The organism is Brevibacillus sp. NPDC003359, from assembly GCF_042878995.1.
Classification (GTDB): Bacteria; Bacillota; Bacilli; order Brevibacillales; family Brevibacillaceae; genus Brevibacillus.
On the sequence record NZ_JBIAOR010000001.1, the window covers coordinates 1,815,638 to 1,873,308 of the forward strand.

The 57,671-nt window shown below is 46.1% G+C and carries 35 protein-coding genes (1 of these 35 cut by a window edge); 8 read left to right on the top strand and 27 right to left on the bottom strand.

The window, feature by feature from the left end; all coding sequences use genetic code 11:
- Window positions 1-93 precede the first annotated feature (93 nt).
- Complete coding sequence (locus ACFYU8_RS08520) at window positions 94-444, top strand: metallophosphoesterase family protein (protein ID WP_390294023.1); 351 nt, start codon at window positions 94-96, stop codon at window positions 442-444.
- 59 nt (window positions 445-503) lie between these two features.
- Here ACFYU8_RS08520 and ACFYU8_RS08525 read toward each other — a convergent pair whose 3' ends face one another.
- The 8 genes from ACFYU8_RS08525 to fmdA all read right to left on the bottom strand — a co-directional run bounded on the left by ACFYU8_RS08525 (window position 504) and on the right by fmdA (window position 8,989).
- Window positions 504-1,106 carry a PepSY domain-containing protein gene (locus ACFYU8_RS08525; protein WP_390294021.1) on the bottom strand — a complete coding sequence of 201 codons (603 nt, stop codon included), beginning with the start codon at window positions 1,104-1,106 and terminating at the stop codon, window positions 504-506.
- Between the two features lie 717 nt (window positions 1,107-1,823).
- Window positions 1,824-2,819, bottom strand: coding sequence for an ABC transporter substrate-binding protein (locus tag ACFYU8_RS08530; protein WP_390294019.1), 996 nt, complete (start codon window positions 2,817-2,819; stop codon window positions 1,824-1,826).
- A 43-nt stretch (window positions 2,820-2,862) separates the two neighbouring features.
- A complete protein-coding gene (locus tag ACFYU8_RS08535) occupies window positions 2,863-3,888 on the bottom strand; it encodes a FecCD family ABC transporter permease (protein ID WP_390294017.1) in 1,026 nt (341 codons plus the stop codon).
- Entirely contained in the window at window positions 3,888-4,925 is a 1,038-nt protein-coding gene (locus ACFYU8_RS08540; protein WP_390294015.1) for a FecCD family ABC transporter permease, read from the bottom strand. Before ACFYU8_RS08540 ends, ACFYU8_RS08535 begins: the two co-directional genes overlap by 1 nt.
- A complete protein-coding gene (locus ACFYU8_RS08545) occupies window positions 4,900-5,493 on the bottom strand; it encodes a nitroreductase family protein (RefSeq protein ID WP_390294013.1) in 594 nt (197 codons plus the stop codon). The genes ACFYU8_RS08540 and ACFYU8_RS08545 overlap by 26 nt, the downstream gene beginning before the upstream one ends.
- Before the next feature lie 32 nt (window positions 5,494-5,525).
- A complete protein-coding gene (locus ACFYU8_RS08550) occupies window positions 5,526-7,145 on the bottom strand; it encodes an AraC family transcriptional regulator (protein WP_390294011.1) in 1,620 nt (539 codons plus the stop codon).
- 320 nt (window positions 7,146-7,465) lie between these two features.
- Window positions 7,466-7,771: an FmdB family zinc ribbon protein gene (locus tag ACFYU8_RS08555; protein ID WP_390294009.1), complete on the bottom strand. Its 306-nt coding sequence runs from the start codon at window positions 7,769-7,771 to the stop codon at window positions 7,466-7,468.
- Window positions 7,772-7,807: 36 nt separating this feature from the next.
- A complete protein-coding gene (gene fmdA, locus ACFYU8_RS08560) occupies window positions 7,808-8,989 on the bottom strand; it encodes a formamidase (RefSeq protein ID WP_106782843.1) in 1,182 nt (393 codons plus the stop codon).
- A 328-nt stretch (window positions 8,990-9,317) separates the two neighbouring features.
- On the opposite strand from fmdA, the gene ACFYU8_RS08565 reads away from it, so the two are divergent.
- The gene (locus tag ACFYU8_RS08565; protein WP_390294007.1) at window positions 9,318-10,796 is read left to right on the top strand and encodes a sigma-54 interaction domain-containing protein; all 1,479 of its coding nucleotides are present in this window, start codon (window positions 9,318-9,320) and stop codon (window positions 10,794-10,796) included.
- 55 nt (window positions 10,797-10,851) lie between these two features.
- Here ACFYU8_RS08565 and ACFYU8_RS08570 read toward each other — a convergent pair whose 3' ends face one another.
- On the bottom strand, window positions 10,852-11,769 hold the full coding sequence (locus ACFYU8_RS08570) for a phosphotransferase (protein ID WP_390294005.1): 918 nt from the start codon (window positions 11,767-11,769) through the stop codon (window positions 10,852-10,854).
- Window positions 11,770-11,805: 36 nt separating this feature from the next.
- Window positions 11,806-12,441: a helix-turn-helix transcriptional regulator gene (locus ACFYU8_RS08575; RefSeq protein WP_390294003.1), complete on the bottom strand. Its 636-nt coding sequence runs from the start codon at window positions 12,439-12,441 to the stop codon at window positions 11,806-11,808.
- A 221-nt stretch (window positions 12,442-12,662) separates the two neighbouring features.
- Here ACFYU8_RS08575 and murB point away from each other — a divergent pair, with 221 nt between their 5' ends.
- Both murB and ACFYU8_RS08585 read left to right on the top strand, forming a co-directional pair.
- Window positions 12,663-13,565, top strand: a complete 903-nt coding sequence (murB, locus tag ACFYU8_RS08580; protein ID WP_390294001.1) for a UDP-N-acetylmuramate dehydrogenase — start codon at window positions 12,663-12,665, stop codon at window positions 13,563-13,565.
- Window positions 13,566-13,588: 23 nt separating this feature from the next.
- Window positions 13,589-13,942 (top strand): HesB/IscA family protein, encoded by a 354-nt coding sequence (locus ACFYU8_RS08585; RefSeq protein ID WP_390293999.1) that lies wholly within the window; start codon window positions 13,589-13,591, stop codon window positions 13,940-13,942.
- A gap of 140 nt (window positions 13,943-14,082) precedes the next feature.
- Here ACFYU8_RS08585 and ACFYU8_RS08590 read toward each other — a convergent pair whose 3' ends face one another.
- The 4 genes from ACFYU8_RS08590 to ACFYU8_RS08605 form a co-directional block, all read right to left on the bottom strand.
- A complete protein-coding gene (locus tag ACFYU8_RS08590; RefSeq protein WP_390293997.1) occupies window positions 14,083-16,104 on the bottom strand; it encodes an endonuclease MutS2 in 2,022 nt (673 codons plus the stop codon).
- Between the two features lie 360 nt (window positions 16,105-16,464).
- The gene (locus ACFYU8_RS08595; RefSeq protein WP_390293995.1) at window positions 16,465-16,935 is read right to left on the bottom strand and encodes a macro domain-containing protein; all 471 of its coding nucleotides are present in this window, start codon (window positions 16,933-16,935) and stop codon (window positions 16,465-16,467) included.
- Between the two features lie 18 nt (window positions 16,936-16,953).
- Window positions 16,954-17,343 carry a hypothetical protein gene (locus ACFYU8_RS08600; protein WP_390293993.1) on the bottom strand — a complete coding sequence of 130 codons (390 nt, stop codon included), beginning with the start codon at window positions 17,341-17,343 and terminating at the stop codon, window positions 16,954-16,956.
- A gap of 23 nt (window positions 17,344-17,366) precedes the next feature.
- Complete coding sequence (locus ACFYU8_RS08605) at window positions 17,367-17,930, bottom strand: putative glycolipid-binding domain-containing protein (RefSeq protein WP_390293991.1); 564 nt, start codon at window positions 17,928-17,930, stop codon at window positions 17,367-17,369.
- Window positions 17,931-18,085: 155 nt separating this feature from the next.
- Here ACFYU8_RS08605 and ACFYU8_RS08610 point away from each other — a divergent pair, with 155 nt between their 5' ends.
- A complete protein-coding gene (locus tag ACFYU8_RS08610; RefSeq protein ID WP_390293989.1) occupies window positions 18,086-19,546 on the top strand; it encodes a flavin monoamine oxidase family protein in 1,461 nt (486 codons plus the stop codon).
- A 62-nt stretch (window positions 19,547-19,608) separates the two neighbouring features.
- Here ACFYU8_RS08610 and ACFYU8_RS08615 read toward each other — a convergent pair whose 3' ends face one another.
- The 3 genes from ACFYU8_RS08615 to ACFYU8_RS08625 all read right to left on the bottom strand — a co-directional run bounded on the left by ACFYU8_RS08615 (window position 19,609) and on the right by ACFYU8_RS08625 (window position 21,859).
- The gene (locus ACFYU8_RS08615) at window positions 19,609-20,178 is read right to left on the bottom strand and encodes a GNAT family N-acetyltransferase (RefSeq protein ID WP_390293987.1); all 570 of its coding nucleotides are present in this window, start codon (window positions 20,176-20,178) and stop codon (window positions 19,609-19,611) included.
- 590 nt (window positions 20,179-20,768) lie between these two features.
- Complete coding sequence (locus tag ACFYU8_RS08620) at window positions 20,769-21,356, bottom strand: DUF3238 domain-containing protein (protein ID WP_390293985.1); 588 nt, start codon at window positions 21,354-21,356, stop codon at window positions 20,769-20,771.
- Window positions 21,357-21,385: 29 nt separating this feature from the next.
- On the bottom strand, window positions 21,386-21,859 hold the full coding sequence (locus ACFYU8_RS08625) for a hypothetical protein (RefSeq protein WP_390293983.1): 474 nt from the start codon (window positions 21,857-21,859) through the stop codon (window positions 21,386-21,388).
- 229 nt (window positions 21,860-22,088) lie between these two features.
- On the opposite strand from ACFYU8_RS08625, the gene ACFYU8_RS08630 reads away from it, so the two are divergent.
- Window positions 22,089-22,721, top strand: coding sequence for an AAA family ATPase (locus ACFYU8_RS08630; RefSeq protein WP_390293981.1), 633 nt, complete (start codon window positions 22,089-22,091; stop codon window positions 22,719-22,721).
- Window positions 22,722-22,725: 4 nt separating this feature from the next.
- Here ACFYU8_RS08630 and ACFYU8_RS08635 read toward each other — a convergent pair whose 3' ends face one another.
- From ACFYU8_RS08635 to hutG, 4 genes are all read right to left on the bottom strand, one after another.
- A complete protein-coding gene (locus tag ACFYU8_RS08635) occupies window positions 22,726-24,300 on the bottom strand; it encodes an FAD-dependent oxidoreductase (protein WP_390293979.1) in 1,575 nt (524 codons plus the stop codon).
- A gap of 619 nt (window positions 24,301-24,919) precedes the next feature.
- On the bottom strand, window positions 24,920-25,390 hold the full coding sequence (locus ACFYU8_RS08640) for a DinB family protein (protein ID WP_390293977.1): 471 nt from the start codon (window positions 25,388-25,390) through the stop codon (window positions 24,920-24,922).
- Window positions 25,391-25,757: 367 nt separating this feature from the next.
- Window positions 25,758-26,945 (bottom strand): sodium/glutamate symporter, encoded by a 1,188-nt coding sequence (gltS, locus tag ACFYU8_RS08645; protein WP_390293975.1) that lies wholly within the window; start codon window positions 26,943-26,945, stop codon window positions 25,758-25,760.
- Between the two features lie 12 nt (window positions 26,946-26,957).
- On the bottom strand, window positions 26,958-27,926 hold the full coding sequence (gene hutG, locus ACFYU8_RS08650; protein ID WP_390293973.1) for a formimidoylglutamase: 969 nt from the start codon (window positions 27,924-27,926) through the stop codon (window positions 26,958-26,960).
- 110 nt (window positions 27,927-28,036) lie between these two features.
- Here hutG and ACFYU8_RS08655 point away from each other — a divergent pair, with 110 nt between their 5' ends.
- Window positions 28,037-28,927, top strand: a complete 891-nt coding sequence (locus ACFYU8_RS08655; protein ID WP_390293971.1) for a LysR family transcriptional regulator — start codon at window positions 28,037-28,039, stop codon at window positions 28,925-28,927.
- Between the two features lie 138 nt (window positions 28,928-29,065).
- Window positions 29,066-29,290 (top strand): PLDc N-terminal domain-containing protein, encoded by a 225-nt coding sequence (locus ACFYU8_RS08660; protein ID WP_390293969.1) that lies wholly within the window; start codon window positions 29,066-29,068, stop codon window positions 29,288-29,290.
- 120 nt (window positions 29,291-29,410) lie between these two features.
- Here the strand turns inward: ACFYU8_RS08660 and ACFYU8_RS08665 are convergent, their stop codons facing one another.
- From ACFYU8_RS08665 to ACFYU8_RS08690, 6 genes are all read right to left on the bottom strand, one after another.
- Window positions 29,411-30,577: a cytochrome P450 gene (locus tag ACFYU8_RS08665; RefSeq protein ID WP_390293967.1), complete on the bottom strand. Its 1,167-nt coding sequence runs from the start codon at window positions 30,575-30,577 to the stop codon at window positions 29,411-29,413.
- Between the two features lie 45 nt (window positions 30,578-30,622).
- Entirely contained in the window at window positions 30,623-31,939 is a 1,317-nt protein-coding gene (locus tag ACFYU8_RS08670) for a condensation domain-containing protein (protein WP_390293965.1), read from the bottom strand.
- Between the two features lie 94 nt (window positions 31,940-32,033).
- Window positions 32,034-33,851 (bottom strand): asparagine synthase (glutamine-hydrolyzing), encoded by a 1,818-nt coding sequence (gene asnB / locus ACFYU8_RS08675; RefSeq protein ID WP_390293963.1) that lies wholly within the window; start codon window positions 33,849-33,851, stop codon window positions 32,034-32,036.
- A 26-nt stretch (window positions 33,852-33,877) separates the two neighbouring features.
- Complete coding sequence (locus ACFYU8_RS08680) at window positions 33,878-39,892, bottom strand: amino acid adenylation domain-containing protein (RefSeq protein WP_390293961.1); 6,015 nt, start codon at window positions 39,890-39,892, stop codon at window positions 33,878-33,880.
- 30 nt (window positions 39,893-39,922) lie between these two features.
- Window positions 39,923-47,296 (bottom strand): beta-ketoacyl synthase N-terminal-like domain-containing protein, encoded by a 7,374-nt coding sequence (locus tag ACFYU8_RS08685; protein ID WP_390293959.1) that lies wholly within the window; start codon window positions 47,294-47,296, stop codon window positions 39,923-39,925.
- Window positions 47,297-47,314: 18 nt separating this feature from the next.
- On the bottom strand, window positions 47,315-57,671 hold the 3' portion of the coding sequence (locus tag ACFYU8_RS08690; protein WP_390293957.1) for an SDR family NAD(P)-dependent oxidoreductase. 1,043 nt of this gene lie beyond the right edge of the window; the window shows 10,357 of its 11,400 coding nt (coding positions 1,044-11,400); the start codon falls outside the window, past its right edge; the stop codon is at window positions 47,315-47,317.

Here is a 57,671-nt window from a genome sequence, read left to right on the forward strand (position 1 = left end):
GAGGACATGCCCAAGATACATTATAGGTTTAAACTCGATCGTTGGAAATAAGGACTTGAAGATTATTTGGATATAAATGGGAGGCGAAGTGAAATGAGAGTAGCAGCATTGTATGACATTCACGGGAATCTGCCTGCACTACATGCTACATTGGCAGAACTCGAAGTCGTGAAGCCTGATCTGATTCTCATCGGGGGTGATATGATCTCAGGTCCGATGCCCGTCCAAACACTTGAAATGCTTTTCCAATTGGATACACCTGTGCAATTCATCCGTGGTAATGGCGATCGTGAAGTACTCCTCACATTTGACGGTGAGGTTCAGCACTTGGAAATGTCTGATTCTGTGCATCTACAAACTATCCGAAAGCGCAGCAGTTTGCAGAGGAGAATGTCAGAAAGATCCCTACCGCTCAAGAAGCGATGGAATTTTTGGAGGCCATAGCACAAAAAAACCGACTCTCTACATAGTAAAGGGTCGGTTGAAAAATATAGCTATTTCGATTAATCGTCCCAGTCTACATCCAGTACAGCACCTGTCGTAGCGGAAATCTCCAAATCTACTTCCTGTCCTTTCGCCGTTTTCACTTCCACTTCATACACGTATTGGTTATCGTCTTCATCCAGCTTAATGGATTTGATGTTGCCGTTCACTTTCGCCAAAGCGATTTTTTTCGCTTGCTCTACACTGATTTTCACTTGTTGGTTTTTCCACTGATCGTCGTTGTCGTCGTCATGATCGTCGTCGTCATCGTGGTCAACTGTTTGCCACACTTCGCCAGTCATCGCATCGACGTACACATCAAACTCTTGATGCTTATTTTTGATCTCTGCTTTGTATACGAGGAAACCGTCCTCTTCATCCAGCTTCCATTCGGTAATGATACCAGACTGTACATCCCGAACTTTTTTCAGTGCTTTTTCAGGCGTGATGCGCACAAGCTTCGCCCAGTTGTGTTTCACATCATCGTCGATTTGCAGGTACACGCTAGAAGTGTTCTTTTGCTGTCCGCTGTTGCTGTTGTACTGATTGCTATGCGCAAAGGCTGTTACGCTAAGGCTCCCTACAATCAGTGCTCCTACCATGGTCATGACTACTTTTTTCATATGATCTCGCTCCTTTTTTCAACTGGTGTTGTTTGATCTCCTTTATCATAAAAAGGGCAGATGAAGGAAAAAAAAGAGAGAGATTAGAAATTGATGAGAAAATAGATAAGACCTCTCACAGATTTCATGATTGCCAGTGAGCCAGCACGATTAACGAAAAGAGCGCGTGTTTTCTACTGGCAAAAACAATCCATTCCGGCTGTAAATCGACGCAAATGAAACATCCGCGCTTTTGCGTGCTTTCCGCTTTTTTCCGTATAATAAAAGCAATCGAGAGGACAACAGCCGACTCGATGACATACGAAAGAGAGCGTGAATGGCAGTGTAATACATATCGTTTCTAACTACTTTCTATTTTTTCTTAAATGAGAAGGAGAAACGATTTTTCCGTGGACGCACCACTTTTGAAAAACATCTTTTTTTGAATCTATTTCCTCGTAACCATGCAAACGGTCGTCATGTCCGTTATGACCTTGGAAGTGAAAAACCCAGCACGTATCCAATTGACTGCACAAGCAGCACAAGCTATCTCCTATTCCTATTCGGAATCAGACAATCGGAAATAAACAGAAGCACTCTACTAATCTAGTAGAGTGCTTCTTATCTGTTTACGATAAACCATTCATGGAAAAAGGAGTGACAGCAAGATGCGAAAAATGGAAGGAAGCACTTGCAAAAGCACTGGAGCAAAAGGCACTTGTATGGAAATAATATTTTCTATTTTCCGAGATTGTTCTTAATGGCTTCCAATCCAGCTATTTCTCCCAGGAAGAACGTATCGCCCGCGAGTGTATCCATTGTGTAAACATGGTTGTTTTTCACTGCTTTGAGGTTTTTCCAGACAGGATGATCCTTCCAGATATGAATCAATCCTTCCGGCTCCTCTGCTTTCGCCGAACGACGGTTCTCAGCAATAAAGATATGATCGGGAGCGAGCTCACTCAACGCCTCGATTCCGATACGCCCCCCAATCGTGCCATCCTCGGGTAATCCTGCTATCGGTGTCAGCCCCACTTCCTCATAGTAAATCGGGAAGTTTTTGGGATGCATCACCGTAAAATCCTTCCCATTGGAAACGAGGAATAGCGCTGTTTCTCCTTTATGCTTGTCTGCTGCTGCTTTTGCTTCGTTCTTCAGCTTATCAAAATCGGCCAAAACTTGCCTTGCCTTTTCTTCTTTGCCAATCACTTCAGCTATTTTCATGAGGCGGGTGGGTGCATCCACTGAGAAATCAATGACGATGGAATCAGCCATTTTGTTGAATTCCTCAAATCTGGAGCCTTTTCCGGTGCTTGTCATGACAATAACCTCTGGGTCCATCTCCAACAAGGTCTCCAAATTCGTTTTTCCACCCAGATCCTTCACCGTTTTCCCTTCCGCATACTTCGCAAAAATGGGTGACTTACTTTTCGTCGACTCAAAGCCTTCTGATACAATCGGAGCAAAATCCAGCACGAGGAGGTAATCCGTTCCCATGATATCGACAGAGGCGACGCGATCCGGCTTTTTCTCTAGTGTGACTTCCCCCATCGTATGCTTGATGGTTCGAGGATACACAGGCTCCCCTTTTGTATCGGGTTGTGATGCTCCTGCCTCAACTGTTTGCGTTTTATTGTTAGCGTTTGTGTCTATAGTCGCCTGTCCTGCTCCGCATCCCGCTACGACGGCTGTGGCTAAGATTACGGACAGAATGCTTGATAATTTCTTTTTCATATCGATTGAACTCCTTTTTTCATCTCCTGATTTCAAACGTGTCTTACCCTTTTGTCCGGATCAACAAATACAGAAAATAAGGCCCCCCAATGAGGGAAATGACAATACCAGCGGGTACTTCTGTAGCTGGCATGATACTTCGCCCTATCGTATCCCCGGCCAATACGAGCAAGGAACCGACGAGCGCCGTAATGGGCAGCATGTATTGATGCTGGGGTCCGACCAATCTGCGCGCGATATGCGGGCCAAGCAAGCCGATAAACCCTATCCCTCCGCCTGTCGCTACACTCGACGCAGCCAGACCAACCGCTCCCGCCATCAAAGCCAGTCGCTCCCGTTGAAGAGATACGCCCAGGCTTGCTGCAATTTGTACGTTCATACTGAGCAGGTTCAGCACACTTGCCTTCCGATACACGTACGGCAGCAGGATCACCATCCACGGCAAAAGTGCCAGCACGAACTTCCAATTGGAACCCCACAACGATCCCATTTGCCAAGTAACGACAAACTCGAGGTTTCGTGGATTCAACTGAAGCGTCAAAATAATGCTGATGGCACTAAGCCCCGCCCCAACTGCAATCCCTGTAAGCAGGAGACGAGTAGGAGATATGCCATGCCCCTTCTTGTATGCAAGCAGATAGATGATGGCTGCAGTGGCAGTAGCACCAATGAGTGCGAGAAACGGCATCAAAAAAGGCGGGGCCATATTCGTCGCGGGATATAGAGAGACGAACAACAATACGGCCAGTCCAGCACCTGAACTGATTCCAAGAATGCCGGGGTCAGACAGACCATTGCGAGAGATTCCTTGCAGAATCGCTCCCGATACAGCAAGCCCAGCCCCAATCATGACCGCAATCACCATCCGAGGAAGCCGCAGCTCAAACAGCACGAGATTCTGCTTTTTCGAGCCCTCCCCCAGCAACGTCTGCAACACCTCGAAGGGCCCAATGCTGTACGGTCCCGTATTCAAGCTCAGGACAAAACCGACAAGCAAAAGTACCGCGAAAAGGAGGATCAGTCGGACACTACGGCTTTTTCTTTTTTCGGAAAATAGATCGATGTCCACTACCACTCCCTCCTTTCCTTACGTGCCAGGTACAAGAAGAAAGGGACTCCGATGACAGCGATAATGGCGCCAAGCGGTGTCTCGTAGGGCATCGCTATCATTTTGGCTCCAATGTCTGCAAAAACAACCAAAACGCCACCCATGACTGCCGAGCAAGGAATAATCCAGCGGTAATCAACCCCGACCAGAAAACGGACGATATGTGGGACGACGAGACCGACAAACCCAACACCGCCAACCGTTGAGACCGAAGCACCTGCCAGCACCATGACGACAACCGCCGCCAAACCCTTCACCAGCCTGGTCTTTTGTCCGAGTCCCGCTGCTATCTCTTCTCCCAGACTCAAAATGGTAATGGAGCGCGAAAGAATCATTGCCACAATGATTCCTCCCACAATCCACGGCATCATGACGGATACCTGAAACCACTCTGCTGTAGAGATCCCCCCTGCTGACCAGAAAGCCAGATCATAATTGATCTGAAACAAGAGGGAAATCGCCTGACTAATCCCTGATATGAGTGAGCTGACGACTGCTCCCGCCAACGCGAGTCGCAAGGGAGTCAAACCGTTTTTGGAAAAATAGGCCAGTCCATAAACAAGCCCTACCCCCAGACCCGCTCCAATAAAAGAAAAGAGAATAATAGACTCAAAAGGGAGTCCTGGTGCAAAAGCAAAAACGAGTACGAGCACGAATCCAGCCCCTGCATTAATGCCCATCAAGCCCGTATCCGCAATCGGATTTCTCGTGACTCCTTGCATGATGGCTCCCGCTGCAGCAAAAGCAGCTCCCACCAGCACTCCTGCCAAGGCACGCGGCATCCGCAGTGTTTGAATAATGACATGATGCTCGTTGCTAGAATCATAGTGAAAAATCGAGTTCCAAACAGTGGCAAACGAGATGTTAGCCACTCCCGTGATAATGGATGAACCTAGCCCGAATAGGATGGCGCAAATCCCCGCAACAATCAACACGGTCGCCATCCACGGCCTGGTTCGAAGCGAAGCATTTTTAGCGATCGGCTGTGACAGTGACATTTCCCTTCTTATCCTCCAGAGCAACGTTCGAATCAATCACGGTCAGCTTGTCATTTGCAGCCGTTCTCGCTCGTGCTTCCGGGATGACCTCCGGAAAGCCAAGCTGAAGCATTCCTACGAGTTTTTCCTCCGCACGTACCCCTACCGCTTGCAAAAATCCTGCTTGATACGTGAACGGTTCCGTTTTCCAAACGACACCCAATCCCCGCTCCCACGCCGCTAGCTGAAAGTTTTGAATCAAAGTGCAGGCTGCCGCATAGTCCTCTTCCCGTTCTCTTTGCCGAGAGTCTTCGTTGACGATAACGAATAGATACGCCGGAACGCGTAAGAGTAATTCAGGATCTCTTTTTTTCATGGCGTTTTGAAGAATGGCATCGACGACAATGCGCTTGCCTTCCTCCATATACAGAACGAATCGCCAAGGCTCTCGCAGTCCGTGATTAGGCGCCCAGACGGCTACATCCAGCAACTCGCGAATCAATTCCAGTGGAATCGGGTTTGGCTTGAATTTCTTTATGGTTCTGCGGTCACGGATCGCTTGGGCAACCGGATACAATGGTGACTTCATCTCGTTCCCTCCAACAATAGTGATACTCATTCTCAATCATTATCACAAACTTGTGGACGCAAGAAAATTGAAGAACCTGATTCCTTTTTTGTACATTCCTGTGACTCTGCAAAATGCGTGAGCGCCTCTGAAATCGCCTGCTCATGGCCGAGTGCGGAATAATGCAGCCAAGGATATACCCCAGCTCGATGTACATTTCCTTTTAATCGATGCTTGCGTACATCCGTTCGAATTTTCCGTTCGTCGAAAAGTAGAATATGATCAGCCTGAAAATCATGAAGCTCATCCAGGCTCGCGATATCCAGAAAGGCAAAATGATCTGTTCCCACTGGCGGTCTCACCTGTAGGTCACCGTATAAAATATCGGAAATTTTCCGCCTTCTCGCACCAAAGATACGGGCTCCACCATCCCAAGCCCTCACTGCCATAACGGTTTCATTCCCAATTTTTTTGCGGATACGCTCGCGGGCTGCAACTGCTTTCAGATCATAATAATAGAGCCAACTCGTCGCCACTTCTGCAATTCCCAGCATGGTAGCGACTTGCTGCAAATGATCGCGCCAGGTCGTTGTTTTGAAAGGAATGAGCTGTGTCGGTGCAATGGCTTCCAATTGTTCAAGCCAGGGTGCAACCTGATCTGTACCGACAATCAAATCCGGCTCCATCTGGCGCAGACGGTACAAGTCAAATTCCAGCGTAGCAGCTTCCATCTGGGAGTACGGCCTCTTTTGCCGATGCTTTTCCCATACGGGGATCAGATGTTGGATCGAAACCCCCAATGCGAGCAGATCACCGATGATTGCTGGATGGAGAACGGCGATTTTCTTATGTAACGATTTCTTGAAGCGATAAGGGGGAACGCCAACGATCTTTTTAAACATCCGACTGAAATAGTACACATCCCGATAGCCCACTTCACTAGCTACCTCAGGAATCATCACGTCCTCCGCCACCAGAAGCTGACAGGCCTTCTCCATTCGTTTCCGATTGATGAATTGCAAGGGAGTGAGGGAGGTGTACTCCTTAAACTGCTGATAGAAAAGGGTCGGCGTCATTCCTGAGTAGCGAGCCATCTCCTCAATTTGAAAAGTCTCTTCACAATGCTGCTCCATATGCTCAGCGATCCCTTGAAGAAGTTGCTGACGATCTGTTTTTTTCTCTTGCAGCGTGATTCCAGCCATAATACCTTGCCATAGCTTCAGAAAAAGAATTTGCATGGTTGCCTGATCGAAATGATCTTTTCGCCATGCCAGCTGCAATTGTTCGATGTGATGGTGAATCAAGGAGATTGCTTCGATATGGTGCTTCCCCTGGATCGGTAGCATCACTTCGTTTATGAGCCAGCCATCCCTTTCTCTTCTGGCGTGAGCAGCAAAAAGCGCCACATAACAAACATAGATGCTCTCCGTTATGGGTAAAAGGGCGACCCCTTCCTGCATATCCTCTGGAGATATGACCAAGAAATCTCCCTGGTTAAGCATCCCTCCTGTCTTATCCAACCGAAACGACGCCCTGCCCTCTATTACCAAAATGATTATTTGTTCGCTTCTATCTCTCGCTTCTGCAAGCTTCCATTCTTTTGAAATGGACATAACTTGCACATCATTTAAAGTGATGACATTCGGATCACTATATTTGTCTGTTTTTCTCATAAATGACTCCTCTTGAATCATGATGTAACAAACTATTGATAACAATTCTCACCAATTGTACGAGAGCCTCGGCAAAACTGCAATCGCACCTGAGTGAGAAAAAGCAAAAAACGCCTTACGATCATCAAGATGACCACTCGGCGTTTTCTCTTTCCACTTAAGCTATTTACATATCTCGCTCATGGTCTCATCGACAGTCCTGTAATGCCTGCGGACGTGGCGGATACCGTCGTTTTCCACGGAGGATATCTGCGGTAATAGCAAAGGGGCGTTTATTCAGACAGATGGTGACTGAATGAACACCCTTTTGATCAATCCGTTTAGTGTCCGACCATCCAAGGTCGCTTGCCCCCGCTGCTGTGGGAATGACTACCATGCGAGTGACTACCATGGCTGCACCCTGCTCCCTCGTGTGAATGAGATTGTTTTCTGACGATTTTCGGTTCCACACCACGCTCGATACGTTGGCGCAGCGCTTGCGGTGTCATGATCAATCCTGGTGCTGCATACAAACGCTTTGATGGTTGCTGGCAATCGGGGCAAGCAACGCTCTCTGTAAGCTCGCTCATTTTCAGCCACTGTACAAATGGACCACATTCCTCACACATGTAATCGTATCTCGGCATCGTTTTTGGCTCCCTCTTTCGCGGTCTTTTTCTTGGCTACTTCGGCAAAATATCTCGATCAAAAATGCTTGTCGGAATAGACAAGGTGCAGCACGCGTTCGGAATATCGACGATCCCCGCAATTCTTCCCTCCACCGGTGCTGTACCCAGTAGCATGTAGGCCTGCTCCCCCGTGAAGCCCATCGCGGTTTTCAAATACTCGATGGCATTCAGGCATGCATTGCGGTAAGCGACATGCGCATCCATGTACAGCTGCTGCCCTGTCGTCTCATGGACAGAAATTCCTTCGAAAACGAGGTATTCGGTATAGCGAGGCTCTACTGGACCCGGCTTGAATACAGGGTTGTTCACGATGTTATACTTCGCCATCCCGCCCTTGATTACGTCGACATGAAGATCCAGCCAACCAGCCATTTCAATTCCGCCGCAGAAGGTCACTTCTCCGTCTCCTTGTGAAAAATGCAAATCGCCCATGGACAGCTTCGCTCCATTTACATACACCGGGAAGTAGATGCGAGTGCCTTTGGACAAGTTTTTAATATCGCAGTTTCCGCCATGCTCGCGAGGGGGGACAGTTCGAGCCGCTTCTCTGGCAATCCGATCAAACTCGGCTCCTTTTAAACTGCCCAACACGGCACTATGCGGAGTCGGCAAATTAGCCAGTGGCGGCATTCGTTCAGGATTTGTCGCTACGAGGTCGCTCTCTCTTCGGTTCCAGCGATCCAGTAGCTGGTGGGAAGGTGCCGTACCGATCAAGCCTGGATGAAGAATGCCAGCAAATTTGACTCCTGGCAAATGACGAGAGGTCGTGTAAATTCCGTGGAAGTCCCAGATCGACTTGGCCGCTTGCGAGTAATGATCGACGAGGAAGCTCCCGCCGTTTTCTTTGGCGAAAATCCCGTTAAAGCCCCATTCCGATTGGGGAAGTGCCCCGATATCGAGAATATCGACAACCAGGAGGTCGCCTGGTTCTGCTCCATTCACCCATACAGGTCCACTGAGCACATGGACGCGATTGAGATTGACATCGCGAATGTCGGAAGGGTCATCGTTGTTAGCGATCTGCCCGTCCGTCCAGTCCTTACATTCCATGCGGAAAACAGCTCCTGGATTCACGGAAACGGTTGCAGGAATGTCTGGGTGCCATCTGTTGTGACCAGGTGTATCCTGCTCCTCCATCGGTTTGTTCAAGTCAACTCGAAATAAAACTTCTGGCATGCTGCTTCCCCCTCACTTGTTCAAAATTGCGAATGCTATACATTCACAAAAAGAAGCAAATGACATGCCAATGCTTACGGGTCCCGATAAAAATTTGATGATACCGATTCTTTTGGCTATTTCTCCTGTATACTTATTACATAGAGCTTGTCGCAAAACAGGTCATGCAGTTGATCTGTCTTTGACCGGAAATGTCCCTCTCATCTCTTGTATCGCTTTCGTCATTGTGTGTCGTTTGTTTCCCTGCTTCCTTGTCGGACACCTGTCCCACGATCGAACAAACAAACTATAACCAAGAAAGGGTGCGAGAACGATTTTTGAAGCCGGCATGCTGCTCTCGTCTTTCGATTCTTCCTCTATAATCGAGCGTTCCCATCATCGCGCGATCTCTCATGCTGTCTTTTATTCTCTCTATCAGCAATTACAGACCTCTGCGAATCTTTCACCCTACGAATTTTCTCTGATCAAGGATGCGCTTATCCATTTGCTACAAAATGGCTCTTTGCCAATTTTGCCGCTATCCCTTTCAACTACGCGACGTCCTTCTGCACCTCAATCTGATCCTGTGATTCCAGCTCTCAGCCATGTCTCACATTCAGCTCCCAATTGGAAGAGTCTTCTTTTCGCATGGGCCGAACACAGCCAAGAATACCTAATCGCTGTCAGTGACGAGGGGGGTGTGCTGTTTGCTAACAAGCGGGTACAAGAACGATTTTCGTTATATGAAGGTCTCGTACTCGAAGCAGATTGGGTACAAGAACGCTTCAGCAATTGGTTTTTGGAAGAACTCGATCTGAGGGAAAAGACGGGATATCGCCTTTTTCTTATTCGCCCATGCACGTCTACCTTGTCAAAAGCAGCTAGCAACTACTCGTTTTCAGAGATTCAAACGAATAGTCCCCTCTATCAGGCCCAACTACATACAGCCCGTATCGCTGCACAATCGCTATCGAATACGTTATTGCTGGGAGAAACAGGCTGTGGCAAAGAAGTCCTAGCACGCGCCATCCACTCATCCAGTTCGCGAAAAGACGGCCCTTTTCTTGCAGTCAATATCGCAGCACTTCCTCGCGAACTTATCGCCAGTGAGCTGTTTGGATATACAGAAGGAGCTTTTACTGGAGCAAAAAAAGGAGGGCAACCCGGAAAATTTGAAGCAGCAAATGGAGGAACGCTTTTTGTCGATGAAATCGGGGAAATGAGCATGGAGCTTCAAGTGCTTTTGCTTCGGGTACTGGAAGAACGCAAAGTGACGAGATTGGGCTCTCACGAAGAAAAGTCATTGGACATTCGGATTATCGCTGCCACCAATCGTTCCATTGAAGCAGATGTACGGAATGGGCTATTTCGTGCAGACCTTTACTACAGGCTGAATGTCCTGCAAATACGCATCCCTCCCCTGCGCGAACGCAAAGAAGACATTGCAACCTTGGCTGACGAGTTCCTCCAGCAGCTTCATACCCAATACGCTGCCGGTCCGACAGTCATCTGTGAATCTGCTCTGGCAATCTTACAACAGCACTCATGGCCCGGAAATATTCGTGAGCTTCGCAATATCGTAGAGCGAGCATTTTTACATGCGTACGGCGATTCGTGGCTCACCCCTCACCATCTCCCTAGTGAATGGCAGCAACAGTACGGATTGCAAGAAGCTTCTGGGGAACCTTTGCCATTATTGCGCGAATTAGAGCGACAGACGATCCAGCAAGCCATCACACAAGCTCCGTCAATCAGCGCCGCTGCCAAAAAACTAGGAATAGCGCGAAGTACCCTGTATCGAAAAATGGAAGAGTTAGGAATCGGATAAGGAAATCGGGGGATGAGCTGAAGCAGCTTGTCCCCCGAAACATTTTACAGATGCCCTATTCGTCAGCGAGTGCTCGCCGTATTGTCATTCTTGCTTCCTCTGCCACTTCTTCGTCATTGTTATCAATGGCTTGCATCCAGAGCAGCATCGGAATGTACACTGCCATCATCCTGGCCAATATTTTTGTCTCTTCATCCACTTCTCCATACGCATGGAAAAAAGGCTGGCGGGCATGTGGCGGTAAAAAACTGTAGACCACATTTAAATCCGCTCCTGGGTGACCCACGTTGAGATCTCCCCAGTCAATGATGCCCGCTATCTGCCCAACTGCATCTACCAGCATATTTTTCACATGGAGGTCTCCATGCAGAAGCACTTCACGTGGACTTATTCGGTTGATCACGACTTGCCCCAAATAATTCGCGATCGCATCCCGATCCTCCTCCGAAATATGTACAGCCAAGGTAGACAAGAACGTCTGCATCTTTTCTCTTCTCTGTGCAATGTCCAGGAGGTTCCTGTGATCATGCTCGACTCCGTTTTCGCTGGCACGCTGGGGCGGAAACGCGTGCAGTCTTTTTAAAAATGTCGCAAGTGCCACTGCCGATGAAGCCCGCTGTTCGTCGGTCAGCCCTTTTGGAAACGTTCCCGGTACGAACGTGTACCCCAAAAAAGAGAATGGATAGTCGTTGCTAGGTTCACCGTAAAAAACTGGCTTCGGATACGGAAGCGTCAGGAATTCCGCAAGCATTGGCAGCAGTAACCCTTCCTTTTGGATCAATTCCACAGCGACATTCCGCCTGGGAAAACGGAAAACATAATCGTCCCCCACGCGAAAGACCACGTTATCCCAACCACTGCCGATAAGCTCAATAGGCATAGAAGATAGCTGCGGAAATTGACGGAAGATGAGTGCGCGCGCCAATGGTTCGGATACTTCCCAGTCAGCATCCCATGGATTTGCGGTGGTCATATTTGCCTTCCCTCCTATTGTGATTATGTTTCACAGCTACGAATGCGTAGAACGGATCACATAGACACATTTCTTCCCTCCGATTGCCACGCATTCCGTCCGTTCTACACTCGTCTGGAGTAACGCTCGGTAACAATTAAGCTCTCTTTCACAGATCATCTGATACCGGTCTGCTACTTTAAAATATGGACAATTGTGCTGCGTGATCACAAATTCCTCATCGCTTTCCTGTTCCCATCTCGCCATAAATCCGTTCTCATCTTGTATGCGAGCCATCTCTGCCACCTTTTCAGATAGCTCTTTTCCTTCCATTTGTCCCTCGTATTTCTGGATAATCTTCTCTTGCTGTCTTGCGAAAAATTGATCAACTCGGTCTTTCCCGTCTGCCAGCACGATATGCTCAATCAAATCCACGGCTAATTGCCCGTAATCATTCGGAAATTGCTCGTTACCATGCTGTGTCAACGAGTAATAGTGCATCGGTCTGCCTGCTTTTTGACGCCCTACTCTGCAAACAACAAAACCGTCTTTTTCCAAGTAGATCATTTGCCTGCTCACAGCTACCTTTGTGAGCTCCAGCTTGTTTTGCAAATCTTTTGTGCTGAGCTCCCCTTCCCTTTTCAGCAATAAAAGAATGTATTCACGTGTAGATAGGTGTCTATATCTCTCCATTTTCTCTTCGCCCCTTTAATTGGAAAAGAACGATACGCTCACAGTATATGCCCTTTGCAAAACTAATTCAACAAACATGTTTACAAAGTGACAGTCTTTGTTCATAGCGAAATCTACACACTTACAATTTATTAAACATTTTGGTTGAATATATATAAATTCGTGCATATACTGTAATTGAAGTGCAAGGTGCTTTTTTCCAAAAAGGATAGGTGAAACGAATGAAACCTGTATTCTCCCTTCTTCGTGAACGACAGGTCGAGGTGACTGATCAGGAGCCTTTGGCGGCACATACTACCTGGAAAATAGGCGGACCAGCAGATTTATTAATCACACCGAGCAGTAAATCCCAACTGATCATGGTTCTACAAATACTGAATGAACATCATGTCCCCTGGATGGTGCTGGGAAAGGGCTCCAACCTTTTAGTTACAGACAAGGGTTATCGTGGTGCGGTCATTAAATTAAACAAGGCTTTGGACTATGCCCGAATCGTGGGCAATCAGATTTACGGAGGGGCCGCCTACTCCTTGATCAAGCTTGCAGCGCTGGCAAACAAGCACAGGCTCAGTGGCTTGGAATTTGCAGGAGGAATACCCGGGTCTGTAGGCGGCGCTGTGTATATGAATGCAGGTGCGAACGGATCGGATATCTCTGACATTTTCCATTCTGCCGAAGTGATCACGCAAACGGGAGCCATACGCCGCCTGCGTGCCGTAGATTTGGATTTTTCTTATCGCCACTCTTCCTTGCAAGATACTGATGTCATTATCACGGAGGCTATCTTTGAGCTGACTCCGCGCGACAGCGAAAGCATCAAGCTCCAGTGGAACCAATATAAAGAGAAGCGTTTTAAAACACAGCCACTGCCTTTTGACTGTGCAGGCAGTGTGTTCAGAAATCCTCCAGGCCATTTTGCTGCAAAGCTCATTGAAGAGGCTGGCCTAAAGGGCATGCGGTATGGCGGAGCGGAAGTATCGAGCAAACATGCCAATTTTATTATGAATACCGGCAATGCCACCGCACTTGATGTATCGATACTCATGACGCAGATCCAGGAAAAAGTGCATAGCCAATCAGGTATCCCGCTTATTCCTGAGGTTGTGATCGTAGGTGAACAGTAAGCTTAAAAAAGGGAGTTCTCACGATGATACAAATCAGCGAAGCTGCCGTAACTCGCATTCAGAATATGCTCGACCAAGAAAGCTCTACTCTGTTCATTCGTTTTGGCGTGAAGGACGGAGGATGCTCCGGCATGACCTACGGACTCGGTTTTGATGATACCTATCAGGATGGCGACACCACGATTCATATGGATGGCGTGAAGCTGGTCGTCAATCCGGAAAGCTATCCGTATGTCGATGGCGTCGAAATCGATTACAAAGAGACAGGAATGATGGGTGGATTTACGATCCAAAATCCGAACGCAATTGCAACCTGCGGATGTGGAAGCAGCTTCCGTACAGCGCTACATCGGGGGAAAAGAGAAAAGTGCGAGTAAACCAACGAACGAAAATGGCTGGTCACCATGCCAATCTAGTTCTTGCTATTGGCGATCATGATAATAGCCCATTCGTTCTTCCCACCAACATCAAAAAGCCGATTCTCTCTTAGAGAAAATCGGCTTTTTGCCCGTACTCGTCACCCCTCGCGCTTCGTCTCGATCGATAACCCTTCGACATGCTTGCGACTCATCATTTTACGCTTCTTCCGGTTCTCTTTTGTCTCGAATACGATGTCCATGTCGTAATCGGCCGGATACAGTTCTTTGCCCTCAATATGCAAGACAAGGCGCTTTTTGTTGATTTTATATTTCTGATTTTGAATCATGACGCCAACGATACCTTTGGAGTCCTCCGCGGTAAACACGATGCCGGTTCTTCCGAGATAGGAAATGAATACACAATCACCAACAGCAAATGGTTTGTCACGCTTAGGTGTGGCTTGCGTATCTGTTGCTTTTTCTGAACCCTCCTGCGGAAGAGGTTCATGCTTTTCCTCTTCTACTTCTACTGTCACTTCCACTTCTTCTGGCTCTTCTATGATTCCTGTCTCCACATAATTCGGTGCCTCATACTCTTCCTGCCCGTCGTCTTGGTATTGATCCAGTCTTTCCGTAGTGGAAGTCGTAGCCGCGAATCCATTCCGAGTAATTTCCCGAGAACGCTGAATCATCTCAAACGGGATACCCAGCTTCAGTGCGATCAGGAATGCGTAGCTCTGGCCAGCTTCTCCGATTCGCAAGCGATACAGTGGCTGCAAGGTCTCTTCGTCAAATTCCATTCGTGCATTTTGGAACCCGGCAGTTGCGGAGGCAAAATTTTTGATCTCGTTAAAATGTGTATTCACAATTACCGTCGCACCTCTTCTGTGCAGCTCCTCCAAAATAGCAATGGACAGGGCGACACCTTCTCCTGGATCTGTGCCAGTAGCCATCTCATCAATCAGAACGAGAGTCGAAGCGTCGGTAATCTGCAAGATTTCCAGGACATTATGAATATGCGCGGAAAACGTGCTTAACGCTTGCTCGATGCTTTGCCCATCCCCAATATCAACCGCGATGTTGCGGAAAATGGAGAAGCGACTCCCTTCCTGTACAGGTACGAGCAAACCCGACTGTACCATCATGGTTAATAGCCCGATTGTTTTCAACGTCAATGTTTTCCCACCTGTATTGGGACCTGTAATAATAAGCGATTTGTATTCGCGACCAATCTTCAAATGCAGTGGCACCATTTTCGGACCAAGTAGCGGATGTCGCGCTTCCTTGACATCAATGATCCCTTTGTCGTTTAGTTCTACATTCGCACCTCCGATTGCCAATGCGTACTTCGCTTTTGCGAAAAGGAAATCATACATTCCAACGGTCTCGACATTCACAGCCAGTTCGTGCATATATTCTTCTGCGAACGCGGACAATTGCATCAGTACTTTCATTACCTCGCGTTCTTCCTCTGCCTTGAGTGCTGTCAGCTCGAACTGTACGGAGCTGATCTCCGTCGGTTCCATATAGACGGTTTGACCGCTCGCCGATTCATCTAAAACACTGCCAGCTACTTGCTTGCGATGTTCTTTTTTGATGGGGATGACATAGCGTCCATTGCGTGTACTAATGACATTTTCTTGCATGATCGAACGATATTTGTTCATGATGGAATCCAGCTGTCTTTTCAGGCGCTCTTCAAAAACGACAATGCGTTTACGCACCTTCAACAATTCTTTGCTGGCGGAATCGACAACTTGCCCATGACGGATGCATTGTTCGATTTCATTTTTCAATTTTGGGGCGTCGTACATCGTTGCTGCGTAAGTACTTACGCGTGGCGCCAATTGTGCTTTTGTCGCCATGTACTTCGTTAGCTGTGAGCAACTCGTTAGGAACAAGTACAGATTCGTAAAATCGCTTACGCTCAATACATATCCCGTCCCCAGAAGGGACAGTATCTTCTCCATCCCTTCCAGTGCGGGAATTGGGACACTGGCTCCATTTTGCAGGATGTTTTTGGCTTCTGCTGTTTCGTCCAACTTACTCCGCACTACTTTTACAGAGTCCATCGGCATCATTTGTTCTACATGCTTTTTCCCTGCGTACGATAAGGCGTATTCCATTACTTTTTCTTTGATTTTGTCGTATTCGAGACGCTGTAATGCTTTTTCATTCATGACTGATTTCTCCTTTTTATAAAAAATAAAAAAGGGCGAAGAATGAACAAATGTCATTCTCCGCCCTTTTTTGGCATACCTAAACAAAACGCAACCAAATAAAAAACCGCGCTGAACACAGCACGGATTTTGGACGCAATGATAGGGTTTTCACCTAAGGCATTGTATGATATCCGTTGTTCTTAACTAATTCCAAGGCCGATTATCACCCAACACAAAGAAACTTTGCTACGCGGCAAAATTTCAAATGATGAATCAAGACCTTTTGTATGGAATTGCTTTAGTTAAGAACGACCGCCGACATCAACATCTCTCCCTAGATATGGTTCTCTTTACTTTAATGCATGTGATCCTCTACCGTCAAGCCGTTTCCCATTTGTACACCTTCACACCAAAGCCCGCAAAAATATCGTCAAGCTGTTTACTTACCACATCCCAGTCCCCACCTGCTAATCCGCAGCCAATCCCGTATGGAATGGCGATGGTCAGATTTTCTTTTTTCGCCAGGGAGAGAACTTCTTCTAACCCTTGTTGCAGCATGTCATATTTCGTTAAGACGCCTTTTTTTCCATAACCAAGCTGTGCGAAAAGGTTGGCAATGTACTTCCCTTCCCCAACCTGACAAAGCAGCACTTGTCCAAGAAGGTCTCCACGTGCAGCCGCATACTGCTCGCAAAGCCGCTTGTACTCTGTATAAACACTTGGATATTTGGCTTTTATTTGCTTGGCAAGCCCTGCTCCCATCACACCCATGCAGTTGACCTGCTGTACGATGATATTTTCCTTGGCTTCCAAAATATTACCTGGTACGACTTGTACCCATTCATTCATTGCACTCATTCCTTTCCCTTACACTACATGAAGGGATTTCTTTTTACGCCTCAGGAACCACAGACAACCAAAGTAAAGCAAGGAAGCAACAACGCCCATGACGTAAAACTTCGGCAGAACAAAGGCAAAGGAGCGCGTAACGATTAAGAAAAGCATCATGGTCGCGATCATTCCAGCCCCCATGTATAGCATCGCTTCTAGCAAAAAAAGGTGACTTCTCTTGTTCCATCGTACTCGCTTCATGACCCAATCAATGAGGAGTGATTGTGGAATTCCTAACAGAAACACCGTCGGGAACGTAAACATAGCGATAAGAAGAATCGAGAAACGATCCTGAAAATACAGAAGCGCAGTCCCAAACGTAAAGATAAAACTGGCGAGTATACCCGCAATAAACCTTTCAGCCATACCGGTCATTCACTCCTTGCTCCCTACACCTGCTCACGTATAAACAGGTCTGGATAGATCACTACAAGTCCATTAGCATCGACTGTGATGTTCTCCACGAATGTTCCTGCCTGGTATTGATAGACAGAGGAGTCTGCTTTGCTTTCTAGCAACGTATACTGCTGCTGTACTTGTCTATACGTCAACTCATGGGCTGAGAAATAGGCTACTTGGATAGACTGAGGTTCCCATGGAGCATACGACACCCGGCGGATCGGCAGTGTATTTGTGAATGGTGTACAAGAAATATCGATATCAATACAGCCAAAGAGCTCAGGAATAGACTCACCCGACTCGTTCGTCCAATTTCCCCTGCCATCCGATGAGAAATGCAGAGCTCCTTCTTCACCCATGACTCCCATTGAAACTTCTCGCGTGACCCAATTTGAATCAAGGACAATCTCATATTGGATTCTTGATATGGTTTCATCATCCAGCTTCCCGATCACCATGCTGTTTACGTGGATTCGGTTCAATCCCTCCCGTATTCTCAAGTGCTCATATCCGACACCTGTCGTTGGTTTCCAGATAACATTCATTGGTAACATGCGAACCCCTCCGATCATTTGTTCCCCTTTTTTTCATCCTATCATTTCTTGGATGAAAATGGTAGAGTCCCGTTTTATCGGCTTACCTAACGCATATCTGATTTATTGATTGAATAGAATATTTTTACCGGAAAAGCATGGAAAGGAGACAATCTATGGATAATCCCTCCTTCTCCTTAACACGACCTGAAATGCTATCCATTATTCGCAATGGTCTCCCACAAGCTCACTCCCCTCTCAACATCATTATCGTAGGCGCAGGAATGGCCGGTCTTGTTTCTGCTTCCTTGCTAAAAGCAGCGGGACACAACGTAACGATTATAGAAGCATCGGACCGGATAGGCGGCAGAGTTTTCACATTGCGCTCTCCTTTTACCCATGGTCATTTCCTAGAAGCTGGTGCCATGCGCATTCCTCACACACACGATCTAACATTGGCATATGTGACAAAATTCGGTCTTCCCCTTCAACCGTTTATCAACAATTCTCCGAACGACATCCTCTTTGTAAATGGCATCAAAACGAGGCGTTGGATCTATCAACGCGATCCGGACATCCTCCGTTTCCCTGTAGCTCCACATGAAAAAGGCCGTACGTTCGACGAATTGGCCGGGGAAGCCATTAAGCCTGTCATCGACTTCATCAATCTCAATCCAACGACGAATTGGCCCATTGTCGTCCAAAAATACGATCGTTTTTCCATGGATCAATTCATGCGCTTCAATCCTGTTGGCCCTTCCTTATCCGCCCCCGCTATCGATATGGTCAAGGTCATGACTGGATTCGAAGGATTCCCTGAGCTGGCCTTTCCCGAGATTTTACGAGACTTCATCCTGTTCGATCCTTCTACACGATATTACGAAATAGCAGGGGGATTTGACCAGCTACCACAAGCATTTCTCCCCCAATTACAGGAGAATATCTACTTCCAGCATAAAATGACGAGAATCTATCAGACGGGAAATCAAATTACCATTTCTGGCGTGTGTACCCACACAGACGAACTGTTTCAGATGACCGGTGATATCGCAATTGTTACCATCCCTTTTACCGTTTTGCAGTTTGTACAGGTCGAACCGTACGACCTCTTCTCCTATCAAAAATGGAGAGCCATTCGTCAGCTCCACTATGTTTCCTCTTCCAAAATAGGAATCCAATTTTCTCAACGATTCTGGGAAGCACAGGGAATACGGAGCGGACAAACAGTAACGGATTCGCCTATTCGCCTCTCCTACTTTCCCAGCCACGGCTTTGATCAGCCTGGGGGTATCGTATTAGTCAGTTACACATGGGAGGATGACGACCTTCCGTGGCTCAGCATGCCGAAAGAAGAACAGGTGATGCAAGCGGTAAAGCATCTGGCTGACATTCATGGGGAGCAGGTGTACAACACCTTCGTTACAGGGATCACATATAATTGGGCGTTGCAGCCTTATGCTGCTGGTGCTTTTGCCTTGTTCAAACCATTGCAGGAGACGGAATTTGCTTCCTACATTGGTGCGCCTGAAGGAAGAATTTATTTTGCGGGGGAACACACCTCGAATGAATATCACGGCTGGATTCAAGGGGCGATTGAGTCTGCTTTGCGAGTGGCTGTAGAGGTAGGGAAAAAATGAGCGGGAGTCTGCACGATGAAAAATTCCGTACATTCCCCCGCCGCTTATCGACTACTATTTTTTTACGATTTCTTCTCATATTCTTTTCTCAGTAGCGCCAACTTCACAAGATCAATGTACATCCCATTTTCAAATTCCGTTTCTCGATGGATTCCTTCCACTTGAAAGCCAAATTTTTGGAGCAAATGAATGGATGCCGTATTTCGCGTATCTGCGTCAGCTTCTATTCTGTTCAGATGCATATGCGTAAACCCGTACGCAATAATGGGCCGCAGTGCTTCCGACATGATCCCCTTATTCCACCACGAAAAATTCAGATCATACCCAATCTCCGCTTTGTTATGTACAGCATGATAATGTTTGTAGCCGCAGCTACCAAGAAATTTTCCAGTGGAACGATCCGTGACCGCCCACCTGAGTCCCTGTTTTTGTTCAAATAAGTCCCGATACCATTGAAGTTCATTTTCAGCATCTGCTATTGATTGAAACCTCGCTATCCCTACATATCTCGCCACCTCTTCATGTGACAAAACTTCATAAATATCTTCTATGTCTTGTTGATCAGGTTGTCGAAGGATCAATCTGTCTGTTTCGATGACAGGGAATTGATCGAATATAGTTGGGTTACTCACGAAAAGAACCTCCTCGTATACATGGGATAGGAGAGTATTGGTGCCCATCCCCTTCCATAATCTCGTAGTAATATGGTTAATTATAGGAAGGACGTATAGGATAAGCAAAGTGTAAATAAGTCCTCTTGATTAATTAGGAGGTGCTATCATTGCTAAAAAGAGTCCAAACATACATGTACATCACGGTAATGTGTATTGTTTTCCTTGTTGAGTGGTTTTCCTAAGCATTTTGTTAATTTTTGTAACCATTCCGTCTAATCAGCGTTTTACCTTTCGATAAGAAAGACTTGAAAGGTAGGTGATTGGCATGGACATAGCTAGCAGATGGAAACACATTTTCTCAAAGAGCATTCCAGCTACTATGCGGCTTTATTTAGCTTTTTCTTTCTTCGTTTATGGGATAGTGAAGATACCTGGTCAGTTCAGCCCCCCAATACGTTTACGTTTGATCCCAGTCCAGATGAGCCGCTTATTTTGGCGTGGCACTTTTTTGTTTGCATTTGATATTTCAGCCAAAAATTACAGTCTGCTTCTCACTGTAGAAAAAACCTTGATTTACCAAGGTTCTAAACTTGCTCCATCTATTCGCACTACAGAATCTTACGAAAATGACATTCCATCTCTCCAGCCAAGGCTGCCGGAGTATCACCTGTTTCTCGGAAATCATGGGTATAAATCGTTTCAAACAGCCCAAAATCAGCTTGCTTATAAAATTCAAAGCAAGGGAACCCATCGTGCGCTCCTTCGATCTGTACAAGACCATCCCTATTCGCCGTTACCGATAATAAGTAATCAACTGGAGGCGCTTGCTCATTCAAGGGATTACTCGCACTTGCGCTCATTTCAAAGCTCACTTCTTCATCCGATTTCCATACCATATTCCTGCACAAAATGCCCTCCGTACTCGCTTTTCCTTTTCGCAGCTGAATCGAGCCATCAGGATTCGTGATCTTCTCTGTTGTGATTCCTGTGTTCTGATAAGTAAAAACTTCTTTTTTCATAAAGTCTACGACAACCTCTTGCTCCACTCTGGAACGCATGGTGTTAACGGCATAAGGGGTAAATTCACGTGAATCGCCTTCGAATTGAATGACTTTTCCTGTTTGCGGGTCTGTCCTAGGTTCTGTCCATGACAGGGGGATAAATACACTCGCTCTTATTTTGATCTGATTCACCATACTTGGCACCTCCATATGTGATTGTTCTTCTAAGATAAATATGTGATGTTTTCGTGAGGAACGAACTCCATGCAGATATCTTCAAATTCTTTGCAATCAGCCAAATTGGACAGATTCATAGGGGTTTGTATCCTTTCTACGCCCATCTTCGGATTCACCAATAAATAATACGCCATGAGCAACGCTTTTCTATAATGATCCTGGTTTGGTTCACGCACGAGTAGCTCGCAGATGATAGCTGTTCTCTTTTCCCCGTCATAGTGTAAAGCGAGATGATAGTCCCAAAATGGTATGGAGCTTTTACTCCCAGCAGAACAAACAATAGGGAAACGAGCATGTACAAAGTGATTGATGATCTCATTTACTTTATCCGTGCTTACCTTCTTCATTTCGTTGTCAACGCAGCTTATTCCTTGATGAATCACCTGATAATAAGGCACATTCAATAGATGCTCCCTAAATCTCTCTATTAATTCCCCGCGCAAAAAAATAGGACCTATCATGATAAAGTCCCCCTCATTTTCGTGTGACTGTACTTCTTTTTTCGACACGTAGAAATATTATCCTATAACTTTCTTCTCAAAAAATTCATCCTAGAATGTGCAGTCTCAAGCCTCATCGAACTTCTTAATCGCGTTTGAATGAGAGCCATGTTATGATTCAAAAAGATGAGAATTATCCAATGATTACCAGGTGTAGATTCACATAACATCGTATGAGTAAGGTGGGATTATGATGCTGCATGAGAATGCCAACCCCCACGCTCCAGACAGATGTATTTTTCTCGTTACTGGGATTATGGCTTCTGGAAAATCAACCGTAGCTCAGTTACTTGCTGAAAAACTGAATCGAAGTGTTCATCTAAGAGGTGATTCGTTCCGACGAATGATTGTAACTGGCAGAGAGGAGTATATGCCTGAACCGTCAGAAGAAGCCCTTCGTCAGTTGTGGCTTCGCTACAAAATAACAGCCTCTACGGCAGACACTTTTTTTGAGGAAGGATTTAATGTCGTTGTTCAGGATGTTGTGGTCGGCCCCTTTTTGGGCCAATTTGTTGAAATGGTCCGGAACCGTCCGTTGTATGTTATAGTGCTCACGCCAAACGAAAAAGCGATTGAAGAGAGAGAAGCTTCCCGTTCCAAAACAGGATATGGTGCTTGGACGATTTCTCACCTCAATAAAATTTTGCAGACTGATACACCAAAGCTCGGTATGTGGATCGATTCTTCTGAGCAAACTCCTGAGGAAACTGTCGAGGAAATCTTGCGGCGAATCTGCCTTGAAGCCTTACCTGATCCTTTGCCCGCTCTCCATGAAAAACCTGAGTTCGGTGTAATCCCGAACTCAGGCAATTCGATCGTCTAACTGCTTACACTGCGTACATCGTTGGCCAGAAGTACTCTACACCTTCCGCGTACAAGAACGCTTGGAACTTTTTCAGCTCCTCTGGTGTATTTCGGACAGCGCGAGGAGTCAGGCCATATTGCAAGCAATATGCTGTCAAATAACCAGCTACTTCACCGACGTTCCACTCTACTGGGTGGAGACGGAAGCATCCATTTGTAATATGCGTAACCCCAAGGTTTTTGCCCGCTGGCAGCAGATTATTTACACGTACAGGGATTAAGCTGCCCAGCGGAATCTGGAATGGATAGGTAGACACATCGACGTAATTGCGGTTCGCAGTGCTCGGATGCAGGTCGATTCGGTAGCTGCCCACTCCAACGGAATCATGGAAGGCTTCTGCTTTGCCTGTTGTGCGGACAAATGCACTCACATGCTGTTCCAACACGGTGAATTCAGCTTTGATCCGGCGGGATTCACGAATATATGGATACATCGCCAGTCCATCCTCTGTTCCCATTACATCCTTGCGCAGTCGCAGTCCTGGATACCCTTGTCCACCATCTGGGCGAGGCGCCTCTGTTTGCATCCAATACAGAAGGGAGAGGCTCAACTGTTTACCGCCGTAGAGGTGACGTTGACGCTCTTCCTCTGGAACATCAATGATCGAACCCAGCCAGTAATCATTTTGCGGCCAGTTAACGGTCGATACGCCACTCTTGTACAAACCGGTTTGGAAGTTTTTCGGATCAGCAATCTGACGATATGTGAAGAGTGGAAAATATTTAGTACCCGGGAACAGCTCATAACGTACAGAGTCAGCAGTATTTCGCGGATTGGAGCCTGTCCAGCTGAGCAGCTTGTCCGGCCAGAAATCTGCTTTGTAGTTTCTCCAGAAGTCATACGTTTCCGGCTTGGCAATCGTATGATTTTCTCCCTCCAAATAATCCATGGCAAAGCAATACGTAAACGCCTGAATATCATTTGGCTGCGGCGGCCCGACAACCGCATTTGGCTCTCCTGTTTGATCGACTGATTCAGCGCCAAGTACATATTCTACGCCGGCTTGCGGGAGTACATCTCCACATTCTGTCGCGTCCAAGAAATACGGTGCTACTAATTCATGAAAATCATGATGCTTCTGATCTTCTACTGTGATCGACAGTACGTTATCGCCAGCCATGCGAACGGCATGCAGCTTATGATTCGTCAGAATAGTAAGTCTACCGCTATGAATATAAGGAGCAAGCATCTGATAAAAAACAGCTAGCGCTACTTTTGGTTCGTGGCAAAGGCGACTTACGGAACCGTTACCAGGGTCAAGATTCGGGATGACACGTGCTTCTGCCGTCATTGGATAATGGTTGCGATAATAGTCACGCACGCTGTCACGGAATGTGCGATAGCTTCGCGTGCAACCAAACTGTTCGATCCATGGATGCTCATCTGGCGGTACCGCTTGACTCGTAAATTGACCGCCAATCCAATCAGTCTCTTCCGTCATTATGACTGATTTTCCTGATTTTGCTGCTGCCAGTGCTGCTGCGCAGCCACCAGTACCTCCCCCAATGATTACCACATCAGCATGAAGTTCTCTCATTCTTCTTCCCTCCACATTTTCTTCTTTTTGGTTGTTTCTGCCAATTAATACGCAAAAAATGACAATAGGTTACAAATTTCGCAGAAAAAACTAAATATTTTTTCTATTAGCTTCTACTTGTACAATCCGTGACTCTGCATCAACTCCTCAATTTTGCCTCTGAGTTGATGCCACTTTTCATCCCCTTCCTGCTGTCTCTTACCAAACCAGCATTCCTCATCTCCACCCTGAAACTTGTGTTTTGGGGTGAGATTTTCTTTGCAAAGATCCCAAAACAAGAACACATGTTATCTAGAATTCATCAGTAAACTGAGTTTAAGATAGCTAAATCAAGAAGGAAATTATAATGTGTCACATGATTTTCTGATGTAGAAAAATTATAATTACATTATATTAATTACGAATGTACGTTCGCAACTTTTTTATTCAAGTAAGACTGGAAGTGTTGATTCTACACGGCTTTTCGAATTACAAGCCCCTTAGACTCAGTAAAAATAGTATTAGACTGATCTCAAAAACCGAAACAGCGGTAGCCTTGGACGAGAAATTAATGTCCTAGACTACCGCTGTTTTATTGAACTATCGAACCCATTAGTTTAATCACAACTAGCATTTAGTGTTATACCCTATCCTCCCGATATGCCTGCCTTAACCGCTCAATCTGGGCGAGGTGGTCACGGACATGCTGGACGCGAAATTCCAGCAGCTCTTTGAACGCGAACCGCGCTCCATCGGGATATTGCCCGACCCGCTCAAGCTGCTCGGGAGTCAGATTTGCCAGAAGCGGCAGCATGCTGGACCGCAGCATTTGGAACAGGAGCAGATGCTGCTCGCAGTCCAACCGTTCATATCCTAGGTTATCCGCCCAGGCTTCCTGATCAAATGATAGTAGAAGCGGTTCTTCCTCCGCCAAGACTTTTCTCAGCCGATGTGTCGACAGGATTTCGCTATCGGTCACATGGATCACAATCTGATGGATGCTCCATTTGTCCGGTGCAGGTTGGAAACGCAGTTCTTCCTCAGACAATCCTTCGACGGCTTCTCGCAGCAGCGTATAGTCTTGGCTGTACTCCTCGATCAGCTTTTCCATCCGATCCTCTCCTTCATCATATCGCGTAATTTTCTAACTTCTATTACCTGGCCATTTGATTTAAAGAATTCTATACCCTTTAAACCATGTTAATTACATGAAAAAAGTGCCATACGAATATATCGTATGACACATTATATCATTCTCTAGCAATATAGCTAACTAATAATCAAAATTATCACTCTAGTTTACAAGTAGTTCTCAATTAAATATATAAGAACACAATGCGAACAGTCAAGAAATATTTTCCTTTTCTATCTATTATTTGCAATGATTTGAACGATAGAAACCAGAGTAAAGTGTACGAAGCACAAAAAAATCCCTCCAGCTCAACTATCTCCAGCATGAAGGGATTTTTTCATCATTTTTATTTAAACAAATTAATCGTGGTAATAATGATCGGCATCGCGAACACATCAATCAGGAAGGCACCTACGATCGGAACGACTAGGTATGCTTTTCGTGACGGACCAAATCGTCCAGTTACTGCCGCCATATTCGCCATAGCGTTTGGTGTAGCTCCCAGACCATGTCCTGTAAAACCTGCGACCATTACTGCGGCGTCGTAGTTTTTGCCAAGCAAACGGAACAGGACAAAAATACCAAACAATACAATGAAGACAACTTGTACAAACACGATTACGAGCATTGGAAGCGCTAGATCTGCAACTTCCCACAGTTTGATGCTCATCAGTGCCATGGACAGGAAAATTCCCAGCGTCACATCACTGATCAGATTGATACTCTTCATGTCGATTGCCTTTGGATTGAGCTTGTCCACGATGTTACGGACAATCACCGCTACGAACATTGCTCCCACATAACCTGGCAGAACAAATCCAGTTGCGATCGAGAACAGCTCTCCCAAATACGTTCCCAATGCCATACAGAATGTAATCAGCAGTACTTGGATGAAGAAGGTATTTGACGTAATCGGTTGTACTTTTTCTTCAACTGTTTCTACTACTTCTTCGGTTTCCGATGGCTTCAGATCGTATTTTGTAATCAAATATTTCACAGTTGGTCCGCCGACCAAGCCCCCGGCTACGAGACCAAAGGTAGCTGCCGCGATCCCAATCGCCAGCGCAGATTGAATGCCCATGTCCTCGAGCGTTTGTCCAAAAGCGCCAGCCGCTCCATGTCCACCTTCCATGGAAACCGCTCCAGCCATCATCCCGATCAATGGATGAATACCGAACACTGAGGCCAAGGAAACGCCAATTACGTTTTGTGCCAAAGCCAAGAATCCACATGCCAGCCAGTAAATAACGAGTAGCTTACCACCTAGCTTGATCAGCTTAAAGCTCGCTCCCAAGCCAACCGTCGTGAAAAAAGTGAGCATGAACAAGCTTTGCAACGAAGTATCCAATGTAATTTGTAAAATTCCGGTCGCTTTCAAAGTGGTTGCAATGACAGCGAACAACAAGCCGCCAACTACTGGTGCCGGGATACAAAACTTTTGCAAGAAACTAGCCTTTTTTACGAGGAATGTACCTAATACGAGAAGTGCTACTGCGAGAAAAATCGTCGTTACTTGATTAAGTGCTAACGTCATCGTTGTCTCCCCTTAGTTCTCTAGTAGTAATCCCATGATGGCTTCATTCGTCAAGTAAGCACCTAGCTTTACTGTTCTTCCGTTTTCATCTAAAACCGGATTCACTTCACAAACATCAAAAGAAAGCGTTTTCTTATGAGCGGCAACGGTACGGATCAAAGTGCGGACAACCATTGGTGTTAAGCCAAATGGAGATGGAGCACTAACTCCCGGTGCAAAAGCTGCGTTTAAAACATCTGTACACAGCGTCAGCATGACATGATCGTGTTTTTCGATGAATTCGCTTACAGATAAAGTAATTTCGTCCATTCGTGCGTCCGTCATCTCTTCTTCATACACGTAACGGACACCGAGCTCCTCTGCTTTATCAAACAGCTCCTGCGTATTTCCGAAACGCTGAATCCCCAACACAAAGTAGCTGCTATTTTTATCATGCTCTAGTATTTGCCGAAACATCGTCCCAGAAGAAGGCTGAACTTCATAGGAACGCAAATCGAAATGAGCGTCAATATTGATGATTCCCAGTGAAGCCTCTTTTCCGATATGTTTTCGGACACCTACGTAATGTCCATACAAGGTTTCATGGCCGCCGCCTAAAATAATGGGCGTCATGGCTTTGGAAAAGATAGCAGAGACGGCGTTCCCCAATTCTTCCTGGGCAGCTTCTAGCTCTTCGTTTTGACAAGCAACATTCCCCACATCAACAATCCGTTTCCCTTCCTCCACTTTCCAAGGAAGGCTTGCAAGCGCTTGCCGAATTGCGTTTGGAGCACTGGCAGCACCTAATCGTCCTTGGTTGCGCCTTACTCCCTCTTCACATTCAAACCCGATGATGGCCACGGTGCGATCCTTGGCAGCTAGCAATGTATCCAAGTCCGTTATTTCCACAATCTGATGGTAACGAAAACTGCTTCTTCTCTCCGTATGGTCAGTCCGGCCGGTCCACAAATCTGCTGATACATTCTTTGGCAAGCTATTCATCCTTTCTGAACCTTTTGTTTATTGATTATATAATGACAAACTTATTATTTCTAATATATAATTTGTATAAATTGATAGCTTCAAGCTATAAATGAGGGTAGGCGATCCATTTGGACATCAAACATTTGCACTATTTTGTGACAGTTTGCGATCAGTTGAGCTACTCCAAAGCCGCACAAAAACTGCATATTTCACAGCCTTCCTTAAGTAACGCGATTAAAAATCTAGAACAAGAAGTCGGCTCTCCACTGCTCGAGAGAAACACGAGAAAAATGGAACTAACGGATGCTGGTAAAATTTTGTACCAGAAATCATTGCTGCTTCTTTCCCAAATGAACATGCTGAAAAAAGAGATGGACGAAGTAAAGCTGACTGGAAGCGGAGATCTTATCATCGGCATTATTGAATCTGTGAAGCATTGGATTCCGAAAGTCATTCGCGAATATCAGGGGCGTTTTCCCTCTATTCATATCAAATTGATCGAAGTACTGAGTGGGAAAGCCGTGAAGGAATCACTGCGGAAGTATCATACGCATTTACTCATTACCAACCAATTCATCGATGAAGAAGATATCGAATCATTTCCTCTGTATGATGAACGCTTAATGCTGGTACTGCACAAGGATCATCCTCTGGCCAAAAAGGAATCTGTTCGATTGAAAGACTTGGAGAGTGAGCCTTTTATCATTAGTACAGAGGGATTCCAGACGAGAGAGGATATTTTAACGGCCTTTTCGCTTGAACAAGTGAACCCGCATATCAAATTTGAGATCGAGCGCTTTGAAACCGCGTTGACTTTAGTGCGGGAGAATCTGGGGGTTACGATTATTCCTGAGAACTATTTATCGGGATCAACAGATGCTTCGCTTGTTCGGAAAACGATTGAATCACCTGCGTTGGAGCGGACGGTTTATTTGGCGTATATGAAAAATCGTTATTTAGCGCCGGCTGTGCAGGCTTTTTTGGAGGAGGTTCGGGCGAAGTTTACAGCCCATTTCTAATCTGGTGAGACACGGATTTGTGGATGGTTACGAAAATGGCACACTCATTTTATCGGTTACAGATTTCAGATTTCACATTTCCCTCATCTTTTTATATAATTGGGAAAGTCTTGAAAACATTCAAAAGCAGGTGATCCTTTGGTCCAAGTAGGCGATGCTTCCTCTACCTTTTTCGTGTTCCTCCCGCTCTTACTCTTCTTATTTTTGAACATAATTAACATTGTCATCAGTATCTGGGCATACCGTGATGCGAGAAGACGAGGAAATAGCAAGGAATTCTCCATTATCGTACTTGTTGCTTTATTGTTTTTTCCGATTATTGGGTTGATTGTTTATTTGGTGATTCGGAAAGATAAGTTTTAAAAAGTGAGGAATTCTATTTTCCTTGCTTTTTTATTTTCTAGGAAAATCAAGCTTATATAAAAAAAGCAGTCGAACAGGGGTATCCTTCCTGCTCAACTGCTTTAGCGGGTAAATTTATGACTAGTCTCTCGTCACATTGAGGATCAGATCGTTATCAAATCCACCGATTGTGATGTCAGAATAGCACTTGATCATTTCTGTTAGCATTACCTTTGCTTCCAGTCTAGATAATGGTGCGCCCAGGCATAAGTGGCACCCTTTTCCAAAGGATAAATGCTTATTGCTGTTAGGTCGATGGATATCAAATTGATCTCCCTGTGCAAAGGTGTTTTCATCACGATTGGCAGAACCGAGCCATGCCATGACGATTTCGCCTTTTTTCATCAGACTTCCGAACATATCCGTATCTTCTTGAACCTTGCGCATCAAAACCTGTGCGGGAGGACGGAAGCGCAATACTTCCTCTATCGCTTGATCTACTAGTTCCGGATTCTCTCTTAATTCGCGATATACGCCTGGTCGATCTAGTAAAAAGCAGTAGAAAACACTGAACAAGAGCGTACTTGTCGTTACATTTCCAGCAAGCAGCAAGCTGATTGCAATATCAATAATCTCACGGTCAAATAGTTTTTGCCCTTTATATTCTGTTTGCGTTAAATCGGAAAGAAAATCTTTTGCTGGGTTCTCTCTTTTTTCTTGAATGATCGGAGAGAGATAAACGGCCATTTCCTTCATGGTTTCTTCCTTCTTGAGGTTAACATCCTCATACGTTTCGCGGGTTCCAGAGGTGATGAGAACATCGGACCATTGTTTGAACAGCATCCAATCACTGGATGGTACACCGAGCAAATCGGCAATGACAATCACCGGCATCGGGGCTGCGAGATCCCCTAAAATTTTGATGCTTTGCTTTTCTTTTACTTCCTCCAACAAATGACGTGAAATTTCTTGAATACGCGGCTCCCACTCCTGGAGCGTTCTTGTTGAAAATGCCTTTGTATAGAGAGCCCTCCTTTTTCCGTGATCAGGTGGGTCCATCTCTGTGATTCCCTTGTCTTTTAATGCGAGGGAGCCAGCGATTCGTTTGCCTGTATCGCTTGAAAAAAGGTGATAATCGGTCAGCACACGTTCTACATCCGGATACAGAAATACGTTCCAAACCTGTTGCTTTTCATCGTAATGTACGGGGCTGTTTTTTCTCATTTCTGCATACCAGCCGTACGGTTCAAACTGTTGTTGCAGATTCTCGGCACCTGATATTTCATTCGGGAATACTATTTTATTCATTTCTTTCACTCCTTATCTAAATGGGTAGGTAATTGCTGCAAGCTGCTACTCTCGGAATGACTTAATTTCCTCTAACATGGTATCAAGGAGTTTTTCCATTAACCCGACGTCTGTGTTCGATTCAAAAAAGGAAATATTGAGGGTCATGCAATCTTGATACGTACTGACTCCAAGCATCAATCCTGGTGCGTAATAGGCTGGGGAGACTATATATGCATCTGAGGCTTTCACATTATCAAATGTTATCTGACTCGTACTAATAATACCAAAATTTGATAATATCGGTGTGCTTTTTCCATCTATAACGATTTGCTTTCTTACATCCTGTATGATCTTTAATGTGTGTTGGAACTCTAGATTCTCCACAAAGGCAAAAGTAGTTACCGCATCATGCAGAATCTCTTTATTATCGCGTTGATTCTTCATAAATTCGGCCACTTCTTTTATCTTATCTCCAAATGCCCCCGTTGCTTGATTCATAGAGGCGTGAACCACGCCAGACAGGTTGTAAATGGCATCTGCCTTTCCAGTGGGCAAGAATTTCCTTACATTAACAGTCACCATGACTTTGATTTGCTCAGCCGGAACATTCTCCATATGTTGAAATAAAGCTCGCATGTAGGCAGCCAATAACACATCATTTACCGTGAATCCTTTTTGTTTAAATCCTTGCGCCAACTCCATCCACTCTTCGCGAGGTATTCTGCGAATGGCGTGTCTCCTTTTCACTGGTTCTCCGGGCGTAAAAGGAAGCGTTGGTCCCTGTGGCTCTGGAGCCTGCGGCATCCCGCCATTTGGAATGCCCATCTCCTTGAACAAACGATTCTGATCCCTGCCCTCAGGATTTGACTTGGGAACGTAGTGAGGGTTTTTGGCAAGCTCACTATAGATCGAAGCTAGCAAGTGAACGTACTCTATCAACCCTGCACCATCACTGCATAGATGATTCAATTTGATACATAGGATATCTTTGGTCGAGGTCCGCAGAATGCGAACTTTGACCATCGCATCAGCATCGATGTCCATTGGGCTCGACAGCCAATCCTGTATGGCTTGCTCTTCGGAATCAGAATCACCGAGAAGTTGCAAGGAACACCAACCGCTTGACGCCAAGTCGCTGCGTCGCTCCCAATAAGGGTGGACTGGATCTTTGATAAAGCGGCAACCAATGATAGGTTCAGCAATGGTGCTTACCTCTATTGCTTGAAGCAATCGCTGTTGATTCACATGACCGTCCATTTCCACCACCATTTGAAGTTGGCAATCGGAAAGATAGCTGACCATGTAATTAAACCTGTCACTTCCATTAGCAGGCAGTCGTTGTGGTATTGCCATGTTCTGATTTACCTCACTGGCATTCATTTACTACACACCCCTCCAACCAAAATGTCTGAAAGAAAAACAGTCAGGAAAAGATATCCTGACTGTCCTTTTTATCAGCAAATCCAAGGGCTTTCTATCGAATAGAAATCTTGTATTCCTCTAACCACATATTTATTTGAACGAGGTATTCGATCAGCTTCGTTGATTGAGCGAGATTCATAGGTGCTTTTCCATCCAGTACAAATTGGATCACAGACTTATTAATCAATGGTAATAGTGGCGAATTCGGATTCGCTAGAATTTGTTTCATATGGTCCAAAATCGCATGGTAATACTCAGGATGATAGGTCATGGGGTATGCGCTTTTGTTGCGGTACAATACTTCATGCGGCAAATATCCTTTGAACGCTCTGCGGAGCAGGCCTTTTTCGATTTGATCAATATTTTTTACTTTCCATGGAACATTCCATAAATATTCAACCAGACGGTAATCACAATACGGAACACGTACTTCAAACCCCGTATACATGCTCATTCGATCCTTGCGATCCAATAGCAATGGAAGAAAACGTGTGATAAAGAGATACGACATTTTGCGCTGTTGAGCTTCCAAAGCTGTCTCCCCTTCCAAAGGGTGTACCTCTGCAATCCCTTCTTCATACCGCCTGCGAAGATATTCCTGTGGGCGAATCTTCTCGATGGCTTCTTCATTTAAAAAGGAACTCCATCCGTCATGCTCCATCCAAGGGAATTTGCCTGAATTCAAGAACTTCTCCTTCTGAAACCAAGGATACCCGTTAAATACTTCATCTGCCGATTCACCTGATAGCGAGACAGTCGCTTTTTTCTTCATTTCACGGCAGAACAAATAGAGCGAGGTATCCGTCTCTCCTAATCCCGGAAGATCCCGCGCTCGCAACGGCATATGAAAATGAGTAATCAGATCTTGCGAGTTGAAGGCAATCTCTTGATGCCTCGTTTGTACATGCTCGGAGACTGATTTCGCCCATGGCGCATCCAAGCTAATGTGCAGCAAGCCTTCTTCAAAATGCTGATCATTGTCTACAAAATCAACTGAGTAAGTTTGCAACGTCTTCCCTTTTTTACGAAGCTCTTCAGCGGCTAACGCTACCAAGCCACTAGAGTCCAAACCACCAGACAGCATACTAACTAAAGGCAAATCAGAGATTAACTGACGTTGTACCGTATCTTGTAACAGAGCGCGTATCCTTTCTGTCGTGGTATCCATATCGTCAGTATGCACCTTGCTCTCCAGTTTCCAGTACTGGCTTGTCCTGATTTGATCCTTCGTGACTGTTACACAATGTCCAGCTCGAACCTCGTTTATATTGCGGAAAATTCCAAATCCTGGTGTTCTCGCCGGGCCGAGTCCGATAATATCTGCTAATCCATCCGCTTCTACCTCAGGTTTCACTTTTGGATGGGCAAGCAAGGCTTTCAGTTCAGAGCCGAACAAGAAAGAGCTCCCTCGTTGACAATAAAACAATGGTTTTACACCCAAGTGATCACGTGCTAAAAACAATCGATGATTTTTTTCGTCCCAAATGGCGAATGCAAAGATTCCATTGAGATGACGGACACAATCCTCTCTCCATTCCAAAAAAGCGTGCAGTAATACTTCCGTGTCAGAATTGGTTTGAAAGGAGTGTCCGAGTATCTCTAACTGGCGGCGCAGTTCCATATAATTATAAATTTCGCCATTAAACGATAAAACGCACGTCTGATCTCCTTCTCGGTAGATCATTGGCTGCTTGCCGCCTTCGGGGTCGATCACGATAAGACGCCGATGTGCAATAGCTGCCCGAGGAGACAACCAATATCCCTCTTCGTCTGGCCCGCGATGTTGGATCGCTTGGGCCATTTTGTGCAAAATAGCATGCTGGGATGACAAATCGTCATCCCAATCAAGCCATCCCACAATTCCACACATAGTAACCTCTCCTCTTGTTCGTAAATTTAGCGTTGGGGGTGATACTTTAAAACCTGGACCAACTCGCTTACCTTTTGCTCAGGATTCGCTACCAATCCTTCCAAAAGAGTATTCAAGTGCTGCAACATACCGCTAATCTCCGTAGCGTTGAAGAAACGTCGATAGTAGTTGATATGCAGGACTAGCACTTGTTCATAGAAAAGAATTTCCACTCGTAATGGATGCTCCGTCTGCGCGATAGAATCATAGATAGTAGCGCCGAGAACATCATGAAATCCTCGAAAGACAGAAGAGAAATCAGGAAGCTGTTCGCTTACCAGATAACTGTCAAACAAAAGACGATCTCGTGGGATATCACACCACTCGTATATTTTTTTCAGTGGCGTGTACTCGTACTGACTCGTTTCTACTACCTTGGACTGCATGTTTTGGAGCCAAGACAAGAACCTCATGTTTTGCTCGATGTTCACTCGAATGGGCAGAATATTGAAGAAAAGTCCGACAGAATGTTCGACCTCCATCATCGCTATGCTGCGCCCGGAGAAGATTGTCCCAAAAACAACGTCTTCCTTGCCGCTGTAATGATGAAGCAGCAATGCCCACGCTCCTTGTACCAATGTATATGGCGTCAGATGATACTTCTTGGACAAGGATAACAGCGCCGAGGAGACTTCTGGCGATACGATGAACCTTTCCTGAGAATAGGGCGGGTCTTCAGCAGAAATATTCTCTCCGCTCGCTTGCGCCAATTCAGGAGTGGAGCTGGTCATTCCTTCAAGATTTTTCTTCCAAAACGACTCGGCATCCGTTAAGTCCTGCTGTTTTTGTAGTGCAACATAATCCCGATACGGATATACAGGCTGGATATCAATCGCCTTCCCTTGGGAAAACGCTTGATAATATTCGAATAGTCTTTTAACGATTAACGTATAGCTCCAGCCATCCTGCAACATCAGGTTGAAGACATAAATAAAGTAGTAGACATCCTCTCCTACTTGAAGCAGAGCAAGATGTGCATGTGGTGCTTGGCCCATCTCAAACCCTTGTTTTCTAAGCTTTTGAATATAGGATTGCAATTGTTCATCTTGATTAGCTTCAGGAATGCCGCGCCAATCTTCCTGTTTGATGTGGATATCCACTTTCTCATGCACGATCTGCATCGGTTCATCCAGCTCTTCCCAAATGAAGGATGTTCGCAATACAGGGAATTGTTGAATGAGATGCTGCCATGCCTGCTCAAAAGCAGATACATGGAAAGGGCCGCCCTCTATGCGAAAAGCATGATGAACCACATTCAATCCAGGCTCTGGATGATGTTTGTATCGATAAAGCATATTCTCCTGCATGATCGTAAGCGGATAAACATCCTCCATGTATGGATTGTCTACTTTTATCCTATCCAACTGATGCTTTTCAAGAGTTGGTAGCTCAACTGCTGTTGCCGCTCGCTTTGCATTCTGGGTTGTAGCCGCACCTGTAACCTCTGCCAGTTCAGCTATGGTCTGGAATTGGAAAATTTGCTGTGGAGTCAATTCCAGTCCGAGTTGTTTTGCTCTGGCAACCACTCGGATAGTATGAATGGAGTCGCCGCCCAAGCCGAAGAAGTTATTATGTATGCCAACCTTATCCAAGCCCAATATTTCAGCCCAGACATCGGCTAGAATCTTTTCCGTCTCCGTCGTTGGCGGTACAAAATCTCCCTCCATCTCTGGCACTTCAATCAACGGCGCAGGAAGCGCTTTGCGATCCAATTTTCCATTCATGTTCACTGGCATTTCCTTGATAAACTCAAAGATAGACGGAACCATGTAATCTGGCAGCTTATCCCGTAAATAACTACGCAGCTCTGGAATGAACTGACGAGCAACCCTATCTGTCAAAGGATCGTTCGCATACGTTTCGATCGGCTGGTATTTTTTCGCTGGACGGTGCCACGCGGTGACCACTTTGTTACGCTTTCTTTTTTCCAGTAAATGTTCAGGTCTGAGCACAGCCTCATAGCTGCCATCCTCCCTATCACCAACCCAAGCGATATCCACACTGTATCGGAGCTCAGCACCCAACTTCCAAAGCTCCTCAGGGTCTATTCCAGTGCCTGGTTGATTCTGATCTGTTGTCAGTTCTTCCACGGTTTTGAGAATATCACTGTCAGCAAGCAAAGACTGGTAGTGATTCGCCCTGTCCAACCGCAAATTAGGGATATTGGTAAGACCCAAGATTTGCGGTTTATACTTGGTCATGATTTGACGAAGCCCCTCAATATTTTGGAGCCCCTCCTCATGCCAATCCAGCCATGAAAAGTCCTCAATCGGCTGCACTTTTTTGCCGAGATGTAGAACCACATCATAGCGATATCGCGTTAATTCATTATGATGACTCCCACGCTTCAGCTTGATTTCTACATAGCTGATTGAATGCAGCTGCTCTTGAAGCGCATAGAAAAAGGCAGGATCAATGACCAGCTCCTGCTCTTGTCTCATTCGCTTCTGCACCCGGCGCATCAATTGATCGGTGGTCAATGTCGCCGGTGACTTTTCCATTTCAACCTCAGTGAGGAAGGTTTGTAGTAAAGAAAGATTGCGAACATCACCGACAAAGATTGCTCCGTTGTCACTCAGGGAGTGCATGGCCTTTTTCAGCACATCCAACAAATAGTTCGCGTCCGGGAAATACTGCACAACAGAGTTGAGCACAATCACATCGAACTGTTGTCCTTCTAGTCCACTAAAATCATCCGCATAGCTCTTACGCAGTGTTACATTGGATAAATCCTCTCGTTGGTTGATCAGTTTCGCGGTAATATAATCCAACGCCATCGACGAGAAATCTGTTCCCCAATATTGTTCACAATGAGGCGCTATTCGGGATAATAACAGCCCTGTACCGCACCCGATTTCAAGTACCTTTTTCGGTTGCAAGGCAAGGATACGGTCAACCGTCGAATTAACCCATTCACGCATTTCTTCCGCTAAAAGAGGCTGACCCGTATAACTGCTGTTCCAGCTGGTAATGTTGAAATCGGCTTCATATTGATTCTCATCATCATAGGCTTTATCAAAAACATCCTGCCATTCTGATACCTGTTCCGCAGGGAGTGCTTCTTCTGTTGCCGTTTTCAGTTTTTCCCTGGACTGTGAATCTGACACGATATAAGATACCAACTGCTTATGCCCTGGTCTCTGCTCGGATTCATGAACGATCACAGCCGCTTTTTGTACATTTGGATGTTCATCTAATACAGCTTCAATCTCACCCAGCTCGATACGGAACCCTCTTAACTTGACCATAAAATCAATTCGGCCCAGATACTCGATCGTTCTATCAGGCATGTAACGTGCTAAGTCACCTGTCTTATAAAGGAGGCGTGCTCCCCCTTTTTTGCTAAACGGATCAGGGATGAATTTCTCTTCCGTCAACTCAGGACGGTTATAGTATCCACGAGCCAGTTGTACACCACCGATGTGCAACTCCCCAGCAACACCGACAGGAACAGGATTCAGGTGCTCGTCTAACAGATAGATCTGGGTGTTTGCCACAGGGCGTCCAATCGGCACGGATCTAAGCTTGCTTCCTTTCTGGCACGCCCAATAGGTGACATCAATCGCCGCTTCTGTAGGACCATAGAGGTTGTGCAATTCCGCTTCGAGACACTCGAAAAAGCGCTCCTGCGTTGAGTAAGATAAGGCTTCACCACTGCAAATAACTCGTCGCAACGTATCGCAGCCGCTAATTTCCGTCTCCTCCAGGAAGACCTGAAGCATCGAAGGAACAAAGTGCATGGTGGTGATTTTCTCTTTTTTGATCAGACGTGCCAGATAGGTCGTATCTTTATGACCTTCTGGACGAGCTACAACCATGCAGGCGCCCGTCATTAGCGGCCAGAAAAATTCCCATACCGACACATCAAAGCTGAAAGGCGTTTTTTGCATCACCCGATCTGTTTCGTTCAATTGATATTGTTCCTGCATCCATAAAAGTCGATTAACGATACCTCGATGAGCGTTCATCGCACCTTTTGGCTTACCAGTAGAGCCTGAGGTGTAAATCATGTACGCCAAATTATCACTGTTGACTCCGCTTGCCGGTACCACACGGCTCTCGATGCCGATTGTCTCCCAATCTGAATCGAGGCAAATTACTTCTCCTCCGTATTCAGGGAGAGTGTTCTTCAGTTCTTGCACAGTCAATAGGAAAGAAGGATTCGCATCTGTGATCATAAAGGCAACCCGATCTTGCGGATAGCTTGGATCCAGGGGAACGTAAGCCCCGCCTGCTTTGAGGATACCTAGCAGCCCAATGACCATCTCAAATGAGCGCTCCATATAAATACCCACAAGCGTTTCCGCTCTTACTCCCAGTTTCCGGAGATGATTAGCCAGTTGATTCGCCCGTTGATCCAATTCACTGTAAGTGAGCTGTTCCTCTTCAAAAATAACGGCTGGGGCATCTGGTGTTTTGGCAGCCTGAGCTTCGATAATCTCATGAAGGCACATATCCTGCTGTGGGTAGTACGTCTTCGTATCGTTCCATTCAACCAACAGTTTATGTTCTTCATCAGCGGTCAAAATCGGCAGATCTGAAATCGGCTGATTCGGATTGGCGACAATACCTGCCAGCACGATTAGAAAGCTGTTTAACATTCGACTGATTGTCGACTCATTAAAAATATCGGAGTTGAACTCAACGTCCAGGTCAAGGATATCTCCTTTTTCTACAACCTGAATCCAGAGGTCAAACTTGGATGTATGGTTACGGAACTCTTCAAACTTGACCAAGGAAAAGCCCAAATCATCCGTGTCCGATTTTTTCGGCATAGGAAAGTTCTGCAACACAAAGCAGACTTCAAACAGTGGGTTTTGACTCATATTACGCTCAGGCTGCAATTCGTCCACCAATCGTTCAAAGGGTAAGTCTTGATGCCTGTATGCGCTGTTCGCCGTCTCCCTAACACGTGACAATAGCTCTCTAAAGCTTTGATTGCCGGAAAGATTGGTTTTAAGGACCAACGTATTTACAAAAAAGCCGACCAAATTCTCAATTTCCACTCTGTTACGATTCGCTACGGGCACTCCCACCCGGATATCATTTTGCCCGCTGTAACGGTGCAGCAATATCTTTAACGCGGTGATCATGACCATATACAGCGTGGCATTTTCTTGCTCGCTCAGTGCTTTCATGGCATGAGAAAGCGAAGCGGGAATTTGTAGCTTTAGGCTCCCTCCTTGAAACGTTTGGATGGGAGGTCTTGTACGGTCTACTGGCAGCTCTAACGCACTGCTTTCTTGTCCAAGGGTTTCTCTCCAGTAAGAAAGCTGTTTCTCAAGCACTTCTCCTTGAAGCCACTCCCGCTGCCAGATGGAAAAATCAGCATACTGGATCGGAAGCTCAGGCAAAGGTGAAGGCTTGTCCGCAAGATATGCCTGATAAAGCAGAACCATTTCTCTGAAGAAAACCCCGACTGACCATCCGTCGATGATGATATGGTGAACGTTCAAAAGTAGAACATGCAAATCCTCGCCGAGTTTAAATAAAGTAACACGCAAAAGCGGCCCCTTTGACAGATCGAAAACATACATGCTTTCCTCTTTAGCTAGTCGGCGAAACTCATCTTCCCTCTCCTCCTCGGGATGTACAGTAAGATCGACAATGGGAAAAGGAATTTGCCATGCAGGAGTGATAACCTGATACGGCTCCCCGTTTGTGACTTGAAAGGTGGTTCGCAGGGCTTCATGGCGTTTCACGACCTCATGAATACACTGCTCCATGATGTTTGTGTGAAGCTCACCCGATAGATGAAAGGCGGCAACCACATTATAGGCTGGACTGTTTGGTACCAACTGGTCTAAGAACCATAGTCTCTGCTGGGCAAAAGAGAGAGGCACTAAGTCCTCTCTTGAACGCCGCGGAATCCCGGACTTTTTCGTATCCAGCTTTGAGCCTTTCAGCTTCTCAAGCAATGCCAGTTTCTTCTCAGAAAGCTTCGATCTGCTCTCAGCAAGTATCTCATCACTCGATTTAGCTGATTCCTTCTTATTGATCATTGGATTGCTCCTTCCCTATAGATGAATTCATCAGCTTAATAGCTCCAAAATCGTCTCTTCTGGAAGCTCATCAATAACAGCAATCAGTTCCTCTTCAATCAGCTCCGCCATTCCTGCAACGGTTGGCGCCGAAAAGAGATTGTCTAAATTCAAATCAACCGGGAAGCTATTCTTCAATCTGGAAATAATCTGAGTAGCCATGATCGAATCGCCACCCAGGTCTTGAAAGTTTTTGTGGATGTCAACGTTTTTCACTCCAAGTACCTCTTCCCAAGCAGCAGCAATTTTTCGCACGAGTTCGTTACGTGGTGTATCGTCATCGTCAGCTTGTATGACATCTTGATGGATAACGGAGGTAGGCTTGCATACAGGTTCTTCCGCCTGATCACGAGGTACCTCAGTTGATTTGGCTATATCCGCTGCTCTGTGTTCGGGTTTTTCTGCTGTCAGCTCGTAGGTGGCAGCGGCTTCTTGATGGGTGCGGGTGCCTATGACAACTTTGGGTAAACGGTATCGTTCGTTGGCAAAAGGATAGCTTGGCAGTCCTGATAGACGGCTCACCATTCTATTTGGATAGAGAGCTTCCCACTCTATTTCGTTGCCATGAACCCATAGCTCCGCCAGCTTTTTGATCTTCTTGTTCAGAGCGAGATTGCGAATAAAATCCCTTCCCTCTTCTGTGTCGCCGATCTTGATTCCACCCGTTTTGTTACTTTCTCCGATAAACATATCAACCGTTTTTGCTCCATTACCTTGTATGAATTGCTCTAGCTGTCCAATCAGCTGCTCTTTCCTGTTGACCACGACTGCTATTCGATGAGACATGGATTCCTTTGCAGTCTGATAGGTGTAGAGAAAATCTGCCAGGCCCACATCATGATGCTTCTCTATAAATGCCTTTGTTTTCTCAGCATAGGCCACTAATTGCTCACGTGATTCCGCTGATAGCACGAAGACTCCCGTCGCTAACTCTTGACCCTCAACAGGAGCAGAGGATCTTCCTTTGCTTCTATCAAACTCTTCGATCACCAGATGAGCATTGGTGCCGCTGAAGCCAAAAGAGCTGACCGCTGCCAAACGAGAGCCTTTGGAATTGGTCTGCCAGTCTTGCAGCTTGGTATTCACATAAACAGGGCTGTTTTCAAAATCAATGTGCTCGTTCTCTTTGACAAAATGGATTGAAGGAGCCATCTTCTTGTTTTTCATGCTGAGTAAAACCTTGATGACACTCAACACCCCAGCCGCTGCTGTGGTATGACCGATATTGGCTTTCAAAGAACCAATCGCGCAGAAACGTTTCTTCGGCGTGAATTGGCGGAATGATTCACTCAGCGCATGAATCTCTACAGGGTCCCCTAATTTAGTTGCGGTTCCGTGTGCCTCGATATATTGAATGTCCTCCACATCAATCTGTTTTTTCGCGTAAATGGTTTTTTGCAGATCGCTTTGTGCTTGGAAGCTCGGCACGGTGATGCCCAATGTCCGTCCATCCTGATTGGTTCCACTGCCACGGATGACACCATAGATGTTGTCGTTATCCCGCATTGCATCTTGCAATCTTTTTAAAATAACAACGCCAACTCCATCCCCAACTACAATGCCATTGGCACCATTGTCAAACGGACGGCACTCGCCTGTAGGAGAAAGCATCCTTGCGTTACTCATCGAGATAAACGGAGCAGGATGAGAATAAATCGTAACTCCTCCTGCGATGGCCAGATTGACCTCTTCCGTCTTCAGCTTTTGGCAGGCAATATCGATCGCAACCAAAGAGGATGAGCAAGCTGTGTTAACAGCTAGAGCCGGTCCTTTTAGATCAAGGAAATAAGCGATGCGCGATGCGAGTATACTCGTATCCGATCCGAGCATGCCAAAATGAGAGAAATCTTGTTCTACTGTCATTCCCGCCATGGCGCCAATGACGGTTCCAACAGGTTCTCCTCTCAGCATGGACGGGGTGTAGCCTGCGTCCTCTAGCGCTTTATAGCTCTCTTGTAAAAGGATGCGCTGCGTGACATCCATCGATTGGGCTTCGGTAGGAGAAATTTTAAAAAACGCTGGATCAAAGTATTCAATATCCTCCATCGCCCCGTATCTAATCGGAATATCTACTAATGCATTTTCTTTGAAAAAGGCGCGCCAGTCTGGATTCGTAACTTCTTTTATGCAATCTTTGCCCTGACTGACAAGCTCCCAGAATTCATCTTGCCCCTGGGCACCTGCTGTGCGGCAGGAAATCCCAATGATCGCAATATCATCGGAGGCTATTTTCTGCGGTTCGTAGACTTTATGACGAGTCGAGACTCCTCTCTCTGTATAAACAGGCTTCTCTTCAAGATTTCTATGATTTTGGTAAAACGATTCTGTTTGTGCTGGTTGGCGCTCTGGTAGATGAGTAGCGATGTAGCTCGCCAATGCTGCTAGCGTATTATGCTCAAACACAACACTTGTTGGTAGCTTCAGATGAAACTTGCTATTGATGGCTTCGGATAATTGAACGGCATTGAGAGAGCCGATTCCCAACTCCTTTAGGGACTCCACTTCTTCCAGCTCTTCTTGTCTCAAGCCTAAAACGGTAGAAAAGACCTCGATCAGGCTCGCTTTGATTTTTGTCCGATCTGGAATGGACTTATCCGCCATATCGCGTTTTCGTTCAGAATATTCAGATGAAATCGTTTGATGTTGAGCATCAGACACGAAAGGTTTACTGGAATGGAGCTGGCTAGGCACGTATTCCTGCACATGACTAGCAATATAGGTTGCCAATGAATCTAGCGTATTATGCTCAAACACAACACTGGTCGGTAATCTCAGATTGAATTTGCTGTTAATCATTTCGGATAAGGCAACCGCGTTAAGAGAGCCAATTCCTATATCCTTCAAGGTCGCTACTTCTTCTAGTTCTTCTGGGTGAAGACCTAAAACAGCGGCAAAAGCCTCGACCAAGGATTCTTTGATTGTTTCCCGATTCCAATGACTGCTGTAGTCTTGCTGATTTGGAGAGGTGAGCGTTCTCATTTGCTTTTTCGGATAAGGAATATAACCGCTGTTTACCATTTCCGCTAATGCTTCTGGATAAGGTCTCTTATTCGATAGTTTGCCGGCATTCCATTCACAACGCTTCGTGTACGCAAGATGCGGAGCCTTTTTCAGCTTAAACAAGCAATAGCTAATCCAGCCTTTTTCAAGAGAGATGGATTGGTTCACCGTGTTGATATACAAATCTTGAACAGCTTTAGGCAGATGCTTGATGTACTGTTCCACATCAGGATCATGCAAGGAGTTAGCAATCTGCGGCGATACGTCGATGATTTCATCGATCACGAACTGATGCTCCGCTAAAAGCTCAATCCACTCTTGAACGGTGGGGATCGTGATTTCTACGTTCGGGTCTACGATCGGTCCTCGCGTATTGGCTATATAATCGATCAACAGAACCGTTCCCTCTTCGTTCAGAGAAGATGAGATATTGTGAAATAATCCGTGTTTGTTTCGAATATGGAAGCTCACTTCAATCCCAACAATGATGTCGTAGAGATCGGGAAAGGAATCCTTCGAGCTGTCTTTATTGAATATCTTCGCACGAGCTCCCAGGTTTTTCTGCGCGATCCGTTGATTTCCAAGCTCTGCTTGCGCCTTAGTAATTGTAAAGCCATGGGTTTCAATATGCGGATAGAGCTCTGCTATTTGAATCACATCTGTCCCATGACCGCATCCGAAGTCCAATACCTTTTGCACACGAGAAAAATTTTCTTTGCAAAATAGTACTTGGCGCATCTCTACTTGCTTCTCTCTTACCATTTCTCTTTCCAATGGATATTTTTCAGGGTTCAAGATGACACGGCTCATTGAAAAGCCTGGAATTTTCCTTTCAAATGGGCATACGGTCAAGTAATCTTCCGAAAACTCTGCTTCGCTGCTGTTGGCACTATATGTATAAATCTCAACGGCTTTGTTTTCGAATTCTGGATGAGCGGATGTCATGCTTGTCTCCCTCCTAGAGCGATTCGTTTGATTGGGTTCTATCCAACACATTCTCCTCTTAAACGGATAGGTTGGGAGCTTAGCTACTCGGAATAACTCCTTCCCTTCATGCAGCTTTTGCCAAGGGATGGGATTGCCTAGAACCCACAATTTTGCTAGTTCGCCTATATCTCTTGATTCGATTGCCTGAGCAACCCGGTCTGACATCAATTCTTTGTGATCCTTGAGATCTGCCAAAAAGCATTGTTCCGTCTCTTCTTGATGTTCCAACCAGCGTTCCAGTTGCTGTAAAAGCTCTGTTTGACTATTGGTGATGACAGCTAAACGGCAAGACATTTCTTCTCTTCCGATTTGAAGAGTGTAAGCAGTATTTGCTACATCAATATCCTGGTTCTTATGCAAATAACCAATCCAACGTTGAATGTACGCATGCAATCTCTCTTTATTCTTGGCCGAAAAGATAAACAGCTCAGGTTCTGGGTCGTTTACTCTGTTTGATGATGACAGGGTTTGAGGTTGCAGGTTGCGGTCGTATTCCTCAACGATAAGATGGGCATTCACTCCACCGCCGCCAAAGCTGGTAATGCCTGCTCGTCGGGGGACTGTCTGCCCATCTACTGTGACCTTCTTCCATTCTGATACTTCTCGCTGCAATTGAAATGGGAGTTGATCAAAATGAATATTCGGATTCAATTCGTCAGGCATTAAGGTTGGAACCAGCGTCTGATGCTGTAAGGATAAAATCACTTTCATTAACTGCGACATACCAGAAGCTGATTCACAATGCCCGATATTCGGTTTGACCGAACCGAGTCGATAATTCCCTTCTGTTCCTTGACGGTTGTGAAAAGCTTTCGTCACCGCTGTCATTTCTACGGCATCTACTATGTCTGATCCATAGGCAGAGGCTTCTAGATAACTAATGGATCGAGGGTCCAGTCCACTTTCTTCCAACGCCTCTCCAATCACAGCTGCAATTGGATTGGGGCTTGGTGTCATGTAGCCATTGGCTTTGCCCTTATGGTTGACGGCGGTTCCTCGTATCACGGCATAGATATGGTCCAGGTCCTGTACAGCCTGATCGTAATCCTTGAGAACAATAGCACCCACTCCCTCGCCCGGTACAAAACCAATTCCGCCATTCCCAAAGGCAGCACTGTCAGAAGTATGGGAGATAAGCTGTCCCACAGTCAGACCGAAGTAGGTATGTGGATGTGTGTACAGATTCACTCCACCAGCAATCGCCATGCTTCCCTTCCCGTTCCGGATGTATTCACATGCTTCATGAATCGCTACCAAAGCTGAGGAACACATCGTATCGATCGGCATACTTGGACCTTGTAAATTCAAATAGTACGAAGCCCGATTGACCATCGATGAATACGAGGTTGTCGGAAAATGATGGGTGGTTTCTGTACTATACAAATGAAATCCTTGTTTCGTAATCCCACCAAAAACCCCCGTTCTCTTGCGCAGCTCGGTAGACATCTTCGATGAGGCATAACCCGCATCTTCTAACGCCTTCCAGCACTCTTCTAGATAAAGGCGCTCTTGAGGGTCTATATTTTCTGCTTCTCGCGGAGTCATTTGAAAAAATAACGGATCAAACTGATCAAAGTCTTCTAAGAAAGCGCCCCATTTGCTATAGCTTTTTCCTTTGGAAATAGCTTCCTCCCGATTTGGATGATAATACGCTGTCCAATCCCAACGCTTTTCTGGGATTTCTGAGATAGACTTTTTACCCTGTACTAAATTTTCCCAAAACTCGTCCAAGGTGTTCGCTTGAGCAAAGCGCCCACTCATGCCAATAACCGCTATTTTACCGGAGGACGCAGGCTTGGATGCCGTCATTTGCGAGTGAGTAGAAGACGTAAATGCTCTCGTTTTTCTTGGGTTTCGTTTCACTTCGGTTTTCGGCAATTGATCAAACTCAGCATGATCTTCCGTTCGATTTGGCTCCTGCTCCTGCTTCTGCTCATCTACTCCTGTGAACGAAATCAGCGCTTCTCTTTGTGTCTCTATTAAATGTTGTACTAAGTCATCCACCGTCTGATATTCAAAAAACAAAGTACCGCTGATGGTTTCACCGAAAATTTTCCGAAATTGATTGATCAGTTGTACAGATAAAATGGAATCCATACCATATGCCTCTAAAGGCTCCGTAGTATCCATTCGATTAGTCGGCATTTTCAGCGTTTCAGCGATCAACTGTTTGATGTATTCGGTACTTCTTTCGCGCAGGACATCCTCGAATGCCCTTCCTTTTGGAGCGGAAGGCATGTTCACTCTCTTTGCTTTTGACTGTTCCGCATTTACGCTCGGCTTAGGTTTAGGCTGTTTTATTTGCTGTTGGCGGATCACGCCGTCGCTTTCGGTAGCAATAATCTGCTGCCCCATCGCATGCGCCTCGTCTGTTGGGAAAAAGACCGACTGAAACCCTTCTTCCTCCAATACTCTCAGCCACGTTGACGAAGATAACCCAGGGCAGCCTGAGATGCGCAGCTCTGGGTCTTCGTACAGCCACCATCCCTCCAGCAAACCAAAGGTAAGATGGAGGAAGATGGTATTTTTACTCATTTCATTTAGCAGAAGCAAGCCGTTCTCCTTTAATACGGCTTTCGCATTCCGCAAGGTTTGACGAATATTTTTGGTGGCGTGCAGTACATTTGCTGCAATCGCAATATCATATTCGCCTAGATCAATTCCTTGTCCCACAAGCGGCTCTTCTACGTTGAAAATCTGGTAGGTCAAATAAGGATAGCTTGGTCCATACTCTTTTTCTGCATGCATGAAAAAGGCTTTGGACAGGTCTGTGTAGCAATATTCCTCGATATGCTCTTGATACGCCTTTAGTTTTTGGAAAACAACGGCACTCGTTCCTCCCGTACCTGCCCCAATCTCGAGAATGCGAATGCGTGCCGCAGCATCTTGGTTCAGCCGTTCCTCAACAAAAGCAACCAATGTATCGGCAAGCACTTCATTGAAGTAGTCGGAAACCGTGTTATTTTTGTATACCTTCTCGACTAATTCCATCGACGAATTGGGAAAGATGACTTCTGTGGCTCGCACTTTTCCCGTGAGTATTTGCGGTAAAGCACGCAAGGTTGCCTCTACGAGCTTGACTTGCGCATTCGTATCCGGATTCTTTAGCCAAACCTCTTTTTCTTGCTCCCATTCTTGCCAGACAGCGGCACTAGAAATGGGAGCAGGATCGATCACGGTAGATGTTGCGCGATCGTAAACGAGATAATCATTCTGAGCCAAAACAGAAGCCGTTTCTTCGAGCCACATGTCATATAAGTCAAGCAGACCGCTTTTTCTTTTGAGATCGCTGAGCGCCTGATTCTTTTTTGTAAAGCAGCCAAGCGACTGCATTTGACTCCACAGTAACTTTAAAAGAAGCTCGTCCATTTTGTTCATTCTAGGCACTCCTTCGGCTTACACGTATTGAACCCGTTCTTTCTGTTCACTTGCTGATTGATTTTTCAGGGTGGTATCAACTAGATATTCAGCGATGTGCTTAAGCGTTGGATAGTCCGTCATCACAGCAGGTGTCAGTTCAAGCTTGTACTTTTGATTGATTTTAGTAGAAAATTCGGTGAGCTTGACTGGATCGAATCCATACTCCTTTAGTTCAATATCCGTATCTATCTCTTCTCTCTCCACCTTGAGAATTTGAGAGGCGAGTTGAATGATCGTTGCTTGGACCTTATCAAACAAGCTGTCTGTGTCTGTGTCTGTGTCCGTGTCCGTATCCGATTCTGATTCTGATTCAAAATACGCTGCTGCTTTGGGCATCTTTTTTACTTTTAGCTTGTTTTTAATGCTTGCCATGCTGGAGGAAATTTTCTCTGAAACGACCGCAACCGATTCACTTGTATGGATTCCTTCCATATCGAGTGGCTTAGTTGTTTTCATCAACGCTAATTGATTCATCGGACCTGATAGCAAGGCTTCCAATGCCTCCATCCCTTCCGAAGGTTCAATCGATCCAATACCGATCTGTGCCATGCGTTCCTGATACCCCTTGGACGCAACAATTCCAACACTCCCCCAGTATCCCCAGTTCATTACTTTCACCGCACATGTCCATTCCTCGGCAAGCTGATGGGCGAAAGCATCTTTAAAGGCGCAGCCTGAAGCATAATTACTTTGTCCAGGCGATTTCGTAAACGAGTTGATCGAAGAGAAAAACAGGACGAAATCCAATGGTTCTTCTCCGAATACTTGACTCATCCGCACACTTACCTCTACTTTTGGTACCAGCCCAGCTCGGAAGGTTGTCTCGTCCATATTCGCCAGACTTCTATCCAGTAGAACAATAGCGGAATGAATCACTCCGTTCATCTTGCCATATCGCTTCTTGATCTCTTCATAAGCAGATTGCAGCGATTCGCGATCCGTAGCATCTGCTTCGATGTAGTGCGGCGCAGGTCCCAGGGTAGCAAGTTGATCTATTTTGTTCTGGATCGACTCATCTTTCTTACGGCGGCCGATCCAAATCATCTGTGCTTGATAGGTGCGAATCATGTATTCGCTCCACGCTTGTCCAATACCGCCCGCGCCTCCAATCACAACATAGACTCCCTGTTGCTTGTAAACGGTTTGGTTGATGGAAGGACTCTGGACTGGCATCAATTGCTGGCGATACCACGCTTGTCCACGATATGCCCAAGCGTTTCCATGAGCATCGGCAGGTAAAGTAAAAATATCACGTAGCGGCCAATCGCTGTGAGCCTGCAAATCGACGAGTCTTACCTTCCAGTTCGGATATTCCTTTGCCATCGATCCGATCAAACCGTGGATGCTGGCATGTGTTGGATAGACAGTATCTTTTTTGTAGACAGCCTGCGCCTGAACAGTAATGATAGTCCAGCCCAAGTCTCTCGTGTGATACCCCGCCGCAAGCAAAGCCTTGATCAAACGGAAAACTTGAATAACGCCCCGCTCCTGTTCGCTCATCAAGGATTCCTCTTTTACGGATTCCACAGAGCTGTCAGGAGCTACCCACAGGATATGATCGATCACACCCTGCTCTTCCAGTTTACTAGCGATTCCCTCAATAGAATCCTTTGACTGAAGCGGTAGTACAGTAGCTTGAGGGTAGTGATGTAGAAGGAGACTTCTGTCCTTTTCTTCGGCACAAACGATGACAACCTGATCACTTGTCGCTGGAATGATTTCACCTTTTTCTAAAGACACGGCATTCCATACTGGAGTGAGCATCGTAGTTCCCATCAGCGGTGGGGTGGAAGTCGCTGTTGCCTGAGTCTCGCTCACCGTTGCACCCAGTTTTTCAATCCCAACTGAAAAACCTTTCACCCTCACGCCTATTCTGCCTGCCCCGTCACATAGATCAATATCTATTTTCCCTGTATGATTCTCCGCTTGGACATCATCACGGGATCGAATGAGAGCATACATGACAGCAGGATGATTCTCGAAGATCTCCAGCTCTTCAATGGTAAAAGAACCATCTGGTTGGATGGAGCTGATGTTGTCAGAAGGTGTAGACTCCTTGATGAGATAATGAGAGGACTGCAACAGAGACTCCAACAAGCTAGGATGGAGAACGAATTGTCCTGCTGTCTCCCTAGCAATCGAAGGCAAGGAGAGTTTTACAAGTACTTGTCTCTGAGTCCTGTACATTTGGTCCATCCCTTGAAAATTCGGATGAACATCCATTCCACGTTCTTTTAACATCTCGTAGCATTGTCGGGAAGTAAGCATCTCGCTGCTCTCGGCTTGCAGGGCAGGTAGATCCAGCGTTGGTGCTTCAACGAACGAAGTGAATTCGACCATGCCTTGGCTATGTACCACAGACTTGGTATCATCTTCTATCGCCTCACTGTAGATTTCATAAGCGAGCTCTCCAGTGTCCTCTGGATAGATACCCAGATGTACCTGAACCAGATCGTCGCCCACCACTAGCGGATGATCTGTAGCAACATGAGTCATTCGGATTCCAGTGAAAGTCCCCTCTCTATCTCCAGCTGCCAGCTTCACTGCCGCCCTTGCCATTTCCAGATAAGCGGTGATTGGAAAGAAGCGCTGCCCGTTTCCAAGATGATCAGCCAAGAACGACTCCTGCCGTGTGAAGCTAGAACTGTATCTCAGCTCATAGAGGTCAGAGGTGTTCTTATGAAGCAATGGATGGAGGATGTCTCCCCGAGCCGAGGATGCTTCAGTCATGCCTGTTACCTTTGGCTTTTGAACGTCCATCCAGTAACGCTCTCTAGCAAAAGGATAGGTAGGCAAACTGACGCGGCGCGGCTTATCGTCGCTATACAGCTTATTCCAATCAAAAGAGACGCCCTGGACCCAAAGGTTCATCAGTTTTGCGTATTTCCCTTTGGTCATCCATGTCTCCACGGTTTGCTTCATATCTTCGTCAGCAAAAAGAGCTACCGTGTCATGATTGCGCTTCACTCGCCCACGATACAGCTCGGCAATGTGATCTGCTCCTTTTGCAAAATACGTTAGTTTTTCCTCCAGCTCATTCACTGATCTGACGATAACAGCCAAGCGTTCTTCCAGCGCTTCTCGCCCTACTTGGAGCGTATAAGCGATATTAGCCAAATGGGCATCGGTTAATGCTTCTGCTTTGATCGCCATCAATAATCGATCCACTTGAGCGAACAGTCTCTCTTCGTTCTTCGCTGAGAGCACGATTATTTTTGGATGTTGTGGCTGAATGCTACTCTCGGGTTGTCTGTCTGCTTCGAGATACTCTTCGATGACGATATGGACATTGGATCCTCCCGCCCCAAAAGAAGACAGCCCCGCGATTCTCGGATACTCCTTGGTTACTCCGTTGATCTCAATCATTGGACGTTTCCATTCCGCCAGCTCTTGCTGAATCACAAATGGTGTATGACTGAAATCAATGTTTGGATTCATCACCTCAGCGTGCAAGGATGGTGCGATTTGACCGTATTTCATCTGAAGCAATATTTTGGTCAATCCTGCTATTCCTGCCGCGCTCTCCGTATGCCCAATGTTCGACTTGGCCGAGCCGATGGCGCAGAATTGTTTGTCTTTCGTATATTGTCCAAACGCGCGAGTCAGCCCCGCAATCTCGATTGGATCTCCCAGAGCGGTACCTGTACCGTGGGCTTCGATATAGCTGACGGCACGAGCATCCACTCCTGCCCGCTGCAATGCTTCGTCGATTACCTGCGACTGCACGATGGGGTTTGGAACCGTATATCCATTTGTTTTGCCGCCAGAATTGAGCATGCTTCCCTTGATTACGCCGTAGATGTGGTCTCCGTCGGCAATCGCCTTTTGCAGAGGCTTCAATACGATTGCTCCCACACCTTCTCCATCTACAAAGCCGTCCGCTTGGTCGCCAAACGACTTGCAACGGTCACCAGCAGAAAGCATCGTCGCTCCAGACAGTCGAATATAGTGAAACGGATCGACAATTAAATTGACCCCGCCAGCAATGGCACATTCACTTGTACCGCTATACAGGCTTTCCAAGGCCAAATGGATCGCCGTCAAAGAAGAGGAGCACGCCGTATCCACTGCCAGACTTGGACCTTGGAAATTGAACAAGTAGGATAGACGATTCGCAATGGACCAGTAGCTCGTTCCTGCTGGGTAATTTCCATTCATGACACCAACAAATACCCCAACTTTTCTGCTTTCTCCTAAAGTGGCAGGCGTATAACCCGCATCTTCCATACTAGCGTATGCCGTTTCTAAAAATAAACGCTCTTGAGGGTCCATCTGCTCTGCTTCGTTAGGAGAAATTTGGAAAAACAATGGGTCGAATTTATCAATATCCTCGATAAAGCCGCCCCATTTGGTGTACGTGTATCCTCTTTTTCCTTTTTCTTCGCTGAAAAATTCTTGCCAATTCCAACGATTCTTCGGTACTTCCGTGATACAATTCTTCCCCTCTTGCAGGCGCGACCAAAACTCCCAGACATCCTCCGCTTGCGGATAACGTCCTGAAAGACCAATGATCGCCACATCCTGCCTGGACGATGCTATTGGTTTTTCCCCTTCCGTATCAAGAAATTGTAGGAAACGGCGGGACTTTGACTTTCTAATTATCGGGCCAGCTTGCTCTCTGGTTGGCTTTGCAGAAGCTCCTGAGTTGGTTATTTGCTTTTGAACAGGCTGCTGTTCATCTATTCCTACTAAGGCAAGCAATTCATCCGTTTGTGTTGTCATGAAATGCTCTACCAGCGCGTCAATGGTTTGATATTCAAAGAAGAGGGTCGTGCTGACAGCATGTAATTTTTTCCGTAAGACATTAGTCATTTGCACAATCATAATCGAATCAATGCCATACTCTTCTAAGGCCGCAGATGAGTCGATCTGGTCAAATGGAATTTTCAGTGTTTCTCCGACCAATTGCTTGAAATAGGCAATGCTTTTCTCACGAAGCGTATCCTCCGTGCCTGTTCCTCTGTCTGTAGCTGGATGAACTGGATGAGCAGAAGCTACGGTCCCCCCCATTGATTTCTGCTGTCGTTTGGACTTGCGGACAACGCCGTCACTTTCAGCAATCATCAACTGTGGATAGGAGACAACTCGGTAGCCCTCATCTCTCAATACTTTCTGCCAAGCTTCATGAGGTAATGAAAGACCTAATAGAAGCAGGCCATTCCTTTTCAAGAGTGTCTTGCAGTTACGCAAGGCTTGGCGAATACGCTGAGCGGTGTACAGTTTATTCGCTGTGATAATCAGGTCGTATTCACCAGCATGAATCGCTTGTTCACCTAATACCGCTTCTGGATCAAAAACTTGAAAGCTCATAAAAGGATACATCGCAGCGAATTGTTTTTCTCCGAGCATTACCATTTCTCTGGAAATATTGGTATAGCAGTACTCTTCTATACGATCTTGATAAGCTTGTAATTTTTGTGAAACGAAAGCACTGGGCGTTTCGGTACCTGCTCCGATCTCGAGAATCCGAATTCGTGCGGATTGATCCTGCTTCAACCTCTCCTTGATAAAAGAAGCCGCCACATCAGCAAGATCCTCATTTTCATGAGCGGAGAGCTGTAGCATGGAAGGATAGCGTTCAGAGTGAACATCCACCCATTCCTCTTCCTTCATCCCTTCAATGACAACCGGCTTCGTAATCTTCATTAAAGCCATTTGATCCATGGCTCCTGCGAGAAGTGTCTCTATCGCTTGCATTGCTTCTGGAGGCTGAATAAGGCCAATGCCGATCTGCTCCAAACGACGATAGGTTTCTATCATCTCTTGATGAGACTCTTCCACTTGGCCACTGCTCCAATATCCCCAATTGATCACTTTCACCGCACTTGGCCATACTTGGGTCAGTTGATGAGCATATGCATCCTTAAAGGTACATCCTGCCGCGTAGTTGCTTTGCTTTGGAGCTTTTGTAACCGCCATGAGCGAAGAGAAGAATAGTACAAAATCCAACGCTTCCTTCTCAAACACCAAGGCGATGTTCACACTCACATCAACCTTGGACGAAAGCACTGCTCGGAAACCTTCCTCTTGCATCATTTCCAAGCTTTCTTCAACCAAGACCATGGCAGAATGAACAACCCCGTCAATCCGTGAATACGTTTGCTTTATCTGTTCATAAGCTTGTTGCAAAGCGTTCTTTTGCGTTGCATCCGCAGTGATATAGTCTGGTGCTGGTCCAAAAGCGGCAAGTCTATCCATCTTCGCCTGAATCTCTTCATTTTTTTGACGACGACCAAGCCAAATGATCTGGGCTTGATAGGTACGAATCATATATTCGGTCCATGCTTCGCCGATGCCACCAGCACCGCCAATAACCAAATAAATGCCACCCTGCTTCATACGTGTCTGATCGATCGGAGGATGATCGATGGCAAGCAATTGCTGGCGATACCATTCACCCTGACGATAAACCCACGGACGCCCCTGACGATCTCTTGGCAGTGTCAACATATCATCCAATGGCCATTCAGTTTCGGCCTCTACATCCACAAGTCGAATCTTCCAGTTAGGATATTCCTTCGCCATCGAACCAATTAAACCATGAATACTAACGTGGCAAGGATTTACAACGTCTGTTTTACGAATGGGCTGGGATTGGACAGTGATGACACTCCACCCCAACTCCTTAGTTCCGTATCCCAAGTGAAGCAAGGCTTTAATCGTTCGGAAGCATAGAATAACTCCCTGATCTTGCCCCTCGATTAATCGATGATCCGCCAAGGAATCTATCACTTCAAAAGGAGCGATCCACACCATATGATCAACGGAACCAAACTCTTCCAGTCGTTGTACGATTTCCTCAATGGTATTGTCAGCCTCAATGGACAGCCTTTGTGCTCGTGGATAGTATAGTTGAATGGCGCTCCACTTCTCTTCATTTCCTCCCACAATGACAACCTGCTCATCAGCAGCAGGGAAAAGCTGCCCCTTCTCAACCGGAGTCAAATCCCACACAGCGGACAGCATGAGATTCCCCACGGGAGGCTCCAATGAGGTTACGGTAGAAGCTCTGTTCGAAGAAACGTGGTTCGCTTGCTTCCCATCCTCCAGCACTCGCATGGAATAGCCCTTCATTCGTACACAAACGGCTCCTTGTTCATCGCACAAATCAATATCTAGCTTCTGCACCTTGTCATCTGCGCTGCTGTTAGCACTGTAGCGAACGTACGCCCACATCGAGGATGTGCAGTTGCCGTGAATTTCAAGTTCCTCCATGGCAAAAGGCAAGGACGGCTTACGACTAGAAGGCACATCCGCTGATAGGGTATCCTCCCCACCCATCATGAGCCCGATAGATGCCTGCAAGGCAGAATCCATCAAGCTTGGATGCAGTACAAAAGGGTTCTCTATTTGAGAGACGGACGCTGGCAGGGATAGCTTGGCTAATACTTGGCCTTCCCCTACATACAAGGTGTCAATCCCCTGATGAGCCAAGCCATAATCCATTCCTATTGAATGAAAAATGCTGTAGCATTGTTCGGATGAAAACTCACGTTGACCGCACTCTGCCTGTAAGGCTGGCAGGTTCAAGACATGTGTCTCCGTCATAGATTGAAGCGTGACGCTGCCCTGACTGTGTACGACAGGCTCTGCATCCATAGCCTCCAACTCACTGTAGATTTCAAAAGTAATTTCGCCATTCTCTTCGGGAACAAGACTGATATGTACCTGTGCAGACTGGTCCCCCACAACAATTGGCCGTGTCCAAACAACGTTTTTGAGTTGAATCCTGGTTTGTTCTTCTGTCAAGGCAGCCGTTGCTTGCTCTACTGCTGCTCTCGCCATCTCCAGATAGGCAACTCCCGGTAGGATTCTCTGATTCTTCACGACATGGTCTGTTAGGAAAAACTCCTGACCTGTAAAAGTGGAGCTAAACCTCTGTTCAGAAAAATCAGAAGTATTCCGCTGCAACAATGGATGAATGGTAGCTTCAATCATCAATGGGGCTGCTGTCTTGCCGCTTACAGATTTATTTTTGCTCTCTGGAATCCAATAACGATTCTTCGCAAATGGGTACGTCGGCAGTGGAACTCGTCTAGGTTTGCTATTCAGATAAAGCTGTTCCCAATCCATTTCATAGCCTGTCACCCATAATTCAGCTATTTTTCTGATGTTGCCTTCTGCAATCCCGCTTCGGTCTTCGCTTAAAAATCCGAATGACTCGTTGTTCGGCTTCAAGCGCCCTTCCCAGCAATCGTCTATCGCATTCTCGCCTTTCGCATAAGCTTCTAATTTTCCGATCAGCTCAGGTATACCCTCGACGACAAAGGCTACTCGTTCTTTCATCCCTTCTCGTCCTACTTGCAGGGTATACGCCACATTTTCTAGATTGATTTGCCTTGCTTGATCAGCAAAAGACTGAACTTCTACTTCGTCTCGATGGTTATCCATGAGATAAGCGATGACGGAAGCAATACAGCTACTTTGATCGAACTCCTTGATATCGAGCTGAATTTGCAGCTCCTCTTGCATTTTTTGCTTGAGCTGTGTGATTTGAACGAGGTCTACTCCGTATTCATGCCACTCTTGCTCAATCTCAATGCTGTTCTCTCCCACATGAATAATACTGGATAAAGTCCTGCGAAGCTTCTTCTCCAGCATTTCTTGAAGCTGCTTTTGCTTCTCTTCCTTGCTTGGTTGAGGACGATCGTCAGTTGATGCCTCTTTTAGAAAGTCCGCTACTTTTTGCGCATAGACTTGCAGTCGTTCCTTATTCTTGGCAGATAGCGGGATGATCACTGGGTTATTTGCTTGAGCTTTCGGCTTTGTTTCAGCTGGGATGTATTCTTCCAAAATAACATGGGCATTTGACCCCGAAGCTCCAAATGAACTTACCCCTGCTCGTCTCGGACGGGTAACTTCTTGTCCATTTTCCATGACCACCGATTTCCATTCTTCTGTTCGCTGTTGTACATAAAACGGAGATTGCGCAAAATCAATAAACGGATTTACATCCTTGGCATGTAAGGAAGCCACGAGAGTTTTATGGTGGAGCTGAAGAACAGCTTTTTGCAGACCGCTAATACCCGCGGCAGATTCTGCATGCCCGATATTTGATTTCACCGAGCCAATGGAACAAAACTGCTGATCCTCTGTATATTGACGAAACGCTTTCACCAATCCTTGAATTTCAATCGGATCGCCTAAAGAAGTTCCTGTCCCGTGCGCTTCCACATAACCGATCGTTCGCGCGTCCACACCGCTCTTTTCCAGGCAGTCTGTAATTACTTCTGCCTGAGCAACGGGGCTTGGCACGGACGGTCCGCTCACCGATCCGACGTGGTTAACGCTACTTCCTTTAATCACGGCGTAGATATGATCTCCATCCTCCATCGCTTTGCGCAATGGCTTTAACACGACCGTACCGACGCCTTCTCCAGAAACATATCCATCGCCATCCTTGCCAAAGGTATGACAATAGCCATCACTAGAGTGCATATCCATCATGCCATATGACAAGTATTTTCCAGGATGCAAGGATAAATTGACGCCACCCGCTAATGCTACCTCGCATTCTCCGCGCTTGATGCTCTCCAACGCCAAATGAACAGCGGTCAGCGAAGATGAGCATACCGTGTCAATCGCCATGCTCGGACCATGAAAATTGCAGAAATAAGAAACGCGATTGGCAATAGGTGCATAGTTCAAGGATAACGGGAACATTTCTCCCCGAGACATCGCTTCGGCTCCGATTAAGGAATAATCCTTATGCATTACGCCAACAAAGACACCAACCTGCCGCCTGTTACTGCTCCCTCGCGGTGGAACAATCGTCTTCGGCGTATAGCCAGCATCCTCCATCGCTTCCCAGCACGTTTCCAAAAACAAACGCTCCTGAGGGTCCATCGTTTCAGCTTCCCGCGGCGATATTCTGAAAAATGGAGAGTCAAAGCAATCCGGGTCTTCAATAAAGCCTCCCCATTTGGACATCTGCTTTCCTGAAGGGGATGTAAGTTCTCCAAACTGTTGCCAATCCCAACGCGATTTCGGTACTTCTCTGATGCAGTCTTTGCCCTCTTTTACATTCATCCAAAATTCATGGAGATTTCTTGCCTCTGGATAACGACCTGCCATCCCAATGATCGCAATTGCTTCATCCGCATTAGCGGCTTTCTTCTCAGAGGATGAATCTAAGACCGTTGCAGGTTGCGGCACCTCTTGTCTAGTTTCCTGTTTCATCAAATCAAGACCGGTGAATGCAGAAGCATGATTCTCGGCAAGATAGCCAGCCAGCTCAGCGATATTCGTATATTCAAACAATAAAGTAGGAGACAACGCCGTTCCCACTTTCGTTTCCACAGCCTTCACAACCTCCAACAAGCCCGGTGAATTA

Excerpts from the sequence above, each read along its gene's own strand:
- ACFYU8_RS08530 (WP_390294019.1), bottom strand. The coding sequence starts at position 2,819 with ATGAAAAAGAAATTATCAAGCATTCTGTCCGTAATCTTAGCCACAGCC.
- gltS (WP_390293975.1), bottom strand. The coding sequence starts at position 26,945 with ATGACGTTAGCACTTAATCAAGTAACGACGATTTTTCTCGCAGTAGCA.
- ACFYU8_RS08670 (WP_390293965.1), bottom strand. The coding sequence starts at position 31,939 with ATGAATGCCAGTGAGGTAAATCAGAACATGGCAATACCACAACGACTG.
- ACFYU8_RS08625 (WP_390293983.1), bottom strand. The coding sequence starts at position 21,859 with ATGATAGGTCCTATTTTTTTGCGCGGGGAATTAATAGAGAGATTTAGG.
- ACFYU8_RS08620 (WP_390293985.1), bottom strand. The coding sequence starts at position 21,356 with ATGGTGAATCAGATCAAAATAAGAGCGAGTGTATTTATCCCCCTGTCA.
- fmdA (WP_106782843.1), bottom strand. The coding sequence starts at position 8,989 with ATGCCAGAAGTTTTATTTCGAGTTGACTTGAACAAACCGATGGAGGAG.
- ACFYU8_RS08640 (WP_390293977.1), bottom strand. The coding sequence starts at position 25,390 with ATGGAAAAGCTGATCGAGGAGTACAGCCAAGACTATACGCTGCTGCGA.
- ACFYU8_RS08570 (WP_390294005.1), bottom strand. The coding sequence starts at position 11,769 with ATGACCACCGCAAATCCATGGGATGCTGACTGGGAAGTATCCGAACCA.
- ACFYU8_RS08555 (WP_390294009.1), bottom strand. The coding sequence starts at position 7,771 with ATGCCGAGATACGATTACATGTGTGAGGAATGTGGTCCATTTGTACAG.
- ACFYU8_RS08680 (WP_390293961.1), bottom strand. The coding sequence starts at position 39,892 with ATGATCAATAAGAAGGAATCAGCTAAATCGAGTGATGAGATACTTGCT.
- ACFYU8_RS08590 (WP_390293997.1), bottom strand. The coding sequence starts at position 16,104 with ATGAATGAAAAAGCATTACAGCGTCTCGAATACGACAAAATCAAAGAA.
- ACFYU8_RS08600 (WP_390293993.1), bottom strand. The coding sequence starts at position 17,343 with ATGGCTGAAAGGTTTATTGCGGGTATACTCGCCAGTTTTATCTTTACG.
- ACFYU8_RS08635 (WP_390293979.1), bottom strand. The coding sequence starts at position 24,300 with ATGAGAGAACTTCATGCTGATGTGGTAATCATTGGGGGAGGTACTGGT.
- ACFYU8_RS08685 (WP_390293959.1), bottom strand. The coding sequence starts at position 47,296 with ATGAACAAAATGGACGAGCTTCTTTTAAAGTTACTGTGGAGTCAAATG.
- murB (WP_390294001.1), top strand. The coding sequence starts at position 12,663 with ATGAAACCTGTATTCTCCCTTCTTCGTGAACGACAGGTCGAGGTGACT.
- ACFYU8_RS08545 (WP_390294013.1), bottom strand. The coding sequence starts at position 5,493 with ATGAAGTCACCATTGTATCCGGTTGCCCAAGCGATCCGTGACCGCAGA.
- ACFYU8_RS08595 (WP_390293995.1), bottom strand. The coding sequence starts at position 16,935 with ATGAATGAATGGGTACAAGTCGTACCAGGTAATATTTTGGAAGCCAAG.
- ACFYU8_RS08610 (WP_390293989.1), top strand. The coding sequence starts at position 18,086 with ATGGATAATCCCTCCTTCTCCTTAACACGACCTGAAATGCTATCCATT.
- ACFYU8_RS08585 (WP_390293999.1), top strand. The coding sequence starts at position 13,589 with ATGATACAAATCAGCGAAGCTGCCGTAACTCGCATTCAGAATATGCTC.
- ACFYU8_RS08550 (WP_390294011.1), bottom strand. The coding sequence starts at position 7,145 with ATGAGAAAAACAGACAAATATAGTGATCCGAATGTCATCACTTTAAAT.
- hutG (WP_390293973.1), bottom strand. The coding sequence starts at position 27,926 with ATGAATAGCTTGCCAAAGAATGTATCAGCAGATTTGTGGACCGGCCGG.
- ACFYU8_RS08565 (WP_390294007.1), top strand. The coding sequence starts at position 9,318 with ATGCTGCTCTCGTCTTTCGATTCTTCCTCTATAATCGAGCGTTCCCAT.
- ACFYU8_RS08630 (WP_390293981.1), top strand. The coding sequence starts at position 22,089 with ATGATGCTGCATGAGAATGCCAACCCCCACGCTCCAGACAGATGTATT.
- ACFYU8_RS08605 (WP_390293991.1), bottom strand. The coding sequence starts at position 17,930 with ATGTTACCAATGAATGTTATCTGGAAACCAACGACAGGTGTCGGATAT.
- ACFYU8_RS08540 (WP_390294015.1), bottom strand. The coding sequence starts at position 4,925 with ATGTCACTGTCACAGCCGATCGCTAAAAATGCTTCGCTTCGAACCAGG.
- ACFYU8_RS08665 (WP_390293967.1), bottom strand. The coding sequence starts at position 30,577 with ATGAATAAAATAGTATTCCCGAATGAAATATCAGGTGCCGAGAATCTG.
- ACFYU8_RS08520 (WP_390294023.1), top strand. The coding sequence starts at position 94 with ATGAGAGTAGCAGCATTGTATGACATTCACGGGAATCTGCCTGCACTA.
- ACFYU8_RS08525 (WP_390294021.1), bottom strand. The coding sequence starts at position 1,106 with ATGAAAAAAGTAGTCATGACCATGGTAGGAGCACTGATTGTAGGGAGC.
- ACFYU8_RS08575 (WP_390294003.1), bottom strand. The coding sequence starts at position 12,441 with ATGGAGAGATATAGACACCTATCTACACGTGAATACATTCTTTTATTG.
- asnB (WP_390293963.1), bottom strand. The coding sequence starts at position 33,851 with ATGTGTGGAATTGTGGGATGGCTTGATTGGGATGACGATTTGTCATCC.